We start from the raw sequence: 49069 nt of genomic DNA, 5'->3' as shown, positions 1-49069 counted from the left end.
CGGGGGACCGCTAGTGCTCTGGGGGGTTCGCTACCTCCTCGGGGGGTTCGCTGCCTCCTCTGGGGGTTACCCCATTGTTCTGACAGTGGGCGAACCCCCTCAGCGCGGGCGGAGCACACTGTGCGGCTGCGCGGGCGAGGTTTCGCGCCCTCCCGGGGGACCGCTAGTGCTCTGGGGGGGTTCGCTACCTCCTCGGAGGGTTCGCTGCCTCCTCTGGGGGTTACCCCACTGCTCTGACAGTGGGCGAACCCCCTCAGCGCGGGCGGAGCACACTCTGCGGCTGCGGCGGGCGAGGTTTCGCGCCCTCGGGGGACCACTAGGGTCGGCAGATGTTCTCCGCAGCGCAGGTCAACATCTACTCGGCGGACGTGGTCCGCTCGGTCGGGTTCTACCGCAGCCTCGGCTTCGAGGAGACGTTCCGTACGCCGGCCGACGGCGAGCCGATCCACGTGGAACTCGTCCTGGACGGCTTCAAGATCGGCATCGCTTCGGTCGACTCGGCGATCGCGGACCACGGCCTTCCGCTCGATCTCACCCAGCCCGGCCGCGGCATGGAGATCGTCCTCTGGACCGACGACACCGACGCCGCCTACGCCCGCCTGGTCGCAGCCGGCGCCAAGCCGCTGTCCACCCCGCACGACTGGCTGGGGAGCCTACGAGTCGCCTGGGTAGCCGACCTCGACGACAACCCCATCGAACTGGTCCAACGCGTCAACTAACGCTCGACACCCGCGCGATGTTCACTGGCGGCCGATCGCTCGGCGTGCTCCAGGGCCAGTTGGACGCAGTTGGCCTGGTCGGCATGGCAGTACATCGACATCACCAGGTCCCGCACGTTCCAGGCGATCGCCGGCAGCTCGGCGGAACCCCACTCCTCGAGAGGCGCCCCGAACTTCTCGATCAGCAGCCGCCGCAGCTCGTCGTACCGGGGACGCGCCTCTCCCTCGAACAGGAACAGGCTGAAGCCGAGGAACTGGTCGTCGTACGTGCTCCACCGGCCCTCGCCGCCGAGCGCGGTGAACTGCCTGTCGCCGCCGGCGAGGTCCACGAAGCCGACCTCAGCGAACAACCCGACGCGCTCCGCCTCGGTGGTCGGCCAGCGAGCCTCCACGATCCTGCCGACGGTCTCGACAACAGCTGCAGCTCTCATCCACCCACCCAACCACGCCCGCGGACCGTAGTACCGGGGGTCAGCTGTCGGTTTCGGACTGGCTGCGTTCTATGCAGAACTCGTTGTTCTCGGGGTCGAGCAGGGTGACCCAGCCGCGGCCGTTGGGTTGGCGGTGGTCCTCGTGGATGGTGGCGCCGAGGGCGAGGAGGCGGTCGACCTCTTCGTCGCGGGTGCGGTCGGTGGGTTGCCAGTCGATGTGGACTCGGTTCTTGAGGGTCTTGGCCTCAGGTACGGCGATGAAGAGCAGGCCGGGGACGGGGCTCGGGGACTCGACCAGTACTTCGGTGTCGCCGGGCTCGTCGGTCGCCGAGACGGGCCAGCCGGTGACCTCGCTCCAGAAGGTGGCGAGCGCGTAGGGATCGCCGGAATCGATGGTGATGTGCCGCAGGATCATGACCGCCGACCCTAGTCGTGAGCGCAGGTCGGGCGGCCGGCGCCGCGCCCCCTCCGCGACTGCCCGATCACGCGACGGATTCGTGCCGGAACCGGCGGAGAACCGTGCTCTTCGAGGGCTCGTGGACTGTCGGAGGGTGGGTCTAGGGTGCGAAGCCTAGGCAGTATCCGGGCAACGAGCGGTCCTTGGACCAGGGGGTTAGTGATGGCTTCGCGACTCAATCCGTACATCAGCTTCGACGGCACCGCGCGGCAGGCGCTGGAGTTCTACCGCGACGTGTTCGGCGGTGAGCTGGCGATCAACACGTTCGGAGAGTTCGGCGCGGCGGATTCGCCGGACGCTGACAAGATCATGCACGGCCAGCTCGAGAGCCCCTCAGGGTATGTGCTGATGGGCGCGGATACGCCCGAGGGGATGCAGCAGAGCAGCAACGGCACCATCAGCCTCAGCGGCGACGACGGTGGCGAGCTCCGCGGGTACTTCGAGCGTCTGGCCGACGGTGGCACCGTGACGATGCCGCTGGAGAAGCAGATGTGGGGCGACGAGTTCGGCATGTGCGTCGACAAGTTCGGCATCGGCTGGATGGTGAACGTCAGCCAACCGCAGGGCTAGTGTTCGTTGACCTGCTGCGCCTGCCGGACGGCCGGCAGGCGCAGTACTGGCAGGGTGGTTCGGAGGCCGGACCGGTCGTGTTCTTCCTGCACGGCTGCCCGGACACGCGGCATGCGGCGTTCGCCGGAGACGAGGCGGCGCGGAGTACCGGCGTCCGCCTGATCTCGGTCAACCGGCCGGGCTACGGCTGGTCGGACGAGGCTGCCTCCACCCACGGGTCGGTGGCGGACGACGTTGCCGCGGTGGCGGACCTGCTCGGCATCGAGCGGTACGCCGTACTCGGCATGTCCATCGGGGGTCCGTATGCGCTGGCGTGCGCGGTTCGGCAGCCCGGGCGGGTGACGGCGGTCGGCGTCGTCGCGAGCCCGGCGATCCTGACCGAGCTGGATCCGCCGATCCACCGGGACGACCTGTCAGCAGACAAGCAGGAGTACTTCGCGGACTTCGCACGCAGGTCGGTCGAGGACACGATCGAGCTGGCCCGGCCGGAGTTCGAGGCATACGTCGAGAGCCTCGCGCCTGGGGATCCCGACGACGAGGCGCTGGTCCGGCGGTTCACCGAGCGGGTGTCGTCCCTCGACGCCGAGGTCCTCGCGCGGCTGACGCCTGGCGAGCTCGCGGGCTCGGTCCGGGAGGCCCTGATCAACCCGAACGGGTATCTCCGCGACGCCGCGATCACCTTCAGGGCTTGGGATTTCGACCCGTCGCAGGTCAGCTGCGCGACCACCTTCTGGTACGGCGAGCTCGATGCGAACGCCTCCGTCCGGAACGGCGAGTGGTTCGCCGCGAGCATTCCCGGCGCGAGGCTGGTGGTTCGCGAGGGCGCGGGACATCTCGGTTCGCTCCACGATCATTGGGAGGAGATCCTCGGCACTCTCCGTGGATAAATGGGTACGTCTGGTGCGGCGTCACGATCTACCGTCGGAGGAACCGGCGACCGACGGGAGAGATCGTGAACGAGGTGCTGCTCGACGCAATCCGGCACAACAACTGGGCGACGAAGCATCTGCTCGCGTTCTGCCGGGACCAGAACTTCACGGCGGAACAGCTGGAAGTCACGGGTGTCGGCACCTTCGGCGGGATCCTCGCGACGCTGCACCACATCATCACGTGCGACGGAAGCTATCTGCGCCGGCTGGCGGACAGCGAGCAGTTGCCGTGGGCCGACGGGAACGAGACGGCCGATTTCGACACGCTCGAGCAGTGGGCCGAGGAGGCGCGGCTGCTCTGGGAGGACACCCTCTCCAAGCCGATCGAGGTCGAGCGGATCATCATCGTGGACGACGGCACCCGCGGCACCCGGGCCGGCATCTTCATCGCCCAGTCCCTCAACCACGCGAACCACCACCGCGAGCAGGTCTGCGCCATCCTCACCGGCTTCGGCATCGAGCCCCCCGACATCCAGGCCTGGGAATATGCCTGGCAAACCAACCGAATCTGGGACCTCCCCACCACCCAGCCTGCTAGCTGAGGACGGTCTCGTGGGGCCATTCCTCTGTCAGGACGCGCGACAGGAGGGGGTCGGAGGACTCGGTGCAGTAAGGGGTTTCGTCCTGGTTCTTCACTGTGGCGATGACCGGTACGGCGAAAAGGTCCCAGGGCTCGAGGCGGTTCGCGAGGATGCCGTCGAGGCGTAGGTCCAGGTAGGCCGGGTTCTCGCCCCACCAGACGGCGAAGGCCTCCTGCAAGGCTGCCGGGTGGACGCCGATCCAGACGCCGTACGTGAGCTTGTGCCCTCCCTCCAGGTGGATCGGGAGGAGTGCCCGGATGAAGGCTCCGTAGCCCTCCACCTGCATCATCACCGACTCGACCGGGGTCTCATGGCTCATCCAGAAGCCTGGAGTCTGCTCCCAGTCGGGCAGGTCGAGGATGGGATCGGGGAGGGTGAAGCGCACGTGGCGGTCGTGGGCGTCGCTCGCCCGCCCGCAGGTCGCGCAGGTGTCGGTGGTCATCAGGCGGGTGATCAGGCCTCGTCGAAGGTGGTTATGACGGATTTGGGGGCTTGGAGGCGCCAGGCGTCGGTGAGGAGTTCGCGGAGTTCGGCGGTGGTGATGGCGGGGAGCCGGACGAGGATGGCGGGGTAGTTGGCGTAGTGGGGTTCGGTGAAGAACTTGGCCGGGTCGGCGGCCAGGAGGGACTGTTTCTCGCCTTCGTCGGCCACCCGGACGACCAGGACCTCGGGGTTCACGACGCGCTTCTTCTTCGGGTCGGGCCGCTCCAGCCAGCCCCAGGCGAACCCCCGCCTCTCGACGGAGAACGCGAAACGGTCCTCCGCCTCCCGGACCTCCGGCAGTTCGAGCGCGATCTTTCGGACGTCGGTTTGATCAGCCACGCCCTCTGCCTACCAGATCCCTCGACTCCTGGACAGGAGTCACCGGTACGCCGGTGGCGAACCAGCTGACCAGGTTCTCCACGACCAGGCGGCCCATCGCGTCGCGGGTCGGGATTGTGGCGGATCCCACGTGGGGGAGCAGTACCGCGTTGTCGAGCTCCAGCAGACCGGGGTGCACGTCCGGTTCGTGCTCGAAGACGTCCAGTCCGGCGCTCAGGATCGTCCGGGAGCGCAGCGCGTCGACCAGCGCGGCCTCGTCGACCACAGTCCCGCGGGCCACGTTGACCAGGATTCCGTCGGGACCGAGTGCCTCGAGCACCTCGGCGTTCACCAGGTGCCGGGTCTCGTCGCCGCCCGGGATCACGACCACCAGGATGTCGACGGCACGCGCCAGCTCCAGCAGCGACGGATAGTAGCGGTAGGCAACGTCCTTCTGGCTGCGGTTGTGGTAGGCGATGGAGATTCCGAACGCCTCGGCCCGGTGCGCGATCGCCTCGCCGATCCGGCCGAACCCGAGGATCCCCATCGTCCGGCCCTTCAACGTTGCCGGCGTCAACGGATACGCCCGCTCCTTCCACTTCCCTTCCCGCAGATACCGCTCGGCCTGCGGGAGCTGCCGGGCAGCCATCAGGAGCAGCCCGAGCGCGGTGTCGGCGACCTCGTCGTCCAGCACGCCCGGCGTGTTCGTGACCACCACACCGCGTTCCGCCGCGGCCGCCGCGTCGATCTTGTCGTACCCGACGCCGAAGCTCGCCACGATCTGCAGCGACGGCAGCTTGTCCAGGAAGGCGCCGTCGATCGTCGTCCCCGAGTTGGCGACGGCAACGATGTCCTTGCCCCGTTCGGCCAGTACGGCTTCCGGGTCGTCCGCCTCCCAGAGCCGGATCACCTCGAAGTGCTCCGCGGTACCGGCGAGCACCGACCGGTTCATCGGGCCGGGCATCAGCACGGTAGGACGGGCCATCACGGATCTCCTCTGACGAGCACGGGTCGGGAAGTTCATCGAGGCTTTGTCCCGCCAAGCCTATTTCCCGGCCGTCGCGAGAGTCAGGATCGGGGGTACCACGGCCGCAGTACCGGCCGCGCGACAGTGAGGAGCAGACCATGATCGTCGACTGCGCTTACTACCTCGACGGGCGTCGTCAGCATGTCGGGGCGATGTCGGTCGAGGAGGCCGCTGAACGGTGCCGGCAGGGTGGGTTCGTCTGGCTCGGGCTGTTCGACCCGACCATGGAGGAGCTCGACCAGGCGAGCACGAGCTTCGGCCTGCACGAACTCGCCGTCGAGGACGCCCGCACCTTCCACCTGCGGCCCAAGGTGGAGCCGTACGAGGGCGACATCCGGCTGGTGATCCTGCGGACCGCCCGGTACGACGACGAGCGGGAGGAGGTGGACTTCGGGGAGGTGAGTGTGTTCGTCGGGAAGGCGTTCGTGATCACCGTCCGCCAGGGGGTGGCGAGTGAGCTGCACGGCGCGCGCACCCGGCTCGAGCAACGCCCCGAGCTGCTGGAGAACGGCACGAACTCGGTGCTCTGGGCGATCCTGGACCAGGTCGTGGACGGGTACGGCCCGGTTGTGGTCGAGCTCGAACGCGACATCGAGCAGGTCGAGGCCACGGTGTTCGCGGGATCCGTCGCACCGACCGAGCGGATCTACTTCCTCCGCCGCGAGGTGACCGACTTCTACCGCGCGGTGCACCCGCTGCTCGCGGTACTGGCGACCTTGGAGCGCGGTGCGCGCAACACCGGCCTGCTGCCGTACTTCCGCGACGTCCACGACCACCTGGTGCTGGTGAACGAGGAGGTCGCCGCGCAACGCGATCTGCTCGCCACCGTGCTGGAGGCGAACATGGCGGTGATCTCGGTCGAGCAGACGAAGGTGAGCGTGCGGCAGAACGCGACGATCGAGCAGCTCACCATCCTCGCCACGGTGTTCCTGCCGCTCACCTTCGTCACCGGGTTCTTCGGGCAGAACTTCGGCTGGCTGGTCGACCACGTCGGCGCCTTCTGGGACTTCCTGGTCCTGGGCGTCGGCGGCCTGCTGATCCCGTGCATCGCGCTGTTCATCTGGTTCCGCCGACAGCGAGCCGCTCGGGCGAGTGCTGCGCGTGCCGAGCATCATCCAGCCGTCGATCGCTGAGACGGGCACTATGCCGTACCGGCCGGCTCGAAGCCGGCAAGCATCTCCTCCAACGCACGCTGGTCCGGACCGACGAAGGGATCGGAGACTCCTGGCCTCACCGCAGTTGCCTGCCGCAAGGGTCATTCATTCACCATTCATCCAGTTGGCGCGGGGTGTTCCGGGCCTGCACCGCGACCACGGTGAAACTGCCTCCACCCGGTCTGAATCACATCGCCTGGAGGATGACAGGATCCGCCCGAAACTGTCCGCCTTGCTGGTGGCAACCACATTCCTCGCGCTGGTCGCCCTGCCGACCGCGTCAGCCACAGCACCCGCAGTACAGGCTGCCGGTACTGCGGCCGCTGCCGAGCCGCCGTCGTTCGCCGCGACGCCGCTGCGGTCGTACGCCGCGTTCGACGCGAACCAGGCTGTCGCCGTCGACCAGAAGTACTTCTACGCGGTGAACAACACCACGATCACCAAGCACGACCGGACCACCGGCCAGCCGCTGCTGCAGTTCGCCGGGGTGGAGGGTGGTCCGTTCCAGCACATGGACAGCGGAGTGGTTGTCGGCAGCAAGTTGTACGCCGTGCACTCGAACTACCCGGACTCGCCGATGGAGAGCTCGATCGAGGTGTTCGACACCAAGACGATGCGGCACGTCGACACCTTCAGCTTCGGCATCTACCGCGGCTCGCTGACCTGGTTGGACCGGCACGACGGCGCCTGGTGGGCGGGGTTCGCGAACTACGACGTGATCCAGGACGGCCAGACCACGCCGTACGGGGAGACCTACAACACCCAGGTGGTGAAGCTGGACGACAAGTTCGAGGTCACCGAGTCCTGGACGATCCCGAAGCAGATCCTCGACAAGTTCAAGCCGATGAGCAACTCCGGCGGATCGTGGGCACCGGATGGCCGGCTCTGGCTGACCGGGCACGACCTCGGCGAGGCGTACGTGATGAACCTGCCCAAGGCCGGCGCCGAACTCGAGTGGGTCGCCACCGTCGATCTCCCCGACGTCCAGGGCCAGGGCATCGCCTGGGACCGCTCGTCATCCAAGCCGACCTTCTGGGCCATCAGCCGCCCGAACAAGCAGGTCCGCACCTTCACCATCCCGACCCGCTCGATCACCGACCCCACCGCCAACGCCTGGCAGGTCCTAGGCCCCGGCCACTTCCAGCAGTAGCCCACTTGAACCCCGGCGGCGCGAGCCCGAGCCGCCGGGGGGTCATAGGCGCCGAGCCGGATGAAATTGAAGTAGAGGTCAAGAGCTGGCCGCTTCGGGCGGGACGCTGTTTCTATGACTGAGAACAGCAGTGGAGCCAGTTTGCATGCGTACTTCGGGTACCGGGACGCGGTGGCGGCGTTGCGGTGGCTGGAGAAGGCTTTCGGGTTCGAGACGACGATGGAGTACCCCGACGACAAGGGCGGCATCATGCACGCGGAGATGCGGCGTGACGGGGTGGCGATCACGTTGTTCACCGACGAGGTGGGCTACGAACGGCCCGCGCGGAAGGGGGACAGTGTCGGGTACGGGAGCTACATCGCGCTCGACTCCGAGGCCGCAGTGGACGAGATCCACGCGTCCGCTACGCAGGCAGGCGCCGAGTCCGTCTGGACCCCGGACACCACCGAGTGGGGCAACTACCGCTGCCGCGTAGCCGACCCCGAAGGCTTCGAATGGACCTTCGGCACCCACAAACTCGGCCAACCAACCACTGAGTGGTCCGAGGGCTGAATACCTGCCGGGATCCTCCGTACCGGCGGGTGGTTGGCCCGGTGGCGTTTCCGGCGGTCGGTTCACGAGTGTGTGTGGGTGGGTAGGTTGCTTGGCATGCCTGCTCTCGGACCGTTGTATGCCTTGTATGTTCGCCGCCTCCGGGCTCAGTTGCGCGGAAGTGCGTTGCCGGGGCACATCGGTGTCGTGATTGATGGGAATCGGCGGTGGGCTCGGGGGCAGGGGCATGCGAATCCGAGTGTCGGGCACCGCTACGGGGCCGAGCACATCGGGGATCTGCTCGGCTGGTGTGAGACGGCCGGGATCCCGCACGTGACGATCTTTCTCTGCTCGACCGAGAACCTCGTCAAGCGCGGGGATGCCGAGGTCGCTCACCTCATGCAGGTCACGGAGGACATCCTCGCCAACCGGCTCGCGGAACCCGGCGGGCGGTGGCAGGTGCACATCGCGGGACTGCTCGACCTGCTGCCGGACAGTACGGCGTACGCGTTGAAGGGCGCCGTCGAGGCGACGAAGGACTGCGCCACCGGCAACCACATCACGCTCGCGGTCGGGTACGGCGGTCGGCAGGAGGTGGTCGAGGCGGTCCGCTCGTTGCTGGAGTCCGAGGCGGAGGCCGGCAACGACCTCGACAGCCTCGCGGAGACACTCAGCGCCGACGACATCACCAAGCACCTGTTCACCGTCGGCCAGCCGGACCCGGACCTGATCATCCGCACCAGCGGCGAGCAGCGGATGTCGAACTTCCTGCTCTGGCAGAGCGCCTACTCCGAGCTCTACTTCTGCGAGGCCTACTGGCCCGCCTTCCGCGAGGTCGACTTCCTCCGAGCCCTCCGCTCCTACACCGACCGCCACCGCCGCCACGGCGCGTAGTACTGACCTGTACTCCGGGGCTCAGGGGCACTCGTCGGTGGTGAATTCCGCCAGTGGCGTTGTCTTGACTCCGTGGTGGTGGTTCAGGGCGACGTCACAGCGTGCCGAGGTCTTCGAAGATCAGGGCGGTGCGGGTGGCCAAGACTTCGGGGATGGCTTGGAGTTTTTCGAGGACTACTCGGCGGAGGCCCTCGTTGTCGGCGGCCCGGACCAGGAGGATGGCGTCGAAGTCGCCGCCGACCAGCGCCATGTGTTTCACCTCGGGGATGGCCTGGAGTTGTTCCCGCAAGGTTCGCCAGGAGCTCTGGCGGAGACTGAGGGTGACGTATGCCGAGGTCGCGAGGCCTAGTTTCAGCGAGTCCACGGTGGCCGTGAAGCCGGTGATGACGCCAGTGCCGGTGAGGCGTTCGACCCGGGCGTAGGCGTTCGCGCGGGAGATGTGTACCTGGTCCGCGAGGGCCCGGATCGACAGCCGGCCGTCCTGGCTCAGGGCCGCGACGATCTGCCGGTCGATCTCGTCGAGCGCCGGGGCGACGACCATCTGTCCAGCTTCCGCCGCCGCGGTGATCACCTGGTCGGACATTCTGCTCCTCAGGGTTGCTGACTGAGACCAAACATCTCGTGATTCTTCCAGCTATGGATCCGAATGGCCAGAAGTATGACGATGAAGCATCCGTCCGTCTCCTGTGCAGGAGGGTCCATGACCACCGTCGAGGAGCGTTTGCTCCCCTCCGCCGAACCAGTTCAGTTGATCGACGAGCACGGCGCCCGGCACGACAACCCGCAGTACGGGATGCCGTCCGCGGACGCCCTCGTCGACGGTTACGCACAGTTGGTCGTGGGCCGCAGGATCAACGACCAGGCCGGCGCGCTCGTCCGGCAGGGTCGGCTCGCCGTCTACCCGTCGTCGCACGGCCAGGAGGCCTGCCAGGTCGCGGCCACCATGGTGCTGCGCGAGCAGGACTGGCTGTTCCCGACCTACCGCGACACGGTCTCCATCATCAGCCGCGGAGTCGACCCGATCGAGACGCTGACGCTGCTGCGGGGCGACTGGCACTCCGGGTACGACCCGCACGAGCGCAACGTGGCGCCGCAGTCGACGCCGCTGGCGACGCAGTTGCTGCACGCCGTCGGAGTCGCGCACGCCGCCCGGCTCAAGGGCGAGGACACCGTCGTGATGGCGCTTTGCGGAGACGGCGCGACCAGCGAGGGCGACTTCCACGAGGCCCTGAACTTCGCCGCCGTCTTCAAGGCGCCGGTGGTCTTCTTCATCCAGAACAACGAGTACGCGATCTCCGTACCCCTCGCGCGGCAGACCGTCGCACCGTCCCTCGCGCACAAGGGCATCGGGTACGGCGTACCCGGGGAACGGGCCGACGGCAACGACCTGGCCGGGCTGCTCGCAGTGCTGGGACAGGCGGTCGACAAGGCCCGAGCGGGGGAGGGCCCGCAGCTCGTCGAGGCACACACGTATCGCGTGCAGGCGCACACCAACGCCGACGACGCGAGCCGGTACCGCGACGACGAGGAGGTCACTCCTTGGCTCGAGCGTGATCCGATCAAGCGGCTGGATGCCTACCTGACCGAGCAAGGCCTGCTGGACGAAGCGCACCGCGCGGAGGCGACGGCGGCGGCAGACAAGATCGCGGCCGACCTCCGCGATGGGCTGATGCAGGAGGTCTCGCCGGATCCGGCCGAGCTGTTCGAGCACCTGTATGCGGTGCAGACGCCGCAGTTGCAGGAGCAGGCGGCGTTCCTGCAGGACGAGATCGCGCGAGAAGAGGCCTGAGATGTCGCACCAGAAGCTCACCATGGCCCAGGCGCTGAACCACGCGCTGCGGGACGCGATGCGGGCCGACGACACCGTCCTGATGTTCGGCGAGGACGTCGGTGCGCTCGGCGGAGTCTTCCGGATCACTGACGGGCTGACCGCGGAGTTCGGCGAGGACCGGTGCTTCGACACGCCGCTGGCCGAGTCCGGCATCGTCGGCATGGCGGTCGGGCTCGCGATGAACGGGATGCGCCCGGTCGTCGAGATGCAGTTCGACGCCTTCGGCTACCCGGCCTTCGAGCAGGTCGTCTCGCATGTCGCCAAGATGCGGAACCGTACCCGCGGCAAGGTCACCCTGCCGATGGTGATCCGGATGCCGTACGCCGGCGGCATCGGCGGGGTCGAGCACCACTGCGACTCGTCCGAGAGCTACTACGCGCACACGCCCGGGCTGACCGTGGTCGCGCCGGCCACCGTGGCGGACGCCTACACCTTGTTGCGCAAGGCTATCGAGTTCCCCGACCCGGTGATCTTCATGGAGCCGAAGAAGCTCTACTGGGCCAAGGAAGAGGTCGATCTCACCGCCGAGCAGCCGGGCATCGGGAAGGCCGTCGTCCGCCGGGAAGGCCGCGACGCCACGCTGATCGCCTACGGCCCGTCGGTGCCGATCGCGTTGGAGGCAGCCGACGCCGCCGCTGCCGAAGGACGCCAACTGCAGGTTGTCGATCTGCGCTCGATCGTGCCGTTCGACGACGAGACGGTGTGCGCGGCGGTTCGCAGTACTGGGCGGGCTGTCGTCGTCGCCGAGGCGAGTGGGTTCGCGAGCGTCTCGTCCGAGATCGTTGCCCGGGTCACCGAACGCTGCTTCCACTCGCTGGCCGCGCCGATCCGGCGGGTCACCGGGTTCGACATCCCCTACCCGCCGCCGAAGCTAGAGCGGCACCAACTGCCGGGCGTGGATCGCATCCTCGACGCCGTGGACGACCTGCAGTGGGAGGACTCGTGACGACCGCTCAGACCTTCCTCCTGCCGGATCTCGGCGAAGGGCTGACCGAAGCCGAGATCGTCCGCTGGCTGGTGGCCGTGGGCGACGTCGTGGTGGTGGACGCGCCGGTCGCCGAGGTCGAGACCGCGAAGTCGATCGTCGAGGTGCCATCTCCGTACGCCGGCGTCGTGGTCGAACTGCACGGCGTGGAGGGCAGCACGGTCGACGTTGGAAAGCCGCTGATCACGATCGGTGTGCCGGCCGCTGGTGAGCGCCGCGAGGACACCGCGGCCGAGTCAAGTCGCGAAGAGGACGAGGCCGCTGAGGCCTATCGCAAGGAGGAGCAAGCCGGCTCGGGGAACGTCCTGATCGGCTACGGAACCTCCGAGGGCGCGCGCAACGGACGGCGTCGCAAGCCTCGTACTGCGATCGTGGCCGAGGCGGTCACGTCGTCGGTGCCGCTGGTCATCTCCCCGCTGGTACGCCGGATGGCTCGTGACGCGAAGGTGGATCTGCGCGAGGTAAGTGGTTCCGGCGCCGGCGGGCTGATCGTCCGCCGCGACGTCGAGGCCGCCATCGCGGGTGCTCGCCCGGACGCAGCGCTTGCCCGAGGCGCCGGCTCGGCCTCGACCGTGCAGACGCCCGCCGCCGAAGTTCCAGCCCCCCAGGTTCCCGCCGCGCAGGCACCGGCCGCCTCGGCTGACTCCCGGACCGGGTTGCCGGAGTTGCGGCGGATTCCGATGAGCGGGTTCCGGAAGGCTGTCGCGGCGACCTTGAGCCGGAGCCGGGCGGAGATCCCCGAGGCGACGACCTGGGTGGACGTGGACGCCACCGCGCTGGTCGAGCTGCGGGAGTCGTTGCGCACCAGCACAGATCCTGGTCCGGGACTGCTCGCGCTGATGGCGCGGTTCGTGGTGGCCGGGCTGCAGAAGTACCCGGAACTGAACGGTTTCGTCGACACCGAGCGCGAGGAGCTCGTGCAGTACGACGGGATCAACCTCGGGCTGGCGGCGCAGACCGACCGCGGACTCGTCGTACCGGCTGTCGTCGGGGCACATGCGCTGACCGCGCGCGGCCTCGACGCGGAGATCCGGCGGCTGACGGGCTCGGCGCGGGAGGGTCGGCTGACCGCGAACGAGCTGTCCTGCGGCACGTTCACGCTGAACAACTACGGCAGCTTCGGCGTCGACGGCAGCGCGGCGATCATCAACCACCCGCAGGTCGCGATCCTCGGCGTCGGCCGGATCATCGATCGCCCCTGGGTCGTCGACGGCGAGCTCGCCATCCGCAAGCTCACCCAACTGTCGCTCGTCTTCGACCACCGGGTCTGCGACGGCGGTCTGGCAGCCGGCTTCCTCCGCTTCGTCGCCGACGCCTTCGAGTCCCCGACTTCAGCCTTCGCCGACCTCTGACCCGTCGGGTGGAGGGCCCGCCTTCACTACGCGGCTCGCGCAGGCGGGATCAGCGGAGCTGGCGGGGCCGGAGGCCGATCAGGATGGCGCGAAGGCCGGACTGGAAGCGGGCCGCCGGTCCGGCGAGGTCGTCGCGGCTCAGGTAGGCGGCGAGCGTGTCCGGCTCCACGCCGAGCTGATCCCCGGCAGCCGTCGGCCAATCCCGCTCAGTCAGCGCGCTCCGGCGTACGGTCGCGGTCCAGGCGGCATCCGTCACCGCGGCACCCACGACATAGTGGATGACCGCCGAGACTGCCGCGTCCAAGTGCACGCCTTTGAAGCCCGCTGAGCTGAGCACTCCCAGCACGCGCTCGGTGTAGGCCTGGTAATTCGGCCCGAGCCCCGCATGGCTCGCCAGCAACTGCGGCGCCCACGGATGATCAGCCAGTACTCCGTAGGCCGCTTGCGCCAGCGCTGTGAGCTGATCCCGCCAATCTCCCTCATCCGCCTCGACCAGCGCCCCACCGATCACGGCGTCGACGGCCAACTCGAGCAGATCGTTCTTGTTCGCGATCCGCCAGTACAGCGCGGACGTCGCGGCAGTCCCGAGCTCGACCGCCATTCGCCGCATCGACAGCTGTTCGAGGCCGTCGCGGTCAAGCACCTTGATCGCGGTCTCGACGATGTCTTCCCGGCTGAGTGGTGCACGGGTCCGCTCCGGTTCCTCGCGCAGCCAGACCGATCCCAGCACCGTCTTGTCGTTCGCCACTCGTGCCACCGGCCGATCCTAGCGGATACGCCGTTTCACTAAGTAATACAGCGTTTTAGCTCAGCTCGAGCCCTTCTGCGGGCCGGACCCAGGCGGAAGTGACTGCCATTTCTTGCTTCGGTCAACTACTCCACGCACATGTCCGCAGGCGTTTTCAATTCGTTATGTCAGATCTTCGGCGAGTCGCGGCCGTTCGGCTTGCGCTCAAGCGGTTGTCCCCAGCAGGCTGCTCCGAGTCGGCTGTAACACCACGGCATCGGTTCACGATGTCGGCAAGGGGGATCGACTGTTGCCGACATCGAGTGACCGGAAATCAAGGTCGGCCGCAAAATCGCCTGTCCACCGGACGGCTTGAGCAGTGGGGAAATTCTTGTGAACGACGTATCGCGGGCCACACGATTTCGTGATGCCCTGACCAAAGCTGCCGGCACGCGCGGCGCGACCATCCTCGGCGGAGCAGGTGCTCTCGTCCTCGCACTGGGGGGCGTGACGGTGCTGATGGCCCCGTCGGCCTCCGCCGACGGCGCGATCATCGACGGCAACCCGAAGTGTGAAGACGTGATTCCCGGCTCGATCGAGGTGAAGTTCGATCCGCCGAACGCGGGGACCGAGTCCAACGGGGCGTTCTCGGTGACGATGTCGCGGCGGACCCTCGTCGTCGATGATCCCGACCACGCCGGCGACCAGATCGGCGGCACGGTGGTGGACTTCATCGCCACTGGCGGGTCCGTGCTGGGTGTCATCGTGAAGGGCGGCCCGGCCGCGAACTTCTACGACTACAGCCCTGGCGGCGTGCAGGCCGGCGCGTCACTGCACCCTCCGGTCAACTCGAGCAACGACAAGTTCTACGGCCTGAGCCACGTCAACTTCTGCTTCGGCGAGAAGACGACGCCGACGCCGACTCCGTCGCAGACGCCGACCGAGACGCCTTCGGAGACCCCGTCCGAGACTCCGTCGGAGACGCCGAGCGAGACGCCGTCCGAGACGCCTTCGGAAACTCCGTCGGAGACGCCGAGCGAGACCCCGTCGGAGACTCCGTCGGAGACTCCGTCCGAGACGCCTTCGGAGACTCCGTCGGAGACGCCGAGCGAGACCCCGTCGGAAACTCCGAGCGAGACGCCGTCTGAGACCCCGTCGGAGACGCCGAGCGAGACTCCGTCGGAGACCCCGAGCGAGACGCCGTCTGAGACACCTTCGGAAACTCCGAGCGAGACTCCGTCCGAGACCCCCTCCGAGACGCCTTCGGAGACCCCGTCGGAGACGCCGAGCGAGACCCCGTCGGAGACTCCGACCGTGACGCCTTCGGAGACCCCGAGCGAGTCGCCGTCCGAAACCCCGTCGGAGACTCCGACCGTGGCGCCGTCGAGCACACCCAGCACCAGCGCTCCGGTGGTCCCGACCGCCGTTGACGCGGGTCAGCAAGGTAAGGAGACGGTCCTCACCGCCTCCTCGGCGAGCACCGGCCACCAGAGCACCTGGGGTGCGGGGCTGCTGCTTCTCGGTGGCCTGCTGCTGTTCGGCGGTGTCCTGAAGGCGCGGCTGCGTCGCGGTCAGCACACCGCCTGAGATGTTCGGTAAGCGTCGTCACCCGGATCGCTCTGGTTCACCTCGGTGGACCAGGGCGGCCCTGGTGGCGGGCGCCGTTCTGGTCCTGATCGGCGGCTACGTCGAGTTCAGAGGCGACCCGTCGGCCGCCGATCAAGGCCCATCCCAGCCGCACGCGGCGGCAAGTCCTGCATCGTCCAAGGCATCCGGATCACCGGCCGCGACGGCTGGTACTCCGACCGCCGTGCCGCCGACGACTTCCAAGTCGCCGGCCAAGCCGAAGGCGACCAGCACCCGAAAGCCCGCCGCCTCCGGAAGTCCCATCCGCGTGTCAGTACCGCGATTGGGCGTGTCCGCCAGGATCTTGCCGATCCGCGTTCGTAAGGGTGCGCTCATCCCGCCGTCCAACCCGCGGCTGGTGGGATGGTGGTCCGCCGGCGCCCGGCCTGGAGCGGCCAAGGGCTCGGCGATCATCACCGGGCACACCGTGCACGCCGGTGGCGGCGCCTTCGACGACCTCGACCAACTGAAGGCCGGGGACGTGGTCAAGGTGACCACGGGCAAGGGCAGCATCGCCTACACCGTGGTAGGCGTGAAGGTGTACCGCAAGAAGACGCTGGCCAAGGAGGCCGCCCAACTGTTCGACCAGACCGTCCCCGGTCGCCTGGTGCTGGTCACCTGCGAAGACTGGGACGGCACCGCCTACCTCAGCAACGCCGTCGTCATCGCCAAGCCTGTCGCCTGAGAGCACCAGTCCTGGCGCCTTCGCCGGCCCCCCAAGTCCCAGAAGTCACCGAACTTGTCGGCAGCGGTAGGGGCCGGCCCCCGTGGGACCGGCCCCGGCACTTTGTGCACCACCTGAGCAGGCCTGGGCGGCTCGAACGCTCACCTGGTGCACAAGGTGTGGCCTCAACCGCGCGCCATCGGCTCCAGGCCCGCGACCGGCCTCCCGATGACGGGCTGTTCGCCCGCTGACGCCTTACAAGCCGCCAGCCGCCGTGGGACCCGCCAGCCGGCCCGGCACCGGCCACCACCCCACCGCGCCGCCCCCGGACGGATAGGAGGGGGTTGCCGGCTGCTGTTGTGCCATACCTGTCGAACTTGCCCGGGGGACAACCCACAACGCCGGCAGGTAACCCCTACGATGCCCCGCCCGCCGGGGCGCGGCGGCGTACCGGAGGACAGGAAGTAGTCGCCGCAGGGACCGGCGGGGCATGCTGCCCGCGCCTGGAACCCCGGCGATCGGGGCGGTACTGCCTGTCGCTCGGTACAAGCCAGCCCGGGAACTCCCCTGATCCGGTGAGCAGCGAGCCGCCCTTGGCCAGTGGGCTCCAGGCCTCAATGGCGATGCCGTGGTCGTTGCCGTAGGCCCGTACTTCGGGCTGGAACCAGGTACGGGTGGAGCTCGACCTGGTTGACGGCGGGGACTACCGAGGACGTCGACGCCAGGTGGTCCAGGTGGGACGGCTCGAAGGTGGAGACGCAGGTCGCGCGAACTTCACAGTGGGGATCAGGTATTCCTTCAGACAGTGGCAAGAGCGGGTTCGGGGGTGACGGCGGCGCGGCGACGGCGGTTCAGCAGGCCGGAGGTCAGTGCGATCGCTAGGCCGGAGGCGGCGAGGGCGGCGCCTACCCAGTTTGGGGCGGTGTAGCCGAGGCCGTGCTCGATGGTGAGACCACCGAGGTAGGCGCCGACCGCGTTGCCGAGGTTGAAGGCGGCGATGTTCCCGGCGGAAGCCAACGCCGGAGCGCCCGCGGCCTTGTCCATCACCCGCTTCTGCAGTGGCGCGACGGTCGCGAACCCGGCCGCACCGAACAACGCGATCGTGATCGCCGCGGACACCTGCCCATGGGCCGTGAAGACAAAGGCCACCAGTACTACGGCCAGCAGCGCGAGGATCGCGTACAGGCTGGGCATCAACGAGCGGTCGGCCGCCTTGCCGCCCAGCAGGTTGCCCACGACCAGGCCGCCACCGAACAACACCAGCAGCCAGGTGACAGCCCCGGAGGAGAAGCCGGCCACCTCGGTCATCATCGGCGCGATGTAGGTGAACGAGGCGAACACGCCGGCGAAGCCGAGCGCGGTCATCGCCAGCGCCAGCCAGACCTGCAGGTTGCGGAACATCGCGAGTTCGCTGCGCAGCCCGGGACCCTCGGCGGTGTCCTGCCGGGGTACCAGGAAGACGATGCCGAGCAGGCCGATCAGGCCGAGCACGGTGACCGCCCAGAAGGTCGAACGCCAGCCGAACTGCTGACCCAGCGCGGTGCCGCCCGGAACGCCGAACACGTTCGCCACGGTCAGCCCCGTGAACATCAGCGCGATCGCACTCGCCTGCTTCGCCTTCGGCACCAGCGACGCGGCGACCACCGAGCCGACGCCGAAGAACGCGCCGTGCGCCAGCGCAGCCACGATCCGCCCGGTCATCAGTACGCCGTACGAGGGGGCCAGGGCGGAGATCAGGTTGCCGGCGATGAAGACCGCCATCAGCGAGATCAGTACGGTCTTGCGGGAGATCTTCGAGCCGATCGCGGTGAGCAGCGGGGCTCCGACGACCACGCCGAGGGCGTAGCCGGAGATCAGCAGGCCGGCGGAAGGGATGGTGACGCCGAAGTCGTCGGCGACCTCCGGCAGCATGCCCATGATGACGAACTCGGTGGTGCCGATCCCGAACGCACCGATGGCCAGCGCTAGCAATGCGGCAGGCATGGTCTTTCTTCTCCTCGAAGGTAGCCTTCTGACTGTTACCGGCGTCCGCGATAGTTGCACACGCGGGCTATTGCACAAGCGCCATGCTGCCTCATGCAACGATAAAGTTCAAGTGAGGCCTTGAGGAGGAGTTGTGGGACTACCGGATGACGCCGCCGAGGCGCGGGCCCAGGGCTGGCGCACGCTGGCGGCCCTGCACGCCCGGATCGAGGACGAGCTGGAGCGCGCGCTGCAGAAGCAGCACGGGCTCTCCGTGAGTGAGTACAGCGTGCTGGACGTGCTCGCCCGGCAGGACGACTACCACCTGCGGATGAACCAGTTGTCGAACGCGGTGGTGCTCAGCCAGTCCGCGACGACCCGGCTGGTGAACCGCCTGGAGGACCGCCAGTTGCTGCAGCGGTACCTGTGCCCGACAGATCGCCGCGGCATCTACACCGAGGTCACCAAGGCGGGCCGCGACCTGCTCGACCAGGCTCAGCCGACACACGACGCCGTACTGACCGGGGCGCTGGAGAAGGCCGGCGAGCTGCCGGAACTAGCTCCGCTCGTCGACGCTCTCGCGAAGCTCGCCCTGCCGGCCAAGGTCTAGCTCTAGCCCGTCACGATCTAGCTGCTCGCGATCTGGCCGGTCACGGTCCAGAACAGCCTCGAGGTACTCCGCGACCGCGTCCCGGTTCTTCGTGAGGCAATCGATCCGGGCGGTCATCCGGTCGCGTTGGAGCTCGAGGCTGGCGATCAGCTCGGGCGTCGCGTCAGGGAGGTCCCGCGGCTTCTCCAGGCAGGGCAGGATCTGCTTGATGATCCGGGTCGGGAGTCCCGCGTCGAGCAGGCCGCGCACCTGGCGCACGCGATCCACCGTTGCCTCGGTGTAGCTGCGGTAGCCGTTCGTGCACCGCTCGGAGGTGATCAGCCCCTGCTCCTCGTAGTACCGCAGCAGGCGCGGCGGTGTGCCGGTCCGCTCGGACAACTCGCCGATCCGCATACGCCGCCCTCCGGCTCTCGGTGTGACGGTTCGAGCATACGAGCCCCCGAGGACGGCTGTGGGTTGGCTGAAGATCGGCGCCGGATGGTGGTGAGCGCCAGGTGGGCTGGACAGGATCGGGGGCATGGGTGAGATCAGTGAACGTAGTGCCGTCCGGCGGTTGTGCGACCGGCTGGGCTTCGGGCCCGCGCCGGGAGAGCTGGACGCCGGGTTCGAGGCGACGCTCGCGCGCCTGCTCAGTACCGCGGCCGACGCCGCGACCACTCCGCCGCCGGTCCTGACACCGCCGCAGCCCACGAAGGCGCCCAAGGAGAAGGGCGCCAAGAAGAAGGGCGCCGACGAGGACAAGACCGCGGCCGACCGGGCCGCGAGGAAAGCCGCCAACAAGGCGCGGGCAGCCCAGGAGGCGAGACTGATCGGTTGGTGGCTCGACCGGATGGTCGCCTCCGACCGCGCGACCGAGCGGCTGACCTGGTTCTGGCACGGGCACTTCGCCACCAGCAACCAGAAGGTCCGCAGTGCGCCGTTGATGCTCGCGCAGAACCAGATCTTCCGGACAAACGCCCGCGGCAGCTTCACCGATCTCGCCCAGGCGCTCGTCGTCGACGCAGCGATGATCCGCTGGCTGGACGGCAACGACAACCGCAAGGGCTCGCCCAACGAGAACCTTGCCCGCGAGTACCTCGAGCTCTTCACCCTGGGCATCGGCCACTACGCCGAGGTCGACGTCTTCGAAGGCGCCCGTGCCCTCACCGGTTGGACCGTACGTCGGACCTCGGCGAAGGCCGTGTTCGTCGCCGCGCGGCATGATGCCGGCGAGAAGACGATCCTCGGGAAGTCCGGCGAGTTCGGAGCGAAGGAGTTCGTCGACCTGGCACTGGCGAAGCCCGAGTCCGCGGAGTTCGTGATCGGGCGGCTCTGGTTCCGGCTGGTCTCGTCGACCCCGCCTTCTCCGGAGACAGTCCGGCGCCTCGTCGCGGCCTACGGGAGCAATCGGGACATCGGCGCGGTGCTGAAGGCGATGGTCGCCGAGGCAGCCTTCCGGGACAGCACGTCCGCGTTGGTGAAGCAGCCGGTGGAGTGGGCGGTCGGTCTGATGCGGGCCCTCGGTATCCAGCCGGCCAAGCTCGACGACAAGACCCGGATGGTGCTGCTCGCCGGACTCCGTGGCATGGGGCAGTTGCCGCTGCGTCCACCGAGTGTCGGCGGCTGGCCCTCGGGCGCGAGCTGGCTGACCACCTCGGCCGGGGTGACCCGGCTGCGTCTCGCTCAGTTGCTGGCCAGGAAGGCCGAGCTCGGGCAGTTGCAGAAGTCCAGCGCACGCGTCGACGGAGTACGGGCGTTGCTCGGTGTCGATGCCTGGTCGACGCGGACGAAGGATGCGCTGGCCGGACTGACAGATCCCGCGCAGTTGACCGCCGTCGCGGCCTGCGCGCCCGAATACGTAGTGAGCGGTTGAGGAGAATCATGGACAACCTGACCCGACGCCGGTTCCTCACCATGAGCGGAGTCACCGCGGCCGGCGCGCTCGCGGTCGGAGCGACCCAGGTGAGCTGGTCCGACCTGATGAGCGCCGCCGTACAGAATCCCTTGAGCAGCGAGGATTCCGTACTCGTGGTGGTCACGCTGTACGGCGGCAACGACGGGCTGAACACCGTGGTCCCCGCGGCCGACGCGGCGTACCAGAAGGCGCGGCCGGACCTGGCCTACGAAGCCAGCGAGGTACTCGATCTCGGTGAAGGGTTCGGGTTCAACCCGGGCCTGAAGGGGCTGAAGGGATTCTGGGACGACAAGTCGCTCGCGATCGTGCGCGGAGTCGGTTACCCGGAACCGGATCGCAGCCACTTCCGCTCGATGGCGATCTGGCAGACGGCGTCGCCGAAGACGCCCGTGCCGACCGGCTGGCTCGGGCGCTGGCTCGATGCCGCCGGTGCCGATCCGCTGCACGCGGTGTCGGTCGAGCCGACGCTGCCGCCTTTGTTGGCAGGGGCAACGACGGCGGCAGCGTCACTACCCGTCCGCGGTCTGAAACTGCCCGCGGGCAAGGTCGGTACTGCGTTCGCCGCCTTGGGCCAGCCGAGTTCCGGTGAGGAGCATTGGCAGGCGCAGGCCGCGAAGTCGCTGCAGGATCTGCAGAACGCGGTGAAGGTGCTCGGCGGCGCGGTCCACGACCAGCCGGAGAAGGAGGACGACGAGGACGAGCAGCGGACCAAGGGTGCTTCCGCGGGTGGTGGGTCGCAACTGGGTGCACAGCTGGAGCTGGTCGCCGGGCTGGTCGAGGCGGGTGTTCCGACACGGGCCTACTCGGTGTCGCTCGGCGGGTTCGACACGCACGCGGATGAGCGTGGCACCCAGCAGCGGTTGCTGACGGAGCTCGATGGTGCGTTGACGCCGTTCGTGCAGCGGATGCGCAACAGCGACCGCGGCCGGCAGGTGGTCGTTCTCGTGTACTCCGAGTTCGGGCGGCGGGTGAGCGCGAACGGGAGTGACGGGACGGATCACGGCACAGCCGGGCCGCTGTTCGTCATCGGGGACAAGGTGCAGGGCGGGTTCTACGGCGAGCAGCCGAGCCTGACCGATTTGTCCAATGGTGATCTGAAGGCGACGACGGACTTCCGCGATGTCTATGCCACGGTGTTGCAGGACGTCCTGGGCGCGGATGCTGGGCGGATCCTCGCCGGTCACACGGGGAGCGTCGACGGATTGCTCAAGGTCTGAAACCGTCAGGCGCTGTACGGGAGCGTCAGCAGGAAGGTTGCTCCCGGCCCCTGGTCGAGGCAGACGAGATCGCCGCCGTGGGCTCGGGCGAAACCCCTTGCGATGGGCAGGCCGAGGCCGGAACCGCGGCTGCGGTTGCCGTGGACCAGGCGCTGGAAGATCCGCTCCCGGTCCGCCGGCGGAACCCCGGGGCCGTTGTCATGGACAACGATCTCGGCGTGGTCCGGAGTGGCGGTGACGTGGAGCTGGATGAGACCGCTGTCGCCGGTCGCGTTGCGGGCGTTGTCGACCAGGTTCGCGAGGATCTGGGTGACGCGGTCGGGGTCGACGGCGATCTCGACGTCCGCTCCGCTGAGCTGGACGGTATGGCCGGGAGCGACCAGCCGGAGGCGGTCGGCCTGGGCCTGGGCGAGATCCTTCAGCCGGACGGGTCGGCGACGCAGTACGAGGCCGGCGTCGATCCGGGCGAGCTCGAGCAGGTCGGCGACCAGGGCGCCGGCTCGGCGGGACTCCCTGACCAGCAGGAGTTCCAGTTCCTCGCGGCGTTCCGAGGGGGCGTCCGGGCCGAGCTGGACCAGGGTTTCCGCCGCGGTCTGGAGGCCGGTGACCGGAGTACGGAGTTCGTGGGCGGCATCGGCGACGAACTGACGCAAGTGCTCCTCCGAGCCGCGGGCTGTCCGTTCCGCGCCTTCGAGCGAGTCGAGCATCTCGTCGAAGGCCGCGGCGGTACGGCCGAGTTCGGTATCGGGGCGGGTCGGCTGCAGGCGACCTCCTCTTCGGCCGGCGGCGATGGATCGCGCCAGGGAGGTCATCGCGTCGAGCGGAGCGAGGGCGAAGCGCATGCCGAGGATGAGCGCGAGGGCGGTGATCAGGAGGGCGGCGGCGCCGGAGAGGAGCAGAACCCGTTGCAGGGTGCGGCTTGCGCCGTCGAGCAGCGAGGTATCGGCGGAGAGGAGGAGAGTTGCTCCGCGAGTCCTTGCGCCGCCTTGGAGGGTGGTCTTCACCTGGCGGATCTCACCGCTCGGTTCCACCCCCGGCGCGCCCAGTTGCTGGCCGTTGCGCAGGATGAGAGTCACTCGGATGCCGTCGGCATCGATTCGACGTACCAGGTTGGCCGGTTGGACGTTCTGCCGCGCGAGTTGCTGGGCGAGCTGGGCGCGGCCGTTGAGCAGGGTGTTCAGGTTGCGCTCGGCCTGCGCGTCGAAGATCGCCTTCACCGCCAGCCCAGTGATCGGCAGCACGAGCAGCAGCACCACCAGCGCCGTGACCGTCACTCGCCGCCGCAACGACACCGTCCGCAACCCGCTCACAGTGCCTGCTCTGCCCCGCTGTTGTCTTCAGGAGTGCGGAGGATGTAGCCGGCGCCGCGGACGGTGTGCAGGAGTTGGGGGCTGCCGAGTTTGCGGCGCAGGGCGCTGACGTGGACCTCGACCAGGTTGGCCGCGTAATCGTCGTAGCCCCAGACCGCGGCCAGGATCTGCGCCTTGCCGGCCACCTTGTCCCGCCGCCCGGCGAGGAACGTCAGCAACTTCAACTCGGTGGCGGTCAGCTCGATCGGCTTGCCCGCTCGCGTCACCGCGCTGGCTTCCACGTCGATCACCAGGTCGTCGACCTCGAGAACCGTCCGCAGCCGGCCCATGCGCCGCAGTACGGCCTCGACCCGGGCGATCAGTTCGGCGAGAACGAACGGCTTGACCACGTAGTCGTCGGCGCCGGTCCGCAACCCGTGCAACCGGTCCTCGACGGCATCCCGCGCGGTCAACAGCACGATCCCCGCATTCGAGGTCTGCCGCACGATCTCCAGCAGCGCGAATCCGTCCCGGCCGGGCAGCATCACGTCCAGCAGCACCAGATCAGGCCGGAACTCCGCCAGGTCCTTCTCGAGCGTGTCACCGTCACCTCTGGTGAGGACGGCGCAGCCCGCCTCCTCCAGCGCGATCCCCACCGCGGTCCTGATCGCCTCCGCGTCCTCGACCACCAGGACCCTCGCCGCCATCCGCCCATCCTCCCACCCGCACCCTGCGACCCGCCGTACCCCGCTCCCCACCTTCAGCCCACCTTCAGGTTCACGGTGCGGTGGGAGACTGGCAGCGGTGAAGGGAGTGTGCGATGAAGCGGCCTGACCGGCGCAAGGCGTACTTCTGGCTGATGGGCACCTGCCTGACCCTGATCGGGCTGGCCTGGTTTGTGGTCCGCCTGTTCTCGATCCCCGTCGCCATCGGCATGAGCGCCGTGGCCGCCGTGATCCCGCCCATAGCCGTCATAGTCGCCAACCGCCCCGAGGACTGACCTGCGACACCGCCGTCAGGGCTGACTGGCTGGGCCCGGGTCGAGGCTGGTCGCAGGCGTTGGGTCCAAGTAGAGGTGGCGGACGATCGGGAACTGGCGGCGTACTGCGAGGTCGATCCGCTCGGCGAGTTGTTCGACCGCGGCGCCGGTGGTCTCGGAGTCGTCGAGGTCGACCCGGGCGACCACCAGGACCTGATCCGGGGCGAGGCGCAGGCTGAGGAGTTCGACGACCGCGTCGATCCCCTGGGTGCCGGCGATCAGGCGGCGGATCTCGTCCTGGACGTCGTCGGGAAGCGCCTGGCCGATCAGCATCGACTTGTTGTCGCGGCCGAGCGCGAAGGCGACCCCGATCAGCAGCAGCCCGATCGCGATCGACGCGGCGCCGTCCCAGAACTCCTCACCGGTGACCGTGCTGAGCGTGACTCCCGCCGCCGCGATCACCAGGCCGATCAGCGCCGCCGAGTCCTCGAAGGCGACCGTCTTCACCGCCGGTTCGGCCTCCTTCAGGTGGTCCAGCGCCGAGATCCCCTGGTCGTGGGCCTCCCGGCGGACCTGCCGGACCGCGCGCAACCAGGAGATGCCCTCGAAGATGAAGGAGACGACGAGGACGGAGTACACGACTGCCAGTGCGGCGACCGGTTCCGGGGCGAGCACCGCGCGGATGCCCTCGGCGATGGAGAAACCGGCGCCGAGGACGAAGATGCCGACCGCCGCGAGCAGCGACCAGAAGTAGCGCTCCATCCCGTACCCGAACTGGTGCAGGGCGTCCGCGGGCTTCCGGCTGCGCTTCAGCGCGGTGAGCAGGAAGACCTGGTTGAGCGTGTCGGCGACGGAGTGCGCGGCTTCGGCGAGCAGGGCGGTGGACCCCGACAGCAGCCCGGCGATGCACTTGGCGACCGCGATCGCGAGGTTGGCCGCGCCGGCCAGGAGAACTGTGCCTTCGGATTCGTCTGCCATCAACCTCGCGTGGTGCCCCAACCGCCTCTCGTCCAAACCGCGAGGCTCATTCCTTGGTGGCTGCGGAAGTGCTCACGGGTGGGGGTGGGGGTGTGACATGCTCCGGCTGTGGCTGGTCAGGGTGCGGGGAAGGTGCTGGGGACGAACCTGCGTGCGCGGCGGGATGAGCAGGGGATCTCGTTGTCGGAGCTGGCTCGGCGGTCCGGGATCGCGAAGGGCACGTTGTCGCAGCTGGAGTCCGGGGCCGGAAATCCGACGATCGAGACGGTGTTCAGTCTGTCGAACGCTCTGGGTGTGCCGGTGTCGTCGCTGCTGAACGAGCCGCCGCCATCCGACCTGGTGCTCGTGCGGTCCACCGACCTCGACGTGCTGAGCGGGGACGCCGTCGATCTCCGGATGCTCCGGCGGCTGGAGAATCCGGGGGCGCTGCTCGAGATCTACGACCAGCAGATCCGCCCCGGCACGGTCCAGCACTCGGACGGTCATCCCGGGACCGAGCACCACGTCATCCTCACCGGCCGCCTCCGGATCACCGCGCAAGGTCGTCCGCAGGAACTCGGCCCCGGCGACTACCTCGCCTTCCGCGCCAATACCGTCCACGAGTACGAGGCGCTCGACGGCCTGGTCAGGTCCGTCCTGCTGCTCGAGTACCCGCCTGACGTCCACCCGTCCGCGATCGACTGCGTCCACCCGGTCTGACCCGAGGACCCCGCTGAGCGGATGCCCCGTTGACCCGGGCCGGTCCTGCGTCGTACATTCGAAGCGTTCATTTTAGTGAACGTTCGGGAGGTGTGCGGATGGTCCTGGCGACCGGGTACGACGTTGTCGTCGTGGGGGCGGGGATCGTCGGCGCTGCCTGCGCGGAGGCGCTCTCCGCGGCCGGGGTGCGGGTCCTGGTGGTCGATCGCGGCGGCGTGGCGGGTGGAACCACCGCCGCCGGCGAGGGCAACGTGCTGGTCTCCGACAAGGAGCCAGGCCCGGAGCTCGGCCTCGCGATCGCGTCCCGCCGCGAGTGGCCCGTAGTACTGAGGCGCCTGCCCGAGCGATTTGCCGACGTGGAGTGGGAGCCCAAGGGCGGCCTGGTAGTCGCGACCACCGATCCCGCGCCGCTGGATGCGTTCGCCGAGGTGCAACGGACCGCCGGGGTCGATGCCCGCGTGATCAGCCCCGCCGAGGCTTTCGAGCTCGAACCTCTGCTGACTCGCGCGGTGACGACCGCCGCCTACTACCCCGATGATGCACAGCTCCAGCCGGTACTCGCGGCCACGGCGTTGCTGGCCGCAGTACGGGCGCGTGGGGGTGAGGTACGCGCCGGCGTCAACGCTCTGGCCGTACGCCGGTCCGCCGCCGGGCGGGTGATCGGGCTCGAGACGGATGCGGGGGTCATCTCGTGTGGCGCGGTGCTGAATGCGTGTGGGCCGTGGGCCGGGGCGTTCAGTGAAGCGGCCGGTGGTCCGATCCAGGTGCTGCCGCGGCGCGGGATGATCCTGGTGACGGCACCGCTGCCGCTCTGTGTGCGGCACAAGGTGTACGACGCGGACTACGTCGGGGCGGTCGGTAGTGGCGAGGCGGATCTCCAGACCTCGACCGTGGTGGAGTCCACCCGCGGGGGCACGGTGCTGATCGGGTCGAGCCGGGCGCGGATCGGGTTCGACGACGCTGTGCGCGTGAAGGTACTGCGGGAGCTCGCGCGCAAGGCGGTAGGCCTGTTCCCGTTCCTCGCCGACGTGTCGGTGATGCGGGCCTACGGCGGCTTCCGTCCTTACGCGCCGGACCACCTCCCCGTGATCGGTGCCGATCCACGGATCGAAGGGCTCTGGCACGCGACCGGTCATGAGGGCGCGGGCATCGGCCTGGCGGCGTCCACAGGTCGCCTGATCACCGAACTCTTTCTCGGCCTCACGCCGCACGTTGATCCCAACCCGTTCCGCATCGACCGACCAGCGTTGTTGCCGGCATCGGTGGTCTCATGAGCCCGTACTTGCGTTCAGTTGAAGGCGATCCGTCGCAACCGCGGCCCGGTACTCCGGTTCGCATCCTCGTCGATGGCGAGTCCCTCGAAGCGCGCCCGGGGCAGACGGTCGCCGCCGCGCTGATGGCGAGCGGGCGGGACTCGTGGCGGACCACCCGAGGTGCCGAGCGCCCCCGCGGAGTCTTCTGCGGTATCGGCGCCTGCTTCGACTGCCTGGTCGTCGTCAACGGAACCCCGGACGTCCGCGCCTGCCAACGAACCATCAGTCCCGGAGACACCATCACCACCCAGCAAGGCGCCGTCCTTCCAGCAACCTCCGAAGCAGCCGGTACTGCGACGCCGGCCGGCGCTTCTGCCGAGCGGAAGGCGGCGCGAACCAACCTTGTAGTAGTGGTCGGCGGGGGGCCGGCCGGGATGGCGGCTGCATTGGCGGCGGCAGACGCAGGGGTCCAGGTTCTGCTTGTTGATGCCGGCCGGGCGGTGGGCGGGCAGTTCCATCGGCAGTTGCCCGTGGAGTTCAAAGCGCGCAGGCCGGAGCGGCTGCAGCACGGGTGGGGCGAGTTCTCAAGGCAGCGCGACCGGATCGCCAACCACAGCAGGATCACCCACCTCACCGAGACCTCGGTCTGGGCGATCGAGCGGGACGCACAGTCCCCGGAAGAGGTCGCGCACAAACGGATGACCACCCGGCTGTGGTTGCAGCAAGGTCCAGCGGATGCGGTCGGACGACGCGTCTGGCCCGTCGTCGCGACAGCAGTCGTCCTGGCGACCGGCGCGTACGACCGCGTGCTCCCCTTCCCAGGCTGGGATCTCCCGGGCGTCTACAGCGCCGGAGCCGCACAGGCATTGGCGAAAGGCCAGCGCATCGCAATCGGCAAGCGCGTCCTCGTCGCAGGAACAGGCCCCTTCCTGCTACCGGTCGCCGAGTCCCTCATCGGCGTCGGTGCCGAGGTGGTCGCCCTCCTGGAAGCCAACCGGCCATCGACGGTCCTGAGAGGCTGGCTCACCGACCCATTGGTTGCCCCCAGCAAGCTAACCGAAGCGTTCGGGTACGGCGCGCTCCTCGCCCGCCACCGCATCCCCCTGAAGCACGGAAGAACCGTCATCGCTGCCCACGGCGGGGACCGAGTGGCGTCCGTCACCACCGCCAAGCTCGACCACGACTGGAACCCCATCAGCGGAACCGAACAGCACCTCGAGGTCGACGCCGTCTGCCTGGGCTTCGGCTTCACCGCCCAACTGGAACTGGCGATCTCGGCCCGCTGTCACCTCGGCACCGGACCCGACGGTGGACCAGCAGTCATCGTCGACGAGAACCAGCAGACCAGCACGCCAGGAGTGTTCGCCGCAGGCGAGCTCGCCGGCATCGGCGGCGCCGCACTCGCCGCAGCAGAAGGCGAAGTGGCCGGCACCGCAGCAGCCCTCTTACTACAAGCAACCACCCGACCGCCGAACAACAGGGCAGTCATCAAGGCGAGACGCTTCGCCGCGGCTCTGGCGAAGGCGTACCCGGTCAAACCCGGCTGGCAGACCTGGAGCAACGACAGCACCCTCGTCTGCCGCTGCGAGGAAGTCAGCCGAGCCGACCTGCAAGAAGCGGTCAGCCAACGGCAAGCCACAGGCAGAAGCCTCAAGCTGACCTGCCGGGTCGGCCTCGGCCTCTGCCAGGGACGCGTCTGCGCCCGCACCGTGGCAGACCTCGCCACGCACGACAACGCAGTACCAGCAAGAGAGACAAGCAGCGATTTCAAGAGGCCGGTGGGGCAGCCCGTGCGGCTCGGAGACCTAGCAACAGCAGAGATTCAGGAGGACTTGTGAGCGAGAAACTGGATGGCGTGATCGTCGCCACCGCCCTGCCGTACGCCGAGGACGCCGCCGCGCCGGCCGGGTTGCGGCCCGACTTCGACCGGTACGCCGAGCACTGCCGCTGGTTGATCGACAGCGGCTGCCGGGGTGTCGGCCCGAACGGGTCGCTGGGGGAGTACTCGTCCCTCACCGACGAGGAGCGCCGCAAGGTCGCGCAGACCGCGATCGAGGCGGTCGGCGACGACGGGATCGTCGTGGTCGGCGTACACGGCGCCGGTGCGCACCAGGCCCGCTCGTGGGCCGAGAAGGCGGCGGAGGACGGCGCGGACGGCGTACTGTGCCTGCCGCCGACCATGTACCGCGCGAACCGTGGCGAGGTGATCCACCACTACACCGAGGTCGCCAAGGCCGGGCTGCCGGTGATGGTCTACAACAACCCGCACGACACCAAGGTCGACCTGACTCCGGACATCCTCGCGGAACTGGCGGAGATCGAGAACATCGTCGCGGTGAAGGAGTTCTCCGGCGATGTCCGGCGCATCCTCGAGATCCGCGAGTCCGCGCCGAACCTCACGGTGGTCGCGGGTGCCGACGACCTCACCCTGGAAGCCCTGCTGATGGGTGCGACGGGCTGGTTCGCGGGATTCCCCAACGTCTTCCCGGCCGAGTCCGTCAGCCTCTTCAACCTGGCGCTCGAAGGTAACCTGCAGGAGGCAAGGGCGCTCTACGAGCCGCTGGTCGCGGCGTTCCGGTGGGACTCGCGGGTCGAGTTCGTCCAGGCGATCAAGTATGGCATGGACTACGTCGGCCGGTACGGCGGCCCTTGCCGCCCGCCGCGTGGACCGCTCGTGCCGGAGCACCTCGCCCAACTGGAGCAGGACATGAAGAAGGCAGTGGAGTCGTTGACATGAGGTCGATCCGCACCCTGAGCGCCATCGATTCGCACACCGAGGGGATGCCGACTCGCGTCATCACCGGCGGCGTCGGCGTCATCCCCGGTACGACGATGGCCGAGCGGCGCGAGTACTTCCTCGAGCACGACGACGACCTCAGGCTGTTCCTGATGAACGAGCCGCGCGGGCACTCGGCGATGAGCGGCGCGATCCTCCAGCCGCCGACCCGGCCGGACGCCGACTGGGGCGTGCTCTACATCGAGGTCTCCGGGTGCCTGCCGATGTGCGGCCACGGCACGATCGGCGTCGCCACCGTGCTGGTCGAGTCCGGCATGGTCGAGGTGACCGAGCCGCTCACCCGGGTGCGGCTGGACACCCCGGCCGGTCTGGTCGTCGCGGAGGTTGCCGTGAGCAACGGCCGCGCCGAGCACGTGACGATCCAGAACGTGCCCGCGTACTCGCACGCCCTGGACGCGACGGTGAAGGTCGACGGCCTCGGCGAGCTCACTTACGACCTGGCCTACGGCGGCAACTACTACGCGATTCTGCCGCTGGAGCAGCTCGGCATCCCGTTCGACCGGTCGGAGAAGGACCGCATTCTCCAGGCCGGGCTGGACATCATGGACGCGATCAACGCCACCGACCGCCCGGTGCATCCGCTCGATCCGAGCATCCATTCCTGCAAACATGTGCAGTTCACCGCGCCGGGCCGGGACGGCAGCCACTCGCGCAACGCGATGGCGATCCACCCTGGCTGGTTCGACCGGTCGCCCTGTGGCACCGGCACGTGCGCGCGGATGGCCCAGTTGCACGCCCGCGGTGAACTCGGGCTGAACGAGGACTTCGTCAACGAGTCCTTCATCGGTACCCGCTTCACCGGCCGGCTGCTCTCGGAGACCACCGTCGGCGACCACCCGGGCGTCGTACCGACCGTCACCGGCAGGGCCTGGATCACCGGCATGGGTCAGTACCTGCTCGACCCAGACGACCCCTTCCCGACCGGATTCGTCCTCTAGAACGACACGGTGAAGCGCAAGGACTGACCGGGGCGGAGTTGGGCGCAGGCGTCCAGGTCCGCCCCGGCGACGTAGGCGATCACGGGATAGCCGCCCGTCACTGGATGATCGGCGAGGAACAGCACCGGCAGTCCCGACGGCGGGATCTGCAGTGCGCCGAGTTCCATCCCCTCGCTGGGGAGTTCACTTTCACGGGCACGCTCCAGCGGTTCACCCTCGAGCCGTACGCCGATCCGGTTGCTGTTGCTGCTCACGGTGTAGGTCTGCCTGGTCAGGGACGCCCACCCCGCTTCGGTGAACCAGTCCCGCCGAGGACCGGGCAGCACCCGCGCGACGACCTCGCCAGCGGACGGGTCCGCCACCGGTGCGAGGTCGACACCAGGCATCCGCCCATGATCCTTGCCGGCCGTCAGGACGTCCCCGGCCTCGAGGACCGCGGGCCCGAGCCCGGACAACAAGTCGGTCGACCGGGAGCCGAGCACGACCTCGGCATCAACCCCGCCCCGGATCGCGACGTACGTCCGCAGCCCGCTGCGCGGCACACCAAGGCGCAGGGTCTCACCGGCCCGCAAGGTGGCAGGCGCGTTGAGCGGGACGCCAGGACAAGGAGCCCCGGTGACCGCGAACACCAGATCCGCCTGGGCTTCCAGCACCAATCCGCCGAAGGTGACCTCCAACGCGGCGGCTCCCGGACTGTTGCCGACCAGCCGGTTCGCGAGTTCGTACGACGCTCGGTCGCACGCGCCCGACCGCCCGATGCCAAGAGCTGCCTGACCACTCCGCCCGGCGTCCTGGACAGTGGTCAACGGCCCGGTCTCCAGTACTGCGAAATGCGCCGTCATCGCGTGCTCACGTCGATGAAGCGGACGCGTCGCCCGGGTTGCAACAGCGCGGCCGGGTCACGGGTCTGGTCGAACACGGCGACCTCTGTCCGCCCGAGCAGTTGCCACCCGCCGGGGGACTCGCGGGGGTAGACGCCACTGAACTCACCGGCCAGCGCCACCGATCCGGCCGGCACCTTCGTCCGGGGTGACTTGCGCCGCGACACATCCCACCGCGACTGCCCGGTGAGATACCCGAACCCCGGGGCGAACCCGCAGAACGCCACGGTCCACTCGTCCGCCGTGTGCCGCCGGATCACCTCGACCACGTCGCACCCGAGCAGTCCGGCGACATCGGCCAGGTCCTCCCCGTCGTAGACGACCGGGATCTCGACCAGGTCGCCGCCGGCCCGGCTGTCCTTGCGCGCCACCGTGTCGCGCAAGAACCGCTCGAGCGTGGCCAGGTCGGTCCGGGCCGGGTCAGTCACCACCATCACCGTCCGGGCCGCCGGGACGATGTCGACGACACCGTCCGGCGGCTCGGCCAGCAGTGCCGCGTAGTAGCCGAGCACCTCGTCGAGGTCGTCGAGCTCCACCAGCAGCGCGCTGCTGCCGCAGGGCAGCAGTCGCATCAGGCCGCGAACGGGGTCAGCACGACACCCGCGTCCCAGAGGCTCTGCCGCACCCGCTGCGCGATCTGGACCGCGCCCGGGGTGTCGCCGTGCACGCAGATCGACTCGGGCTGCAGCTTCAGCTTGCCGCCGTCGATGTCCGTGATCGGCGCGCCGGTGGCCATCGCCACGCAGCGACGCGCGATCGCGGGACCGTCGTGCAGTACCGCGCCAGGCAGCCGGCGCGAGACCAGCGTGCCGTCCGGCGTGTACGCGCGGTCGGCGAAGGCCTCGTGCACGACGGTCAGCCCGGCCTCCTCGGCCAGCCGGAGCCAGACCGCGCCCGGCAGGCCGAGCACCGGCAGGCTGCGGTCGTAGTCCGAGATCGCCTCGACCACGGCCGCGGCCTGCTCCTCGTGGTGCCCGATGGTGTTGTAGAGCGCGCCGTGCGGCTTGACGTACCGGACCTCGGACCCGGCGATCCGGGCGAAGGCGTCCAGCGTGGCGAGCTGGGAGATCACCTCGTCGCGCAGTACGGCCGGCTCGATGTCGATGAACCGGCGGCCGAAGCCCGGCTTGTCGGCGTACCCGACGTGCGCGCCGATCGCGACGTCGCGATCGGCGGCCCGCCGGCAGACCGCCCGCATGATGGAGGGGTCGCCGGCGTGGGCGCCACAGGCGATGTTCGCGCTGGTGACGACGTCGAGCAGGGCGTTGTCGTCCCCCATCGCCCAGCTGCCGAAGCCCTCGCCGAGATCGGCGTTCAGATCGATGGTGTTCATCAGGTCCTCCTCCAGGCGTCCTTGGTCAGCTGAACAGCTCGATGACGGGGCGGACGGAGCGCACCGCCAGGTAGATGGTGAGCAGCCAGGCCGCACCGCCGATGCGGAGCAGCCAGGCCGGGTACTCGTACCCGTTGAACAGATCCTTGCGCCGCCATGCCACCCAGAGAAGCACACCGATGCCTACCGGCAGCAACAGGCCGTTGAAGGCGCCGGCGAAGACCAGCAGGGTGGTCGGAGCGGTCCCGACGGACAGGTAGATGATCGTGGTGACGACGATGAAGCCGACCACCAGAGCGGTTCGGAGCCGGTCGCTCGTCTTCGTCCGCGAGGTGATGAACGAGACCGTCGTGTACGACGCGCCGATCACGCTGGTGATCGCGGCGGCCCAGAGCACGATCCCGAAGACGCGCAGGCCGACCTCGCCCGCGGCCTGCTCGAACGCGGAGGCGGCCGGGCTCGCCGGGTCCAGCTTCGCGCCGCCGGCCACCACGCCGAGGATCGCCAGGAACAGCACGATCCGCATCACGCCGGTGATCAGGATGCCGGTGACCGAGCCCCGGGTGATGTCCCTGACGTGCCCGGGCCCGCTGATGCCGGAGTCGAGCAGCCGGTGCGCACCGGCGTACACGATGTAGCCGCCGATGGTGCCGCCGATCAGGGTGGTGATGGCCAGGAAGCTGACCTGCTCGGGCAGCACCACGTTCTTCAGCGCCTGGCCGACCGGTGGGCCGGAGGTGATCGCGATGTAGGTGGTCAGCGCGATCATCAGGGCGCCAAGCACGAAGACGACCCGGTCCATCGCCAGCCCGGCCCGCTTCGACACGTCGCCGCAAGCCCTGCACGAGCCCTACATCGCCCGCAACCGATCCCTCCTCGAACTCCTCGAACAAGTCCGGTACGCAGAGGCCGCGGACCAGCTCCACCAATACATGCTCGACTCCGAAGCCGGCCTCCTCGCAGCCTTCCGCGCTCGGGGCTGACCTAGTCGGGAGAAGCCGATGAACCCCGCCACGCCTGCCGGGGCTCGCCGCCTCTACCGAGACGGGCTGGTCGCGCCGACCACCGGCCACGCGCCGGGATCACCCAGGCCAACCTGGTGATGCGCTGGCGGCGACCGCGGTACAGGTGACTGCGCGGATGCCGCAGGTGCACGGGGCGCCGGTGCACGTCGGTTCGCCGGAGGCTTCGCCTCCGCCTTGCGATGCGCCCACCTGGACACCAGTATCACTAGAGGGAACCAGCACACGGAGCACTAGGGGAGCAGATGAGTGAAGACCGGACCGAGGAACAGCGGAAGTCGTACCGGCCGATTGATGCGGTCGGGTTCCGGGAGTCGATCGCGCGAGGCTGGGGGCCGGTGGATCGGTCGGTCCAGGTGCCCGCGGGGTTGGCCGAGGCGGCCGCCGAGCACCGGCGGAAGCTGAGCGCCGCGCTGCCGGGACGCCGGATCGCGGTGGCGGCCGGCCGGTCGCCCGTGCGGTCGAACGACACCGACTACCTCTTCCGGGCCGACAGCGACTTCGTCTGGCTGACCGGCTGCCAGGCCGAGGGATCGGTGCTGGTGATCTCCGCTGCCGGCGACGCGACGCTGTACCTGCGCGAGACGGCAGGCCCGACCGAGGTCGACTTCTTCGCGAACGCCCGCGACGGCGAGCTGTGGATCGGACCGGTGCCGGGCCTGAAGGACTGGTCCGACGCGTTGCAACTGCCGTGCCGCCCGATCGAGGAACTTCCGGCCGCGGTCCGTGGTGCGGTGCCGTGGATGATGACCACCCACGGCGTGGAACCGCTGCTCGACGCATTGGTCGATGGTCGGCCGTCGGACAGCCAGGAATTGCGGCAGACGCTCGCCGAGCTGCGCCGGCTCAAGGACGACTGGGAGCTCGACCAGTTGCGCGAGGCGGTCGCCGCCAGCGTGCTCGCTTTCGCCGACGTCGCCCGGGAGCTCCCCGAGGCCGTCCGCGGCGGCGGCGAACGCTGGCTGCAGGGCACCTTCGACCGCCGCGCCCGTACTGCGGGCAACGGTCCGGGGTACGCGTCGATCGTTGCTTCAGGCAACCACGCGCCGGTGCTGCACTGGGTCCGGAACGACGGCGCCGTCCGCGAGGGCGACGTGATCCTGCTGGACGCCGGCGTGGAGACCCGCACGCTGTACACGGCCGACGTGACCCGGACCTTCCCGGTGACGGGGGAGTTCACCCCGGCCCAGCGCCAGGTGTACGACCTGGTGCACACGGCACAGCTCGCCGCCCTGGAGGCGGTCCGCCCGGGTGCGCCGTACCGGGCCTTCCAGTACGAGGCGATGCGGGTACTGGTGGAGGGGCTGCGCGACTGGGGTGTGATCGACGTGTCCCTCGACGAGGCGCTCGGCGCGGACGGGCAGCAGCACCGCCGGTACGTCGTCTGCGGTCTCGGGCACTACATCGGGCTCGACGTGCACGACTGCGACTCGGCCCGCCCCGAGACGTACTTCGCCGCCGACCTGGAGCCGGGTATGGCCCTGGCCGTCGAACCGGGCCTCTACTTCCACCCGAACGACGAGACCATCCCGCCGGAGCTTCGCGGTATCGGCATCCGGATCGAGGACAACGTGGTCGTCCACTCCGACCGCCTGGAGATCCTCACCGAGGCCCTCCCGATCACCCCCGACGGCCTGGAGCAGTGGGTCCGTTCGAACCTCCCGGAGTGACCGGGCGACTGCGGACCGGGTGTTCTCGCGGAGCGTGACGGAAGGCACCGAGCGTAGTGAAGCGCTGACTTAAAAAAATGTCGTCACAACCAGTAACGCCGGGCGGGTCCGCCACGATGTAGCGAGCGGGGGAGGGTCAATCTCGGCTCGGCGCGTGGCAGTGGGGGGCCGCGACCACGCGCCGGCCGAGCTGGCCCCGACTGGGACCCGGGGGGGATCCCAGGGATCTGTATACGGGGGGAAAGTCCGATGAACCTGCGAGTGCGGGTAGTTCACTGTGCCTGCGGTGGTGACCACCATTGGTACGCCGACATCGACGACACGGACGACGTGCAGCCCGACGATCCTTACTGGTTCGCCGACCGCTGCTCGTCGCAGTCCGCGGCGCTCGAAATGGCCTGTGCCGAACTCCTCGACCTGTCAGCCCGCGCGTATGGGGGCGCCGCGCTGACCAGGGTCCAGGAAGCCGACCTGGTCCACGTCTGAACCGCAAGTGAGGTCCGGGCGGACCGAGACCCCCTCTCCCTGCTGGCGAGGGGGTCCCGGTTCTTTTGCCGTGCCCGGAGGTCAGGCCGGCGGGATCGCGGGGCAGGAGTCGCCGCGAGCGGGCAGCCGGAGCGAGACCAGATAGCTATCCACGGCGCCTTCCACGCAAGGGCTGGTCGTGTAGCTGCCGTGTCCCCAGCCTTCGTAGGTGAGCAGGACGCCCTGACGGCCGAGCTGCCGCGCGACGTTTGTCGCCCAGTTGTAGCCCGCGGCCGGATCGTGGATCGAGTTGATCAGCAACAACGGCGTCTGCAGGCCGCGGATCTTCAGCCGGTGCTGCGGGTTGTCCACCTGGGTCGGTGAGCCGAGGCAACTGGCGATCGCGAGCAGCGCACCGGGGTACTTCATCTCGGGGTGGTCCCTGGCCAACCGCTTCAGCTGAGCGGAGTACTGCGAATAGCTGTTCACCGGCAGGCTCCAGTCCTGGCAGAACACGGCGAACGTGTTCGACTGCAGCCCGGTGGGTGCCGGCGGTGTCACGACCACCGGCGGCTTGCTCTCGTCGAGCTGCTTCAGTAGCCCGGCGAGCACGGGCCATTGCGGGTCGTAGAGCTGGCGGAAGGCCAAGTAGCTCAGCATGAACGGCGGCAGGGTCGTGTTCGGCTCCTTCGGGTTCGGCAGCTTGCCGCGGTCGGCGCGAGCCAGCAGGCTCGCCCACAGAGCAGGGATGTCCCGCCCGTGCAGGACGCAGGCGGTGTTGGCGTCACACCACTTCACGAACTCGTCGAAGGAGTCCTGGGCGGTCGACGTCTGGGTGTCGAGGAACGCGCTGGTGCCCAGGCTGTGGTCGACCACGCTCTCCAGCACGATCGCCCGGACCCGGCTGGGATACGTCTCGGCGTACAGCTCGCCGAGCAGCGTGCCGTAGGAGCTGCCGTGGAACGTCAGCTTCGATTCGCCGAGAGCCGCCCGGATCGCGTCCAGGTCGTGCACGGTCTGCAGGCTGTCGATGTGGTCGTACACCGGTCCGGTGTTGGCCCTGCAGTCCTTGGAGAGCTTCCGGTTGTATCGCAGCGTCTGGTCGAACTCCGCCTGCGACCGGATGATCGGCGACGGCTGCTGAGCCAGCAGGGCGGCAGAGCACTTCACCGGGTTGCTGCGGGCGATCCCGCGCGGGTCGAAGCTGAGGATGTCGAACCGGTCCTGCAGGTTCGCGCTGAACCTGCTCATTCCGGTCCGGATCCGCTCCACCCCGGAGTCGCCCGGCCCACCCGGTCCGAACACCAGCGAGCCCGCCCGGTGGCTCGGATCCTTCGCGGGCCGGCGGGCGAGTGCCAGTCCGAAGGTCGGGCCGTGCGGACGGTTCCAGTCGACCGGGACCTGCAGGGTGGTGCATTGCGAGCCCTTGAGGAGTTCCTTGTCCTCCTCGGTATCGCCTGCCTCCGGCAGACAGTCCGACCACCGCAAGCCTTGTGCTGTTGTCTCCGGTACTGCGGTCGCGGTGGCGGGCGCCGGAGCGAAGGTGACGCCGGCCAGGGCGGTCGCCAGCACCGCACCCCCTGCGACGGCCCTTCGAAGTCTGAGATTCACAGGTCTTCCTTCTCGTTGGGGAACGACCCGATCCTCGGCAATCGCATTCCGGCGCACATCGGGATTGACCCCGGACCGATCCCTCGGCTCGCTTGGGGGACTTGTTAGGGTCACAGACCTGATGACTGAGACGACTCCCGCCACGAGCCCCGCCACCAGCCCCATCGATGCGACCGACGTCGGCACCGGATCGAAGTACGCCAGGTGGTTCCGGGTGGTGGCGATCGCCGAGGCGGTCTCGTGGACCGGGCTGCTGATCGGCATGCTGTTCAAGTACGTGCTGTCGGACAACGAAGTCGGCGTGAAGATCTTCGGGCCGATCCACGGCACGATCTTCATCGCCTACGTGATCACGGTCGCCGTCGTCCGCAAGCCGCTGCGCTGGACCTGGCTGACCACGCTGCTCGCCCTGGCCGCGAGCATCCCGCCCCTGTTCACCTGGTTCTTCGAACTCTGGGCCGAGCGCACCGGCCGCCTCCGCTAGCGACTGCCGCACCTCCTGCAGGGCTTGCGAGTCCGCAGGTAGTAGCCGTAGGTGGCGACTGCCAGGCCCACGCCCCAGACGAGGTACGCCGGCACTGCCACCCAGAAGAAGCTCTGCGGTAGGTCGATGCCGTCGAACGCCACCTTGCCCTGCAGGGTCTCCGCGATCATCTGCAGCAGGCCGACACCGAAGTACGCCGTGATGCCCGCGCCGAGGCCGGCGCCCGGTAGCAGCAACATCCACCGCGGGAACACCTTGCCGAGCCGGTAGACGAGCAGTAGCGGCAGCGCGATCCCGGCGAGCAGGAAGCCGCCTTCGAAGAGCAGCATCGAGAGACTGGCGGCATACGGCGTTGTGTCGAAGCCGACGACAGCCTGGGCCGCCAAGCGGAGCACGCAGCCCCCGGCCGCGAACCAGGCTGCTGCCACTGCCCACCTCGGTGTTGAGGTCAGTGCCTGCCTGCGGCCGCTGCACCCGAAGCAGGTCGGATCCAGTTGACGTTGCCGAGCCAGAGCCGTCCCGGCCAGCAGCGCTGCGCCCGCGAGTGCACCGAACCGACTGAGCATCCCCGCCAGGTCCCAGGGGATCCCCAGCCCCGGCAGCATCCCGCCGACGACGTCCAGGAGAGCCATGGCGGACACGGCGACCCACCCAGCGGCCGCCGCCCACAGCAGCCCGATCACCGGCCGGTACTGCGGCCAGGTGGTCGCCGCGACCACCAGAGCCGCACTGACCAGGCAGGCCGCCACCGACTGCCAGTCGGGGATCAGCAGATCGCCACCCGGGAACTTCCACTCCGGCGCGTGCCCGGTGGCGAACCAGACCCGCACGAGGCCGTAGGCGGTTGCCCAGCCGAGGGCCAGCCGGGGGACCCAGCTCATCCACGCCGGAGGCCCCCGCACCACGTCCGGAGTACGCGCGGTCGTTGTCATGACCTCAGCCTCGCCTCTGGGCGCCGGGGCCGGATCCATCGCGAGAGGGAACCACCTCCATCGCTGGATTGACTGGCGTGGCGACAGCGCCGTACCGTCCAGGCGTCCGACAACTGCCGACAACTACACAGCAGCCGCATGAACCCGTGCGGGAGAGACCCGGGCTCGAACCGGGCGCCGTAGGAGCAACTCTCCCCAAGAATCTCTCAGGCACCTTCACCGCACGGGCGAGGCACCTCTGGAGGACAGCAGTCCGACAGATAGGGGAGGCAAACCAATCGGTCAATGACGACCGGAAGGAACCTCCGCACATGGCGATCAGTGTTTTCGATCTGTTCAGCATCGGGATCGGCCCGTCGAGCTCCCACACCGTGGGACCGATGCGAGCCGCCCGGACCTTCGCTCTCGGCCTGGCCGACGACGACCTGCTGGACCGTACGACGGCCGTCGAGTCCCAGTTGTTCGGCTCGCTCGGCGCGACCGGTCACGGGCACGGCAGCAACAAGGCGGTCATCCTCGGCCTCGAGGGGGAGGACCCCGAGACGATCGACACCCGCTCGGTCGACAGCCGGGTCGCCGCGATCCTTGCGGCCGGCAAGCTGCGGCTCGCCGGGCGGCACGAGATCGCCTTCGATGAGAAGACCCAGCTCGTCATGCACCGGCGCAAGGCGCTGCCGTACCACCCGAACGGGATGACGTTCGTCGCCCGTGCGGCCGACGGCTCCTGTCTGCGCGAGCGGACGTACTACTCGGTCGGCGGCGGGTTCGTGGTCGACGAGAACGCCGCGGCGGGGGACCGGATCGTGCAGGACCGCACGCCGCTCAAGTACCCGTTCCTGTCCGGCGCCGAGTTGCTCGACCGCTGCCGCGAGTCGCAGCTGCCGATCAGCGAGGTGATGCTCGCGAACGAGCTGGCCTGGCGGACCGAGCCGGAGATCAGGGCCGGCCTGCTGCACATCTGGCAGGTGATGCAGGACTGCGTCGACGAGGGCTGCGAGACCGAGGGCACCCTTCCGGGCGGCCTGAAGGTGCCGCGCCGGGCGCACGCGCTGCACCAGAAGCTGTGTAGCGACAAGTGGTCGGTGGATCCGCTGAAGGTGATGGACTGGGTCAACTTGTTCGCGCTCGCGGTGAACGAGCAGAACGCCTCCGGCGGCCGGATCGTCACCGCGCCGACGAACGGTGCCGCGGGCATCATTCCCGCGGTGCTGCACTACTACCGCCGGTTCGTCCCCGGCGCGACCGAGGACGGCGTCGTCCGGTTCCTGCTCGCGGCCGCGGCGATCGGCGTTCTCTACAAGGAGAACGCATCGATCTCCGGTGCCGAGGTCGGCTGCCAGGGCGAGGTCGGCTCGGCCTGCTCGATGGCCGCGGCCGGTCTGTGCGAGGTGCTCGGGGGGACTCCCGAGCAGGTCGAGAACGCCGCCGAGATCGCGATGGAGCACAACCTCGGACTGACCTGCGACCCGGTCGGCGGGCTGGTTCAGATCCCGTGCATCGAGCGCAACGCGATGGCGTCGGTGAAGGCGATCAACGCGGCCCGGATGGCGATGCACGGCGACGGCGTACACGTGGTCACCCTGGACAAGGTGATCAAGACGATGCGCGAGACCGGCGCCGACATGAAGGTCAAGTACAAGGAGACCTCCCGCGGCGGCCTCGCCGTCAACGTCATCGAGTGCTGACGATCAGCGGGTAGTCGCTGCCACCGCTGCCGGGTCTTCGACGTGCGCGTTGTGGCCGAGGTCAGGCAGGGTGACGACCCGATCGTGCAGCGCTACGAGTTCGGCGTCGGTGTTCATCCGGTCTAGCTCACCGCGCGCCAGCACCACGTCCGCCGGGCTCTCGGTGATCAACCTCGCCATCTCGGGAGCGCCCACGCCGAAGGCCCGCGGATCCAGGGCCAGCCGCCACTTCTCACCTTCACGCACCAGGCCGTGGTCCACCGCGGCACTGGCCGGATCGACGAGTCCCTGGAGCCCCGAGACCTTGAGGTACCGCGCGGCCGCCTCGTCCCGGGTCTCGAACCAGGCCACCGGCTTCGCCGCCAGCGCGGCCGCCCGCGCCAGGTCCTCCTCGGACCACGCGACCTTGACGCCGAGCGCGACCACCCGATCCACCTGTACGTCGTACCGACCGCTGGCGAGTTCGAGCGCGATCACCCCGCCGAGGGAGTGCCCCAGCACCGTGAGCCCACGCCGTACCGGCAGGCTCTCGGCGACGGCCGCCGCCATCGACCCGAAGCTGTACTCCGGCAGTGGTGCGGCCGAGCCGTGACCCGGCAGGTCCGGGGCGAACCACTGGTCAGGTGAGGGCCAGCCGTCCCAGACCCGGGCGGTGGCGCCGAGTCCGTGCAGCAGGAGTCCGCTAGTCATGGGAGCAGGTTGGCACAGGATCGTGCGGTCTGCCGTCCACCAGCGAGCCGATGCTGACTCTCTGTGCGGGGTCGGTCGCAGTCAGGTCACGTTGCTGGCTGATATCGCGTCGTGATGGTGAAAACAGTTCCAAGGACTGTTTGAATCGGCTGGTCAACCGCTACTCTCCCGGACTTGTGAAGCCGTTCTCTGAGGAAGAACAGGCAGAACGACGCAGGTTCCGGCGCAAGCGTGAGGGGCTTCGCCGGATCGCCGTTCTCGTCGCCGCCCCTGCGGGCGTCTATGCCGTCCTGGTGTCCGTCAGCCTGCTGGGTGGGCCGCGCCTCGGCGCGCCCCTGATCCCGCTGCCGGGCGCCGGTGGTGTGGACGCGACCAGCCCGATCGCGGGCCCCCAGCCGAGTCGTCTGCCCGCCAAGAACTTCCCGCCCATCCCGCCCGAGGTCTCGAACCCATCCGTCCCGCCGGCCGCCCCACCGACGGTCGCCCCGTCGACCGGCTCGGCCGACGACCGCTCGACCACTGGCCGGTCGGCGGATGACCCGTCGACCAGCGGCCGATGGAACGAACGCTCCGTCGCCGACTCGCGGGGCCGGGCCCCCGGCTCGGTCGACCGGCCCGCGGAGCCCCAGGTTCCCGGCAGTTCGACGACCAACCCCGCCGAACACCCCGACCCCTCCGTCCCGCCGGCTACCAAGACCCCGCCGCCCCCGCCACCGACGACCGACCCGCCGCCACCCCCGGACACCCCGAGCAACCCGGACGAGCCCGACCAGCCGTCCCTGGCTGACGCCCTACTCGGCCTGCTCGACAAGATCCTCTAGGTGTGCTCGGCCAAACGTTGGTGACACATGAGGCCGGAGCAGTAGCTGGTTCAGGGTCTGTCAGTCGGGCCACAGGGCTATGCGGGCATCGGGTCGCGGCGTCGGCGCAGGGGCTGGGTGATCCGGCGGACGGCCACCACTCAGCAACCTTGCCGATAGGTGACGGGCCCGGCGCCGTCAGGCGGCGCGCCAGAGGGTCGGGAGTGGTGGTGAGTGCTGGCGGTCCGGGCCACCCCAGCACTCACCCGCGCATCCAGGTGTCTGCTCGGCCGAGCGCCTATGGCGGTCCGAACACATCCGGGGATCTCGGACACCATCCGGGGATCTCGGACACCATTCGGGGATCTCGGACAACAAGCGGGGACCTCGAGAGCCTGTTGCAAAATGGATTTGGACCACTCTGTCCACACCAACACGCCGTGACTTTCTTCGCCGATGTGGCCTTCCCGCCCGACGGCCACCCTGATTTCAGGGCAGATCAGCACTCGGTCCCCACCGAGCTCGAGCGGTCGGTCATTGTGCAACAGGCTCTCGGACAAGAAATACCGTGTCCGAGGTGGTCCCGTCTTGGTGTCCCCACCCCCACAACCAGCGCCGCCACTGCTCGGCCGAGAGGTCACCAACGTCCTGGCCGGCAACATCTAGTGCGCCCGAGTTACCAGGGGACGACGCCGATCAGGCTGAGGTACCGGCCGGTGGGTCCTTCGGACGTGATGGTTGAGAGACGGACGATGATCTCGGCGCCTTGTTCGATGGTCTGGGGCCCGGTGTGGGCGTTGAGATCGGTGGCGGTGTAGCCGGGGTCGACCGCGTTGATGCGCAGGTGCGGGAACTGGTGCGCGTACTGCGCGGTGATCATGTTCAGCGCGGCCTTGGATGCGGCGTAGGCGGGCGCCGAGATCCAGCCCGGCACGGTTGCCTCACGGGCCTGCGGGTCGGTGGCGGCGGTGACCGAGCCGAGGCCGCTGCTGACGTTGACGATCACGCCGATACTACTTGCCTCTAGCAACGGCAGGAACGCGTGCAGGACCCGCACGGGTCCGAACACGTTGGTGTCGAAGACCGCCTGGTAGTCGTCCCCGGTCAGCTCCGTCGCGGACGCGGCCGGGCCGGCGATACCGGCGTTGTTGACGAGTACGTCGAGCCCGCCTGCTTCGTCAGCGATCAGCTTCGCCGCTGCCTCCACCGACTCGTCGTTCGTGACATCGAGCTGGACTGCTCGGCCGCCCAGCTCGTCAGCCGCCTGACGGCCGCGTTCGAGGTCGCGGGCGCCGAGGTAGACGGTGTGGCCGGCGGCGATCAGTTGGCGAGCGGTCTCGTAGCCGAGGCCCTTGTTGGCTCCGGTGATCAGTGTTGTGGTCATGTCCTCCAGGCTGCTTGCTGCTCGCGGAGACAGATAGAGCACCGCATGTCCTATGGACTGGCAGTACCAGGCTCGTTTAGGTAGCGGCGGACATACTGGCGAGGTGGGAGAACTCGGAAGGACGCTGCACGCCTGGCGGGATCGGGTGACGCCGGTCGAGGCCGGCCTGCCCAAGGGAGACAGGCGGCGAGCCCCCGGGCTCCGGCGCGAGGAGTTGGCGCAAGTGGCCGGTCTCTCGGTCGACTACGTGATCCGGCTCGAACAAGGAAGGTCCTCCGCGCCATCGGTCCAGGTGCTCACCGCACTGGCCCGGGCGCTCCGGCTGAATGATGCCGAGCGCAACCATCTGTTCGTGCTCGCAGGTCAGGTCGAGCCGGCGCCCGGCCGCATCTCGGCGTACATCCCGCCTGGTGTGCAGCGGCTGGTCGACCAGCTGGAAGGTGCGCCGCTCAGCGTGTGCGACGCGGCATGGACGATGATCAGCTGGAATCCCCTCTGGGCAGCGCTCATCGGCGATCCGTCGGAGCTGCGGGGTCGGCACCGCAACATCATCTGGCGGCACTTCTCCGCGCTTGCCCAAGACGGCGCGGTCGGCGGGTTCGGCCGGGTCGTCCAGACGCCCGAGCAGGCGGAGCACTTCATGGACGCGATGGTGACCGACCTGCGTGCCGCCACCGCGCGCTATCCGAAGGATCCCGATCTGCGAGCCCTGATCGACGAGCTCCGTGGTGGCAGTGAGCTGTTCGCGCGGCTGTGGGAAGAACCGGTCATCGCCTTCCACGGGTCCGAGCGCAAGACGGTAAACCACCCGGAGCTGGGCGCGATCGCGCTCGACTGCGACGTGCTCACCGTCCCGGGCAGCGACCTGCGCATCGTCGTCTACACCGCGGCCCCCGGCTCCGACGCGGCCGAGAAACTCCGCCTCCTGTCGGTCGTCGGCCTGCAATCGATGGCGTAATTCCGGCGCTCGCGAGTATCGAGTCCGGACAATTCCGGAAATGCGGGGCAGGCGGTGGCTGACGGCAACAATCGCGGCTGTGATGACGCACGGCGACCGGCCGATCGCCTTGTGGTGATGGTGTTCCTCGCGTGGATGCAGGATTTCCCGCGCTGGACGGCTGATATCGGGTGGTGCGGTTAATTAGTGTCTTCTCCTCCCGCTGGAAATGGCGTAATCTGCCGAACCTGGGGCTGCAGGGGGGAAATCATGAACGCATTCTTTGGCAAGCCGGCCGTCGGTCCGGCCGGCCGGCGCGGTCGTGCACGGCGCCGGGCGGCGGCGCTGGTGATCGCACCGACATCCGCGTACCTGTTGTTGATGACGAGCAGTCTGCTGGGCGGGCCGACCTTCAACAGTCCGCTGCTGCCTTACGCGGCCGGGCAGGCGCCCACCGAGCCTCAGGCGGGTCTACTGCCTGTCGGTCCGGGCGGCGACACCTCGGTGCGGATGGAGGGGATGCCGCCGACGCCAGGTGGCGCTGACGAGTCGACGGCCGTCGGCCCGGGCGACCCGGCGCTGGATGTCAAACTGCCTGACGTCGTCGTGCCTGCCGGTACAGCGAACCGGGGTGCGCCGACGGTCGGACAGCAACAGGCAGGGTCGACCGGGTCCGCGTCGGCAGGGAAGACCCAGCCCAAGGCTGGAACGCAGACCTCGCCGACCAAGCGGACGACCACCTCGAAGTCCGGCACCACCACGGCGTCGAAGCCGGCCACCGAACCGACCTCGCCGACGACCTCGCAGCCGACCCAACCTGCCGACCCGCCGCCTGCCGACCCGCCCCCGGCAGCAGATCCGCCGGCGGACGAGCCGAGTGAACCGACCAATCCGCCCCCGGGGCCGCTGCAGCCGGTGGTCGAGATCCTGACACCGGTGGTCGATCCAGTGGTCGACCTGCTCGAAGGCGTCGGCGGTCTGCTCGGCCCGTAGCCGCGGTTCCCGACTCGGCGGTCAACGTTTCCGACAGAGTTCAGAGGCGGGGAGCGGGCCGGACGAACGGGAAGGCGAGGGTGGCGCGGATGTTCTGGCCGGTGAGCATCATCATCACCCGGTCGACGCCGATGCCGAGTCCACCGGTCGGTGGCATCGCGTACTCGAGCGCGCTGAGGAAGTCCTCGTCCAGCGACATCGCCTCGGGGTCACCCGCGGCCGCCTTCAGCGACTGCTCGGTCAACCGCCGCCGCTGCTCCACCGGATCCACCAGTTCGGAGTACGCCGTACCGATCTCTGCGCCGAAGGCGACCAGGTCCCACCGCTCGGCCAGCCGCGGGTCGTTGCGATGCGTTCGGGTGAGCGGCGACGTCTCGACCGGGAAGTCGGTGTAGAAGGTCGGCAGGGTGGTTGTCGGCTCGACCAGTTCGTCGTACAGCTCGAGCACCAGTTCTCCTGCGGACAGGTCGAATCCGGCGTGTACGCCGTGCTCCGCGCAGAGCTCCCGCAGCCGCTCGGGCGACGTCCCGGAGTCCACCTGTACGCCGGTCGCCCGGCTCACCGCGTCGTGCACAGTGACGACCGGCCAGTCGCCGGAGATGTCGATCTCGCCGTCCGGCCGCTGCACGACGGGCTTCCCGAACACCGCGGTGGCCGCCTCGATCAGCAGTTCCCGGGTCAGCTCGAGCATCGTCACGTAGTCGGCGTACGGCTGGTAGGCCTCGACCGAGGTGAACTCGGGGTTGTGGGTCGCGTCGGCGCCCTCGTTGCGGAAGTTCCGGTTGAGCTCGAACACCTTGCCGAGTCCGCCGACGCTGAGCCGTTTCAGGAACAGCTCGGGCGCGATCCGCAGGAACAGGTCGGTGTCGTAGGCGTTGATGTGGGTGACGAACGGCCGCGCGTTCGCCCCGCCGTGTACGGCCTGCAGCATCGGCGTCTCCACCTCGATGAACCCACGACTCTCGAACCCGTTGCGCAGGGCCCGTACTGCGGTACTGCGGTACTGCATCATCTGCAGGGAGTCTGGGTTCATCACCAGGTCGAGGTGGCGCTGGCGCACCCGGGCCTCGGGATCGCTGAAGCCTTTTCGCTTGTCCGGCAAGGGATGCAGGCACTTCGCCGCCATCAGCCAGCCGGTCGCCGCGAGCGACAACTCACCCCGACGACTGGTGACCACCTCGCCCGTGACGCTGACATGGTCGCCGATGTCGACGAGCCTGCGCCAATGCTCCAGCGAGGTGGCGCCACAGGTATCGGCGGTGAGCATCACCTGGAGGTTCGCGAGGCCGTCCTGCAGCTCGGCGAAGGCCAGCCCGCCGTGGTTCCGCATCCGGGTGACACGGCCTGTGACCGATGCCTGGTGACCGGTGTGATGGTCGGCGGGCAGGTTCTGGTGCACCGCCCGGATCCGTTCCAGGGTTTCCGTCCTCGGCACCGAGACCGGGTAGGGTTCGATGCCAGCGGCAACCAGTCCGGCGAGCTTGCCGCGCCGGATCCGCTCCTGCTCGGTGAGCCGGCGATCCGGCAGCGCGGGCCGCAGGAGCTCCTCTTCCTGCTTCCGGACCGCGAGGGCGAACTGGCCGCCGTCGGCCGCCATGATCGCGTGCCGCTCGGCAGTCTCCGCCGTGTCGACCCGCGTCCACGGCCGGGGTGCGGGCAGGAATCCCTCAGCCGTGCCGGCCGCGAGCAACACCTGGGCAAGGGAAGCGCCGCGCGAGTAGCAGATCAGCCGGGGCGACCAGCGCGGCAGATACTTCTCGTTCGACTGGTAGAGACTCTCCAGCTGCCAGAACCGGGAGGCGGCGGTGAGCAGGGCGTTGGTGATCCGCAGTACCGGCCCGGCTCCGACCCGCTCGGCATCGCTGAAGATCTCCCGGAACATGGCGAAGTTCAGCGAGATGTGGTGCACGCCGAGATCACCGCAGGCGTCCACCAGCGCGTTGACCATGAACTCCATCAGACCGTTCACGGACTCCGGATCGCGCCGCATCAGGTCGAGCGACACCCCGCGCACACCCCAGGGCACGAACGACAGCAGACCCCGTACTGCGCCGTCGGCGTCCCGGGCGATCACCATCACGCACCGGGCGTCGGACGCATCGCCGAGCCGGCCGAGGGCCATCGAGAAGCCGCGCTCGGTCTGAGCGCCCCGCCAGTGCTCCGCGAGTTCGACGTACTCGGCGAGGGTCGCGGGGGACAGGTCGCCGTGCCGGACCACCTCGGCGTGGTATCCGGACCGCTGGGCCCGGGTGACCGCCTGCCGGACGGGCCGCATGGTCCGGCCCTCGAGGGTGAAGTCAGCGACGTCGATGATCGCCTCGTCGCCCATCGCGAGCGCGCGCAGCCCTGCGTCGACGTACGCGTGGGCGGCCTCCTCGCTGGCCGACAGCACCGCGGGGGACCAGCCGTACGTCCGGGCCTCGGCGAGCCAGCGGTTGATGGCGCCGGGCCAGGCGGCCGGATCGCCGAGCGGGTCGCCACTGGCCAGGCTGACCCCGTTGACCACCCGGTACGCGATCGCGGCCTCGTTGTCCGGGGAGAAGACCACGGCCTTGTCGCGCCGGGTGGCGAAGTACCCGAGCGAGTCGCGTTCGCCGTACTGGAGCAGCAGGCGGCGGAGGCGCAGTTCCTCGGGCTGGCTCAGGTAGCGGACCCGGCGGACCGAGCGGAGGAAGATGGCGAAGGCGATCACCAGGGAGGCCGCCGAGATCGCGCCGACGGTCAGGCCGACCCAGCCGTGCCCTTCGTGACCGGCGCCGATCCTGGTCCGGCTCTGGCCGAGCGCGGCCATCACCGCCCAGCCGATCTTCTCCTTCTGGCCGCTCAGGGTGTTCGGGAAGATCTGGGTCAGGGTGACGCTGACCGCGATCGAGACCATCAGCCCGGCGACCAGGGCGGCGATCGCTTGCCGCCGGCTACCGGGCGCGACCCGGGCCGGGAAGGCACCGCGGATCTTCCACAGCAGCACGATCAGCGCGGAGACCACGACCAGCTGGGCGATGCCGAGCTCCAGGTCCTGGATTCTGGCCGGGCCGCCGAACTCCTCCAGCAGCGCGGCGTCGTCCGGATTGGCCAGCCGGACGCTGGTGAACGCGACCGCGGCGATCTGGGTGACCAGCCAGAGCACCTCGAAGACC

The 49069-nt window shown here is 69.0% G+C and carries 51 protein-coding genes and 1 riboswitch (1 of these 52 cut by a window edge); of the genes, 29 read left to right on the top strand and 22 right to left on the bottom strand.

Annotation, left to right across the window (positions count from 1 at the left end; translation table 11 throughout):
• Nucleotides 1-329: 329 nt before the first annotated feature.
• Entirely contained in the window at nucleotides 330-719 is a 390-nt protein-coding gene (locus ACFPJ1_RS04390) for a VOC family protein (RefSeq protein ID WP_380101511.1), read from the top strand.
• Here the strand turns inward: ACFPJ1_RS04390 and ACFPJ1_RS04385 are convergent.
• Together ACFPJ1_RS04385 and ACFPJ1_RS04380 are read right to left on the bottom strand one after the other, a co-directional pair.
• Nucleotides 716-1150 carry a hypothetical protein gene (locus tag ACFPJ1_RS04385; protein WP_380101510.1) on the bottom strand — a complete coding sequence of 145 codons (435 nt, stop codon included), beginning with the start codon at nucleotides 1148-1150 and terminating at the stop codon, nucleotides 716-718. The two genes, ACFPJ1_RS04390 and ACFPJ1_RS04385, sit on opposite strands and share 4 nt — an antisense overlap.
• Before the next feature lie 40 nt (nucleotides 1151-1190).
• Nucleotides 1191-1565: a VOC family protein gene (locus tag ACFPJ1_RS04380; protein WP_380101509.1), complete on the bottom strand. Its 375-nt coding sequence runs from the start codon at nucleotides 1563-1565 to the stop codon at nucleotides 1191-1193.
• Between the two features lie 204 nt (nucleotides 1566-1769).
• Between ACFPJ1_RS04380 and ACFPJ1_RS04375 the strand changes: the two genes are divergently transcribed.
• The 3 genes from ACFPJ1_RS04375 to ACFPJ1_RS04365 all read left to right on the top strand — a co-directional run bounded on the left by ACFPJ1_RS04375 (nucleotide 1770) and on the right by ACFPJ1_RS04365 (nucleotide 3648).
• Nucleotides 1770-2177 carry a VOC family protein gene (locus ACFPJ1_RS04375; RefSeq protein WP_380101508.1) on the top strand — a complete coding sequence of 136 codons (408 nt, stop codon included), beginning with the start codon at nucleotides 1770-1772 and terminating at the stop codon, nucleotides 2175-2177.
• On the top strand, nucleotides 2177-3064 hold the full coding sequence (locus tag ACFPJ1_RS04370; RefSeq protein ID WP_380101507.1) for an alpha/beta fold hydrolase: 888 nt from the start codon (nucleotides 2177-2179) through the stop codon (nucleotides 3062-3064). The genes ACFPJ1_RS04375 and ACFPJ1_RS04370 overlap by 1 nt, the downstream gene beginning before the upstream one ends.
• Before the next feature lie 65 nt (nucleotides 3065-3129).
• The gene (locus ACFPJ1_RS04365; RefSeq protein WP_380101506.1) at nucleotides 3130-3648 is read left to right on the top strand and encodes a DinB family protein; all 519 of its coding nucleotides are present in this window, start codon (nucleotides 3130-3132) and stop codon (nucleotides 3646-3648) included.
• On the opposite strand, the gene ACFPJ1_RS04360 is transcribed toward ACFPJ1_RS04365, so the two are convergent.
• From ACFPJ1_RS04360 to ACFPJ1_RS04350, 3 genes are read right to left on the bottom strand one after another with little or no spacing between them, the layout of a single operon-like run.
• Nucleotides 3641-4129, bottom strand: a complete 489-nt coding sequence (locus ACFPJ1_RS04360; RefSeq protein WP_380101505.1) for a DUF2199 domain-containing protein — start codon at nucleotides 4127-4129, stop codon at nucleotides 3641-3643. The genes ACFPJ1_RS04365 and ACFPJ1_RS04360 overlap by 8 nt on opposite strands.
• Nucleotides 4130-4140: 11 nt before the next feature.
• Entirely contained in the window at nucleotides 4141-4509 is a 369-nt protein-coding gene (locus ACFPJ1_RS04355) for an MmcQ/YjbR family DNA-binding protein (RefSeq protein ID WP_380101503.1), read from the bottom strand.
• Entirely contained in the window at nucleotides 4502-5473 is a 972-nt protein-coding gene (locus tag ACFPJ1_RS04350; protein ID WP_380101502.1) for a 2-hydroxyacid dehydrogenase, read from the bottom strand. Before ACFPJ1_RS04350 ends, ACFPJ1_RS04355 begins: the two co-directional genes overlap by 8 nt.
• Nucleotides 5474-5613: 140 nt before the next feature.
• Here ACFPJ1_RS04350 and ACFPJ1_RS04345 point away from each other — a divergent pair, with 140 nt between their 5' ends.
• The 4 genes from ACFPJ1_RS04345 (at nucleotide 5614) to uppS (ending at nucleotide 9244) form a co-directional block, all read left to right on the top strand.
• On the top strand, nucleotides 5614-6648 hold the full coding sequence (locus ACFPJ1_RS04345; RefSeq protein WP_380101501.1) for a magnesium and cobalt transport protein CorA: 1035 nt from the start codon (nucleotides 5614-5616) through the stop codon (nucleotides 6646-6648).
• Nucleotides 6649-6907: 259 nt separating this feature from the next.
• On the top strand, nucleotides 6908-7819 hold the full coding sequence (locus ACFPJ1_RS04340; protein WP_380101519.1) for a hypothetical protein: 912 nt from the start codon (nucleotides 6908-6910) through the stop codon (nucleotides 7817-7819).
• 114 nt (nucleotides 7820-7933) lie between these two features.
• Nucleotides 7934-8371, top strand: coding sequence for a VOC family protein (locus tag ACFPJ1_RS04335; protein WP_380101500.1), 438 nt, complete (start codon nucleotides 7934-7936; stop codon nucleotides 8369-8371).
• A gap of 96 nt (nucleotides 8372-8467) precedes the next feature.
• Complete coding sequence (uppS, locus tag ACFPJ1_RS04330) at nucleotides 8468-9244, top strand: polyprenyl diphosphate synthase (protein ID WP_380101499.1); 777 nt, start codon at nucleotides 8468-8470, stop codon at nucleotides 9242-9244.
• Between the two features lie 94 nt (nucleotides 9245-9338).
• Here uppS and ACFPJ1_RS04325 read toward each other — a convergent pair whose 3' ends face one another.
• Nucleotides 9339-9827, bottom strand: coding sequence for an Lrp/AsnC family transcriptional regulator (locus ACFPJ1_RS04325; RefSeq protein ID WP_380101497.1), 489 nt, complete (start codon nucleotides 9825-9827; stop codon nucleotides 9339-9341).
• A gap of 117 nt (nucleotides 9828-9944) precedes the next feature.
• Here ACFPJ1_RS04325 and pdhA point away from each other — a divergent pair, with 117 nt between their 5' ends.
• Genes pdhA through ACFPJ1_RS04310 form a run of 3 tightly spaced genes read left to right on the top strand, consistent with a single transcriptional unit; the run spans nucleotide 9945 to nucleotide 13412 of the window.
• Nucleotides 9945-11033, top strand: a complete 1089-nt coding sequence (gene pdhA / locus ACFPJ1_RS04320; protein WP_380101496.1) for a pyruvate dehydrogenase (acetyl-transferring) E1 component subunit alpha — start codon at nucleotides 9945-9947, stop codon at nucleotides 11031-11033.
• 1 nt (nucleotide 11034) lies between these two features.
• On the top strand, nucleotides 11035-12021 hold the full coding sequence (locus ACFPJ1_RS04315) for an alpha-ketoacid dehydrogenase subunit beta (protein WP_380101495.1): 987 nt from the start codon (nucleotides 11035-11037) through the stop codon (nucleotides 12019-12021).
• Nucleotides 12018-13412, top strand: coding sequence for a dihydrolipoamide acetyltransferase family protein (locus ACFPJ1_RS04310; RefSeq protein ID WP_380101493.1), 1395 nt, complete (start codon nucleotides 12018-12020; stop codon nucleotides 13410-13412). The genes ACFPJ1_RS04315 and ACFPJ1_RS04310 overlap by 4 nt, the downstream gene beginning before the upstream one ends.
• Nucleotides 13413-13461: 49 nt before the next feature.
• Here the strand turns inward: ACFPJ1_RS04310 and ACFPJ1_RS04305 are convergent, their stop codons facing one another.
• Nucleotides 13462-14169, bottom strand: coding sequence for a TetR/AcrR family transcriptional regulator (locus tag ACFPJ1_RS04305; RefSeq protein ID WP_380101492.1), 708 nt, complete (start codon nucleotides 14167-14169; stop codon nucleotides 13462-13464).
• A 363-nt stretch (nucleotides 14170-14532) separates the two neighbouring features.
• On the opposite strand from ACFPJ1_RS04305, the gene ACFPJ1_RS04300 reads away from it, so the two are divergent.
• Nucleotides 14533-15726, top strand: a complete 1194-nt coding sequence (locus ACFPJ1_RS04300) for a superantigen-like protein SSL4 (RefSeq protein WP_380101491.1) — start codon at nucleotides 14533-14535, stop codon at nucleotides 15724-15726.
• A 132-nt stretch (nucleotides 15727-15858) separates the two neighbouring features.
• Here ACFPJ1_RS04300 and ACFPJ1_RS04295 read toward each other — a convergent pair whose 3' ends face one another.
• Nucleotides 15859-16029, bottom strand: coding sequence for a hypothetical protein (locus ACFPJ1_RS04295; protein ID WP_380101521.1), 171 nt, complete (start codon nucleotides 16027-16029; stop codon nucleotides 15859-15861).
• Between the two features lie 4 nt (nucleotides 16030-16033).
• On the opposite strand from ACFPJ1_RS04295, the gene ACFPJ1_RS04290 reads away from it, so the two are divergent.
• The gene (locus ACFPJ1_RS04290; RefSeq protein ID WP_380101518.1) at nucleotides 16034-16450 is read left to right on the top strand and encodes a class F sortase; all 417 of its coding nucleotides are present in this window, start codon (nucleotides 16034-16036) and stop codon (nucleotides 16448-16450) included.
• Between the two features lie 777 nt (nucleotides 16451-17227).
• Here the strand turns inward: ACFPJ1_RS04290 and ACFPJ1_RS04285 are convergent.
• Nucleotides 17228-18412, bottom strand: a complete 1185-nt coding sequence (locus ACFPJ1_RS04285; protein WP_380101490.1) for an MFS transporter — start codon at nucleotides 18410-18412, stop codon at nucleotides 17228-17230.
• 133 nt (nucleotides 18413-18545) lie between these two features.
• Between ACFPJ1_RS04285 and ACFPJ1_RS04280 the strand changes: the two genes are divergently transcribed.
• Nucleotides 18546-19001 (top strand): MarR family winged helix-turn-helix transcriptional regulator, encoded by a 456-nt coding sequence (locus ACFPJ1_RS04280; RefSeq protein WP_380101488.1) that lies wholly within the window; start codon nucleotides 18546-18548, stop codon nucleotides 18999-19001.
• Here ACFPJ1_RS04280 and ACFPJ1_RS04275 read toward each other — a convergent pair.
• Nucleotides 18948-19394, bottom strand: coding sequence for a MerR family transcriptional regulator (locus ACFPJ1_RS04275; protein WP_380101487.1), 447 nt, complete (start codon nucleotides 19392-19394; stop codon nucleotides 18948-18950). The two genes, ACFPJ1_RS04280 and ACFPJ1_RS04275, sit on opposite strands and share 54 nt — an antisense overlap.
• Before the next feature lie 124 nt (nucleotides 19395-19518).
• Between ACFPJ1_RS04275 and ACFPJ1_RS04270 the strand changes: the two genes are divergently transcribed.
• Entirely contained in the window at nucleotides 19519-20853 is a 1335-nt protein-coding gene (locus ACFPJ1_RS04270; protein ID WP_380101486.1) for a DUF1800 domain-containing protein, read from the top strand.
• A gap of 8 nt (nucleotides 20854-20861) precedes the next feature.
• Nucleotides 20862-22112 (top strand): DUF1501 domain-containing protein, encoded by a 1251-nt coding sequence (locus tag ACFPJ1_RS04265; RefSeq protein WP_380101485.1) that lies wholly within the window; start codon nucleotides 20862-20864, stop codon nucleotides 22110-22112.
• Nucleotides 22113-22117: 5 nt separating this feature from the next.
• On the opposite strand, the gene ACFPJ1_RS04260 is transcribed toward ACFPJ1_RS04265, so the two are convergent.
• Together ACFPJ1_RS04260 and ACFPJ1_RS04255 are read right to left on the bottom strand one after the other, a co-directional pair.
• Nucleotides 22118-23422: a HAMP domain-containing sensor histidine kinase gene (locus ACFPJ1_RS04260; protein WP_380101484.1), complete on the bottom strand. Its 1305-nt coding sequence runs from the start codon at nucleotides 23420-23422 to the stop codon at nucleotides 22118-22120.
• A complete protein-coding gene (locus ACFPJ1_RS04255) occupies nucleotides 23419-24108 on the bottom strand; it encodes a response regulator transcription factor (protein WP_380101483.1) in 690 nt (229 codons plus the stop codon). Before ACFPJ1_RS04255 ends, ACFPJ1_RS04260 begins: the two co-directional genes overlap by 4 nt.
• 113 nt (nucleotides 24109-24221) lie before the next feature.
• Here ACFPJ1_RS04255 and ACFPJ1_RS04250 point away from each other — a divergent pair, with 113 nt between their 5' ends.
• Nucleotides 24222-24401: a DUF3099 domain-containing protein gene (locus ACFPJ1_RS04250; RefSeq protein WP_132189509.1), complete on the top strand. Its 180-nt coding sequence runs from the start codon at nucleotides 24222-24224 to the stop codon at nucleotides 24399-24401.
• Nucleotides 24402-24416: 15 nt separating this feature from the next.
• Here the strand turns inward: ACFPJ1_RS04250 and ACFPJ1_RS04245 are convergent, their stop codons facing one another.
• On the bottom strand, nucleotides 24417-25358 hold the full coding sequence (locus ACFPJ1_RS04245) for a cation diffusion facilitator family transporter (RefSeq protein ID WP_380101482.1): 942 nt from the start codon (nucleotides 25356-25358) through the stop codon (nucleotides 24417-24419).
• Nucleotides 25359-25466: 108 nt separating this feature from the next.
• Here ACFPJ1_RS04245 and ACFPJ1_RS04240 point away from each other — a divergent pair, with 108 nt between their 5' ends.
• The 5 genes from ACFPJ1_RS04240 (at nucleotide 25467) to ACFPJ1_RS04220 (ending at nucleotide 31045) form a co-directional block, all read left to right on the top strand.
• On the top strand, nucleotides 25467-26057 hold the full coding sequence (locus tag ACFPJ1_RS04240) for a helix-turn-helix domain-containing protein (protein ID WP_380101481.1): 591 nt from the start codon (nucleotides 25467-25469) through the stop codon (nucleotides 26055-26057).
• 98 nt (nucleotides 26058-26155) lie between these two features.
• Nucleotides 26156-27331, top strand: coding sequence for an NAD(P)/FAD-dependent oxidoreductase (locus tag ACFPJ1_RS04235; protein WP_380101480.1), 1176 nt, complete (start codon nucleotides 26156-26158; stop codon nucleotides 27329-27331).
• Nucleotides 27328-29148 (top strand): FAD-dependent oxidoreductase, encoded by a 1821-nt coding sequence (locus tag ACFPJ1_RS04230; protein ID WP_380101479.1) that lies wholly within the window; start codon nucleotides 27328-27330, stop codon nucleotides 29146-29148. The genes ACFPJ1_RS04235 and ACFPJ1_RS04230 overlap by 4 nt, the downstream gene beginning before the upstream one ends.
• Nucleotides 29145-30047 carry a dihydrodipicolinate synthase family protein gene (locus ACFPJ1_RS04225; RefSeq protein WP_380101478.1) on the top strand — a complete coding sequence of 301 codons (903 nt, stop codon included), beginning with the start codon at nucleotides 29145-29147 and terminating at the stop codon, nucleotides 30045-30047. The genes ACFPJ1_RS04230 and ACFPJ1_RS04225 overlap by 4 nt, the downstream gene beginning before the upstream one ends.
• Nucleotides 30044-31045 (top strand): proline racemase family protein, encoded by a 1002-nt coding sequence (locus ACFPJ1_RS04220; protein WP_380101477.1) that lies wholly within the window; start codon nucleotides 30044-30046, stop codon nucleotides 31043-31045. The genes ACFPJ1_RS04225 and ACFPJ1_RS04220 overlap by 4 nt, the downstream gene beginning before the upstream one ends.
• Here ACFPJ1_RS04220 and ACFPJ1_RS04215 read toward each other — a convergent pair.
• From ACFPJ1_RS04215 to ACFPJ1_RS04200, 4 genes are read right to left on the bottom strand one after another with little or no spacing between them, the layout of a single operon-like run.
• Nucleotides 31042-31887 carry a 5-oxoprolinase subunit C family protein gene (locus tag ACFPJ1_RS04215; RefSeq protein WP_380101476.1) on the bottom strand — a complete coding sequence of 282 codons (846 nt, stop codon included), beginning with the start codon at nucleotides 31885-31887 and terminating at the stop codon, nucleotides 31042-31044. The genes ACFPJ1_RS04220 and ACFPJ1_RS04215 overlap by 4 nt on opposite strands.
• Complete coding sequence (locus ACFPJ1_RS04210; RefSeq protein WP_380101475.1) at nucleotides 31884-32498, bottom strand: 5-oxoprolinase subunit B family protein; 615 nt, start codon at nucleotides 32496-32498, stop codon at nucleotides 31884-31886. The genes ACFPJ1_RS04215 and ACFPJ1_RS04210 overlap by 4 nt, the downstream gene beginning before the upstream one ends.
• Nucleotides 32498-33259 carry a LamB/YcsF family protein gene (locus ACFPJ1_RS04205; RefSeq protein ID WP_380101474.1) on the bottom strand — a complete coding sequence of 254 codons (762 nt, stop codon included), beginning with the start codon at nucleotides 33257-33259 and terminating at the stop codon, nucleotides 32498-32500. Before ACFPJ1_RS04205 ends, ACFPJ1_RS04210 begins: the two co-directional genes overlap by 1 nt.
• Before the next feature lie 25 nt (nucleotides 33260-33284).
• On the bottom strand, nucleotides 33285-34085 hold the full coding sequence (locus ACFPJ1_RS04200; protein WP_380101473.1) for an NRAMP family divalent metal transporter: 801 nt from the start codon (nucleotides 34083-34085) through the stop codon (nucleotides 33285-33287).
• A gap of 441 nt (nucleotides 34086-34526) precedes the next feature.
• Here ACFPJ1_RS04200 and ACFPJ1_RS04195 point away from each other — a divergent pair, with 441 nt between their 5' ends.
• Together ACFPJ1_RS04195 and ACFPJ1_RS04190 are read left to right on the top strand one after the other, a co-directional pair.
• A complete protein-coding gene (locus ACFPJ1_RS04195) occupies nucleotides 34527-35951 on the top strand; it encodes an aminopeptidase P family protein (RefSeq protein ID WP_380101472.1) in 1425 nt (474 codons plus the stop codon).
• Nucleotides 35952-36200: 249 nt separating this feature from the next.
• Nucleotides 36201-36437, top strand: coding sequence for a hypothetical protein (locus ACFPJ1_RS04190; protein WP_380101471.1), 237 nt, complete (start codon nucleotides 36201-36203; stop codon nucleotides 36435-36437).
• A gap of 81 nt (nucleotides 36438-36518) precedes the next feature.
• Here the strand turns inward: ACFPJ1_RS04190 and ACFPJ1_RS04185 are convergent, their stop codons facing one another.
• Nucleotides 36519-38027 (bottom strand): alpha/beta hydrolase, encoded by a 1509-nt coding sequence (locus ACFPJ1_RS04185; protein ID WP_380101470.1) that lies wholly within the window; start codon nucleotides 38025-38027, stop codon nucleotides 36519-36521.
• A gap of 121 nt (nucleotides 38028-38148) precedes the next feature.
• On the opposite strand from ACFPJ1_RS04185, the gene ACFPJ1_RS04180 reads away from it, so the two are divergent.
• Nucleotides 38149-38511, top strand: coding sequence for a DUF3817 domain-containing protein (locus ACFPJ1_RS04180; protein ID WP_380101469.1), 363 nt, complete (start codon nucleotides 38149-38151; stop codon nucleotides 38509-38511).
• Here the strand turns inward: ACFPJ1_RS04180 and ACFPJ1_RS04175 are convergent.
• Nucleotides 38508-39443 (bottom strand): hypothetical protein, encoded by a 936-nt coding sequence (locus tag ACFPJ1_RS04175; protein WP_380101468.1) that lies wholly within the window; start codon nucleotides 39441-39443, stop codon nucleotides 38508-38510. The genes ACFPJ1_RS04180 and ACFPJ1_RS04175 overlap by 4 nt on opposite strands.
• A gap of 139 nt (nucleotides 39444-39582) precedes the next feature.
• Nucleotides 39583-39675, top strand: a riboswitch (glycine riboswitch).
• 79 nt (nucleotides 39676-39754) lie between these two features.
• Between ACFPJ1_RS04175 and ACFPJ1_RS04170 the strand changes: the two genes are divergently transcribed.
• Nucleotides 39755-41128 (top strand): L-serine ammonia-lyase, encoded by a 1374-nt coding sequence (locus ACFPJ1_RS04170; RefSeq protein ID WP_380101467.1) that lies wholly within the window; start codon nucleotides 39755-39757, stop codon nucleotides 41126-41128.
• A 3-nt stretch (nucleotides 41129-41131) separates the two neighbouring features.
• On the opposite strand, the gene ACFPJ1_RS04165 is transcribed toward ACFPJ1_RS04170, so the two are convergent.
• Nucleotides 41132-41818 (bottom strand): alpha/beta fold hydrolase, encoded by a 687-nt coding sequence (locus ACFPJ1_RS04165; protein WP_380101466.1) that lies wholly within the window; start codon nucleotides 41816-41818, stop codon nucleotides 41132-41134.
• A 176-nt stretch (nucleotides 41819-41994) separates the two neighbouring features.
• Here ACFPJ1_RS04165 and ACFPJ1_RS04160 point away from each other — a divergent pair, with 176 nt between their 5' ends.
• Nucleotides 41995-42639 (top strand): hypothetical protein, encoded by a 645-nt coding sequence (locus ACFPJ1_RS04160; protein WP_380101465.1) that lies wholly within the window; start codon nucleotides 41995-41997, stop codon nucleotides 42637-42639.
• A 655-nt stretch (nucleotides 42640-43294) separates the two neighbouring features.
• On the opposite strand, the gene ACFPJ1_RS04155 is transcribed toward ACFPJ1_RS04160, so the two are convergent.
• Entirely contained in the window at nucleotides 43295-44002 is a 708-nt protein-coding gene (locus ACFPJ1_RS04155) for an SDR family NAD(P)-dependent oxidoreductase (protein WP_380101464.1), read from the bottom strand.
• A gap of 103 nt (nucleotides 44003-44105) precedes the next feature.
• On the opposite strand from ACFPJ1_RS04155, the gene ACFPJ1_RS04150 reads away from it, so the two are divergent.
• Nucleotides 44106-44960, top strand: a complete 855-nt coding sequence (locus tag ACFPJ1_RS04150) for a helix-turn-helix transcriptional regulator (protein WP_380101463.1) — start codon at nucleotides 44106-44108, stop codon at nucleotides 44958-44960.
• A 249-nt stretch (nucleotides 44961-45209) separates the two neighbouring features.
• Entirely contained in the window at nucleotides 45210-45932 is a 723-nt protein-coding gene (locus ACFPJ1_RS04145) for a hypothetical protein (protein WP_380101462.1), read from the top strand.
• A gap of 40 nt (nucleotides 45933-45972) precedes the next feature.
• On the opposite strand, the gene lysX is transcribed toward ACFPJ1_RS04145, so the two are convergent.
• Nucleotides 45973-49069, bottom strand: the 3' portion of a protein-coding gene (lysX, locus tag ACFPJ1_RS04140) for a bifunctional lysylphosphatidylglycerol synthetase/lysine--tRNA ligase LysX (RefSeq protein WP_380101461.1). 260 nt of this gene lie beyond the right edge of the window; the window shows 3097 of its 3357 coding nt (coding positions 261-3357); its start codon lies beyond the right edge, outside the window; it ends in the stop codon at nucleotides 45973-45975.

It is taken from the genome of Kribbella qitaiheensis (assembly GCF_042657745.1).
Classification (GTDB): domain Bacteria; phylum Actinomycetota; class Actinomycetes; order Propionibacteriales; family Kribbellaceae; genus Kribbella; species Kribbella qitaiheensis.
Note: the sequence above shows the minus strand (reverse complement) of the source record. Positions and strands in the feature narration are given on the sequence as shown.

Bases quoted from the DNA above. Each gene is read 5' to 3' on its own strand.
- ACFPJ1_RS04245 (WP_380101482.1), bottom strand. From the start codon at position 25,358: ATGGCAGACGAATCCGAAGGCACAGTTCTCCTGGCCGGCGCGGCCAAC.
- ACFPJ1_RS04390 (WP_380101511.1), top strand. From the start codon at position 330: ATGTTCTCCGCAGCGCAGGTCAACATCTACTCGGCGGACGTGGTCCGC.
- ACFPJ1_RS04315 (WP_380101495.1), top strand. From the start codon at position 11,035: ATGTCGCACCAGAAGCTCACCATGGCCCAGGCGCTGAACCACGCGCTG.
- ACFPJ1_RS04345 (WP_380101501.1), top strand. From the start codon at position 5,614: ATGATCGTCGACTGCGCTTACTACCTCGACGGGCGTCGTCAGCATGTC.
- ACFPJ1_RS04350 (WP_380101502.1), bottom strand. From the start codon at position 5,473: ATGGCCCGTCCTACCGTGCTGATGCCCGGCCCGATGAACCGGTCGGTG.
- ACFPJ1_RS04275 (WP_380101487.1), bottom strand. From the start codon at position 19,394: ATGCGGATCGGCGAGTTGTCCGAGCGGACCGGCACACCGCCGCGCCTG.
- ACFPJ1_RS04375 (WP_380101508.1), top strand. From the start codon at position 1,770: ATGGCTTCGCGACTCAATCCGTACATCAGCTTCGACGGCACCGCGCGG.
- ACFPJ1_RS04285 (WP_380101490.1), bottom strand. From the start codon at position 18,412: ATGCCTGCCGCATTGCTAGCGCTGGCCATCGGTGCGTTCGGGATCGGC.
- ACFPJ1_RS04180 (WP_380101469.1), top strand. From the start codon at position 38,149: ATGACTGAGACGACTCCCGCCACGAGCCCCGCCACCAGCCCCATCGAT.
- ACFPJ1_RS04165 (WP_380101466.1), bottom strand. From the start codon at position 41,818: ATGACTAGCGGACTCCTGCTGCACGGACTCGGCGCCACCGCCCGGGTC.
- ACFPJ1_RS04265 (WP_380101485.1), top strand. From the start codon at position 20,862: ATGGACAACCTGACCCGACGCCGGTTCCTCACCATGAGCGGAGTCACC.
- ACFPJ1_RS04250 (WP_132189509.1), top strand. From the start codon at position 24,222: ATGAAGCGGCCTGACCGGCGCAAGGCGTACTTCTGGCTGATGGGCACC.
- ACFPJ1_RS04335 (WP_380101500.1), top strand. From the start codon at position 7,934: ATGACTGAGAACAGCAGTGGAGCCAGTTTGCATGCGTACTTCGGGTAC.
- ACFPJ1_RS04205 (WP_380101474.1), bottom strand. From the start codon at position 33,259: ATGAACACCATCGATCTGAACGCCGATCTCGGCGAGGGCTTCGGCAGC.
- ACFPJ1_RS04270 (WP_380101486.1), top strand. From the start codon at position 19,519: ATGGGTGAGATCAGTGAACGTAGTGCCGTCCGGCGGTTGTGCGACCGG.
- ACFPJ1_RS04210 (WP_380101475.1), bottom strand. From the start codon at position 32,498: ATGCGACTGCTGCCCTGCGGCAGCAGCGCGCTGCTGGTGGAGCTCGAC.
- ACFPJ1_RS04235 (WP_380101480.1), top strand. From the start codon at position 26,156: ATGGTCCTGGCGACCGGGTACGACGTTGTCGTCGTGGGGGCGGGGATC.
- ACFPJ1_RS04195 (WP_380101472.1), top strand. From the start codon at position 34,527: ATGAGTGAAGACCGGACCGAGGAACAGCGGAAGTCGTACCGGCCGATT.
- uppS (WP_380101499.1), top strand. From the start codon at position 8,468: ATGCCTGCTCTCGGACCGTTGTATGCCTTGTATGTTCGCCGCCTCCGG.
- ACFPJ1_RS04385 (WP_380101510.1), bottom strand. From the start codon at position 1,150: ATGAGAGCTGCAGCTGTTGTCGAGACCGTCGGCAGGATCGTGGAGGCT.
- ACFPJ1_RS04215 (WP_380101476.1), bottom strand. From the start codon at position 31,887: ATGACGGCGCATTTCGCAGTACTGGAGACCGGGCCGTTGACCACTGTC.
- ACFPJ1_RS04255 (WP_380101483.1), bottom strand. From the start codon at position 24,108: ATGGCGGCGAGGGTCCTGGTGGTCGAGGACGCGGAGGCGATCAGGACC.
- ACFPJ1_RS04145 (WP_380101462.1), top strand. From the start codon at position 45,210: ATGAACGCATTCTTTGGCAAGCCGGCCGTCGGTCCGGCCGGCCGGCGC.
- ACFPJ1_RS04230 (WP_380101479.1), top strand. From the start codon at position 27,328: ATGAGCCCGTACTTGCGTTCAGTTGAAGGCGATCCGTCGCAACCGCGG.
- ACFPJ1_RS04170 (WP_380101467.1), top strand. From the start codon at position 39,755: ATGGCGATCAGTGTTTTCGATCTGTTCAGCATCGGGATCGGCCCGTCG.
- ACFPJ1_RS04220 (WP_380101477.1), top strand. From the start codon at position 30,044: ATGAGGTCGATCCGCACCCTGAGCGCCATCGATTCGCACACCGAGGGG.
- ACFPJ1_RS04380 (WP_380101509.1), bottom strand. From the start codon at position 1,565: ATGATCCTGCGGCACATCACCATCGATTCCGGCGATCCCTACGCGCTC.
- ACFPJ1_RS04190 (WP_380101471.1), top strand. From the start codon at position 36,201: ATGAACCTGCGAGTGCGGGTAGTTCACTGTGCCTGCGGTGGTGACCAC.
- ACFPJ1_RS04295 (WP_380101521.1), bottom strand. From the start codon at position 16,029: ATGGGACTTCCGGAGGCGGCGGGCTTTCGGGTGCTGGTCGCCTTCGGC.
- ACFPJ1_RS04155 (WP_380101464.1), bottom strand. From the start codon at position 44,002: ATGACCACAACACTGATCACCGGAGCCAACAAGGGCCTCGGCTACGAG.
- ACFPJ1_RS04325 (WP_380101497.1), bottom strand. From the start codon at position 9,827: ATGTCCGACCAGGTGATCACCGCGGCGGCGGAAGCTGGACAGATGGTC.
- pdhA (WP_380101496.1), top strand. From the start codon at position 9,945: ATGACCACCGTCGAGGAGCGTTTGCTCCCCTCCGCCGAACCAGTTCAG.
- ACFPJ1_RS04175 (WP_380101468.1), bottom strand. From the start codon at position 39,443: ATGACAACGACCGCGCGTACTCCGGACGTGGTGCGGGGGCCTCCGGCG.
- ACFPJ1_RS04360 (WP_380101505.1), bottom strand. From the start codon at position 4,129: ATGACCACCGACACCTGCGCGACCTGCGGGCGGGCGAGCGACGCCCAC.